This window comes from Rahnella woolbedingensis, from assembly GCF_003602095.1.
Taxonomy (GTDB): domain Bacteria; phylum Pseudomonadota; class Gammaproteobacteria; order Enterobacterales; family Enterobacteriaceae; genus Rahnella; species Rahnella woolbedingensis.
The window spans coordinates 113366-170852 of sequence record NZ_RAHH01000006.1 but is presented as its reverse complement, the minus strand read 5'-3'; the positions used below and the strand labels follow the sequence as shown (position 1 = coordinate 170852).

Here is a 57487-nt window from a genome sequence, read left to right as displayed (position 1 = left end):
GCATTACGATTTGCCGAATGTGTTTGAGATTGAATCTGTCGGCAATGGCTGGTTCCGCTATCGTGAAACGGCAGCGGAGGGCGTTCTGTGGGGCATCTATGATGTCGCCAGCCAGAAAACGGTACTGCAACCGGCTTATCAGGATGTGGGCGATTACTCAGAGGGTCTGGCCGCCTTCAAAACGCCTGAAGGACTGTGGGGGATCTTCGACAGCCAGGGTAAAGTCGTTGTTGCACCGAAATATGCCGATGCCCGTCGTATTAACTCCGCCCTTTGGTTACTCACACAACCTGCAACCGAAGGCCAGCCGGTATCCGCTGTTCTTGCAGAAATCATCGGCAATGACGCTCAGCCAAGAATTGAACCTACAGCCGGACTCACCGTAAATCAGTTTAATGACGGACGCATTCTGGCCACGTCTGCGGCTGGTCAGTCCTGGCTTCTGGATGCCAAAGGTAATATTCAGCTTCATGAGCAGCAGACACGTATCAGTGCGCTGGGAGACTGGGTGAAATTATCGCGCCAGCCGCAGCAAGGGTATTTGTCTGCGCAGGGCGAATGGCAAATTCAGCCTGTCGGTGATAGCCGGGGTTCTGCTTTCGTGCAGGGGCGCGCTTTGCGCTCCACGCCAGCGGGCTATGAACTGATTGATGACAAAGGCGTGCGTGTGGCAGCTATGCCGGAAGGTCAGTGGAATATGCCACCGGCGAGCGCCTGGTCGGTATCCTATGATCCGCAGGATAGCGAGCCTGCGACACGTTATGTCGATAATACCGGGAAACTGGTTCTCACCGTTCAGGGGCATGCCAGTCAGATGGTGGGTGACCACGCCGTGCTGACAAAGACCGATGGAACCAAAACCTGGATTAACGGGCAGGGGAAACCCACTGATGGCGTCTCTTACCCTGATTTAGGTTTGCCTGTCGACGGGCTGGCATTTGCCAAAGCTGACGGTAATTATGGTTATGTCGATGCGCTTGGCAACTTCGCTATAGCGCCGGTGTTTAGCGCCGCATCACCGTTTGACAGCGGAGTGGCAGTCGTTTCCACACCGGCCATGTCAATGATGATCGACAAAACCGGCAAACCGCTGGCGCGTGTAGATAAGGAATGTGGTATTAGCGTCTTATACGGTGCCGGAAGCGCACGTCAGTGGCCGGATAAAATGCCGGATAACTGCAAACCTTAAGACACTCTTCCGGCTTGCAAAACCCGCTGCGGCGGGTTTTTTTGTGCTAATGTTTAACTGTAATGGCAGTGAACTATCTCAATTGAAAGGATAAATTATGATTCCGCAGATCCCACTCAAATACAGGGACGCAGAGCGCTGGTCGTTTGGTGATACTGAATCGTCAGCTGACGAACTGGCTAAGCGTGTTATTGCTGGCACAAAAACCGCCACCTGTTCAAATCTTGACGATGATCCTGAACCTGAGCCGGGCGAAATCTTTGTGGTAGTTGATGGCCGCAGCAATCCGGTGTGTGCCGTGCAACTGACCGAAGTGAAACAAGTGCCTTTTGACCAGGTAACGGAACAGCATGCCTGGGAAGAAGGGGAAGGTGACCGGACGCTGGCTTACTGGCGCAAAGAGCATCAGCGTTTCTTCGAAGAGTATGAAATGTTTGAGCCGACTATGCCATTGTTGCTGATGAAGTTCCGGATGGTCGAAAAGTTCTAAATCTTCCAGGGGCCTGATACTGACATCAGGCCTTTTCATTCGTCAGTTGTATGATCAACCTGATGTTGTCATTTTGTCGTTCAGGAATATGTCATGCCCGTTAATCAGCGTTCATTTTCTCCTTCTTCCGCCGTCCCTTATTTTAGTCAGTGGGAAGATCCTGATTGCGCAGCCGGGATTATTGCCGGAGATATTCAGCTTAGCGATATCAGTTTGTGGACCAAGTCGGGTGCGGCTGAACAGCGGGAATTTATCGAGTGGGCGAATCATGTTTGCGGAATGTGCTGCCTGAAGATGGTGCTGGCAGCCGTTTCAGGCAACGTGGTACCGGTGTTGAAACTGACTTACCGAAGCCTGTCATACGGAGCGTATGTTCGCGAGGGTGACAACATTAAGGGGCTTATTTACGCGCCTTTTGTTGAATATGTCCGGCAGGAGCTGGGTATTTCGGCGCAGGTGAAAGTGGATATTTCGGCTCAAGACATTGCCGGTCAGCTGGCAGAACATCGATTTTTTATTGCTTCAGTGCATCCTTCTGTCCGTATTCCTGAGTCCACACCACCGCATAGAGGCGGTCATCTGGTTCTGGTAACCCGGGCTGATGATCAATCTGTGACCTTCCATAATCCGTCCGGTCACGATATTTCTACTCAGCAGGATGTCACGTTGCCTGTGGAAACCTTCGCGCGCTTTTTCGCAGGGCGGGGGATTTCACTGGTTTCAAGAGCTCAACAGTAATCAAAGTCGACCGACCGCAAGCGGCATGGCGAACACATTTTCGTTCGCCATGCAGTGTTACTCCAGTCGCATGATCCACTCATCTTTCTGTTCGTCGTACTTTTCCTTATACAACACAGAATGACGGCCATCGAGGACTGCCGGAACGCTGGTGTGGTCATCCCAGGCATCTAGTTGCATGCACAAATCAGGGTCTGACTTGCACGGAATATGCACCTTATCGCCGCCTTTTGCTTCAGGCGTAGAAAGATGTGCATCGTCAATTTCGTAACTGCCAATCCGGATAATCGATTTTCCCATCAGATACTCCTCGCCAGAGTGTTGTAAGCCATTTCAATGACATCAGGTATGACCAGTTGGCCTGCCTTATTTGAGAATAGTCGACAGCACAAAAAGCGCCACCTGAATTTTTACGTATGCACTTTTTTATGGATAACCAGAAGAGGTGAGATTTATAACAGGGCGTTGCGGCATCGAAATGCAGAGAGCCGCCTTTCGCAAAACACAGCGGCTCCCTGAACTGAGGTTTAAAGCTGGTTAAATCTTACCGAGACAGGCATGGCGTTGATTTGGTTACGACCATTGTTTTTCGACAGGTACAGCGCCTCATCAGCGGCGCTGACGATATCTGACTGGTCTTCAATACCAGGATCTCGTTCCGGCATGTACGTCGCAATCCCCTGACTGATGGTGACGCGGTTAAACTCGCTGAAACTGTGCTTGATACCCAGCGACTCAATTGATTCCATGATGTGCTGTGCGACAATCCAGGCACCTTTCAGATCGGTATCCGGCAGAATGGCTGCGAATTCTTCGCCGCCAAAACGTGTTACGACGTCGGTGCTGCGTTTAAGTGATTTGCGCAAAGTGCGCGCCACTAAACGCAGGCAGGCATCACCGGAAAGATGGCCGTAATGATCGTTGAAATGTTTGAAGTAATCGATGTCGATCATCACCACGGTCAGCGGTGTACGGTTACGCTTGGCACGCATATATTCATGGCTGAGCACTTTTTTGAACTCACGGCGGTTAGGCAGTTTAGTGAGTGAATCCGTGCGTGCCTGGATTTCCAGACGACGGTTGGCTTTAACCAGTTTCAGTTCCAGTAACTTGCGTTCATGAACGTCTTCGGCGGTACCGTACCAACGCTGAATCGAACCATCATTGGCGTAACTGGCCGCAGCGCGGATACGCATCCAGTTCCATCCACGGTCCACGTGACAAAAACGAACTTCAATATCCAGCGGTGCGCCTGTTTTCAGGCACTGTTCCCAGGTCTGAACGGCGGCGCGGCGGTCTTCCACGTGCATACTCTGGATCCACTTGTCGGCAAGAATATCCTGACGGGTCATGCCGGTGATCCGCTGAAAACGCGAGCTGACATCATTGAGCATCCCGCGAGGATCGGCTGTCCACGGAATTTGCGGGTTCAGCTCAACCATATTGCGGTAATGTTCCTGACTTTCGCGCAGGGCTATTTCCATACGTTTGAGGCTGGTGATATCCGTCATCGCGACAGACAGGCCGTTCAGTTGATTCTGGGCGTCATAGGCCGCTTTAATACGTACAAAGAAAACCTGATTCTTTCCGGGAACGGAAAACTCACGGTCGGGGGTCGTTTCGTTACGCTGGGCAAGTTCCAGCGCATTACTTAACAATGGTGAAAGTCCCGGCAGGAACACCCCTATTTTACGTCCGATCGCTTCATAGGGTTGCAGGCCGATAATATTCGCCATTGCATCATTAACCGTGACATATCGCATCTGTAAATCAATGAAACACAGGCCGACCGGTGCATTGGAATAGATCGTTTCAAGCTGGAAAAGACGCTGGCCCGGTGCCTGATCCAGACTGGTGAGATTGCGGTCGATCCCGCGATAGCCGCGAAAATTCCCGTCATTATCAAAAAGCGGGACACCGCTGGTTTCGAGAATAACTTCTGTGCCGTCCGGGCGGATATTACGGTTCAGCAAGCCACCGAAAGGGGCGCGGCGTTCAACGATAGCGGCAAACTGTTCGCCTACGCGACGGGCTTCATCAGGAGGCATGAAATCGAAAGGGGTTTTGCCTAAAACTTTTTCAGGCGGAACGCCAAGAAATTCGATGCATTTATTGGAGGAGAAAACATAACGCCCCTGCGCATCGACTTCCCAGATCCAGTCAGAATTGTTATCGATAATATCTCGCAGACTGGCCATTTGCTGCAAAAGCAGCCCATCCGCTGATTCGAGTTTCATTTCATCCGACATGATACTTCTCCGACTGGCAGGTCTTTACTCAACATCAGGCATTAAGATTTATATCTGAAAATGATATATCACTGACAATGTTATCTTGATGGCAATAATACATGGCGCGGTAGGATTATTCCTAATTATAATTCAGTGAACCTTTCTTGATAATATAAGTTACTATCCAATATATGTAGCATAAAATGCTTTGTGGGTATTTGTTATATACCCTTTGTCGCCGTGATTTCACCTAAAAGTTCAGTTGCACAGTATTCACAGAAACGCAGTTATCAGGTGTTTTAGTCGGTATTAATGACTGTTGAGTAGAATATTCTGCGCCGTCGGAATGCTCCTCTGGCACAGAAATTTGCGGGAAAGTTAAATCTAATTAATCGTTCGACAATGTTTGCGGACGTATTGCGCCATCTCTCACCAGTTCACGTGGCAGACTGTTTTTAATCCGGCTGCCGATCCGTTTTGCCAATCCTAATGGCTGGCCAAGCCAGGTCACCAGACATTCGTCTGCGGGCGGTGTGTCATCCGGATAAATATCAACGCCACGGAACCAGCTCTGCGCCAGTTCATCATTTATCTCAAAACGGTTTTTGGAATCTGCGACACTGAATGCCACCACGGCTTCATGCTGCCAGCGGAATCCTTTCGGAAAACGCTCTGCCAGTCGCACTCCGATACGGGAAAAACGGACCTTGCCAAAGACGGGCTCCAGCACGGCTGGGAAGATCCAGATTTCTTTATCGCGCTGCCATAACGTGTATTGATTCTCAGGCCAGACAAGGCCAGAAAGACCCGCTGCTTTGATAATTTCGGCGCTGTCCTGACGGGAAAGTGGCGAGAAAGGAAAGCGGCCTACCTTATATCCGGGGACCGGCAGGCGCGGCACCGGATCCGTTTTACGAAAGCGCGCGACAAAGAAACCTTCGCTGTCATAGACCTGAGGAAATACGTGTAAATAGCCTTGCGGAGTGACGGCCTTATCAGCGTCAGGGAATAACTCTGCCAGCGATTCCACTTCTACCGCATCCGCATAGGTATCGAGTAACCACTGGCAAACCTGCTGGTTTTCCTGCGCGTTAAGGGTGCAGGTTGAATAGACCAGTACGCCGCCGGGTTTCAGCGCATGAAACGCGCTGTCGATCAGTTCACGTTGTGTCGCGGCAATTTCAGTCACGCTGTTTTCAGACCAGTTGCTCATGGCATCAGGGTCTTTACGGATAACGCCTTCGCCGGAGCAGGGCGCGTCCAGCAGGATGGCGTCAAAAGTTTCAGGCAGAGCCGCCCCAAATACGCGTCCGTCAAAGTGCGTCAGCGCGGTGTTACTGACGCCGCAGCGGCTGATATTAGCGTGCAGGACTTTGACCCGGCTGGCGGAATATTCATTGGCAATAATGCCGCCCTGATTTTTCATCAGCGCCGCAATTTGCGTGGTTTTAGAACCGGGCGCCGCTGCAACGTCCATCACCAGAACCGGCTGCGTATCGTTGGCAAATAACGCAGTGACCGGCAGCATGGAACTGGCTTCCTGAATATAGAAGAGGCCGGCCAGATGCGATAAGGCATTGCCCAGACGCGTATCGTCCTGCACGTTGCGGTTTATCCAGAAACCTTCCGCACACCAGGGTACGGGCTCTAACTCCCACTGATAACCACCGGCAAGTTCAAGGAAATCGGTCACGCTGATTTTCAGGGTGTTCACCCGCAGACTCGGGCGGAGAGGGCGCTGACAGGCGGCAATAAAATCATCCATGCTGAGATCTGCAGGCATGATTGCGCGCGTGGCTTCCAGAAAAGCGGCGGGTAATTTATCAGTAAAAGTGCTGGCGGTGGTGAGCTTTGACAAAGGCGTGGTTCCAGAGCTGAAGAAGTTTTTCTGCCGCGCAGTTTACCATATTTACCTGTGATGAGAGGGCTGCGCGCGTTGCCTGATAAAGAAAAGGCCACCCGAGGGTGGCCCTGATCAACATAATACCGGTTAATTTCTCGGGATTGCCGTTCCCCATTTCTGCCAGTCTTTTGGTGCTTCAGGAGTGAGCAGGAAATGATTGCCGTTGGCCGCTTTCGGCGCCAGCGGCGTGGTTGGCGGTGTCGCAAAGGCGATACCTCCGCGGATAAATTGCTGGAATGTCCCGCTCTTGAACACGCCACCGGTCAGACCGAACTGCAGGTCATAGCCCGAGGCCAGCCAGAACACAGAGTTTTCACGCACCAGATATTGATATTTTTTACTGATCCGAAGCGTCACATTCACCCGATCCGCCATGGCGCCCAGATAGAAGCCCGATACCGTACCAACTTCGATCCCGCGGAACAGCACCGGCGTGCCGATTTGCAATGAGCCGACTTCGGCCGCATCAACCACGATACCCAGACCATCCGTGTAACGTGAATCGGTGATGGTAGAGTCCTGCAAATCAAAGTTGCGCGCTGGTGCGCCTTTCCCTGCCTCGACATTAATGTAGGGCTGGAGAAGGGTGTCGAGATTGCTGACGCCACCGGCGGAAATTTCCGGTGAAACAATCGAGAAACGGGTGCCGCGACGGGCAAAGTTTTCGACATATTCCGGATACAATACCGCTTTGGCGGAAACCTGATTCAGCTGCGAGTCGAGTTTCAGCGATTCCACCTGACCGATAGTGATACCTAGATAACGAATAGGCATACCGGCGGAAAGCTTGCTGGCATCATAAGTATTCAGCGTTATCTGGCTGCCCACCGCGCGGGCTGAGGTTTCTGAATCATACAGAACACGCTTTGCCCCTTTGCTGGCGACGACGCCGTCGAGATTGTCGAAGCTGATAGCGCCTTTAAGCGCGCGATCCAGCGGTGAAGCCTGCACGGTCAGCCCGCTGCCGTTGAGTTGCACCTTCGCGCCACCTTCGGCCCAGAAAATAGTTTTCTCAGTCAGCAGGTTGCGGTATTGCGGCTGAATATACACATCAACTTCGAATTCATTGGCTTTAGGGCGAACGTTGACTATCTGGCCTACCTGGAACTTACGGTAAAGCACAACGGAACCGGTCTGAACATCAGGCAGGCTTTTCGCGGTCAACGTCAGCGTAGCACCCGGTTGCTCGCCCTGAATACCTTCAGCCGCTTTTTCCGCATTGCTGTAAAGAGGGTATTTCTGTGCTGGTGCCCCTTTGGTGCCCGGAATAATGCGCACACCGCCGTCGACCCATTCCTGGGCGCTGGCGCCGAGCACTTCCATGCCATCGACGCCAAGTTTCACATCAACGCGGCTGTTGACCACAAACTTACTGTCTTTATGCAGCAAGTTTTTATATTCCGGTTTGATAGCGGCATTAAACAGGATGCCTTCATCAGTCAGCGTACGGTCAATAATCGAGCCGACGTCGATGCCGTAGAGCTTGATAGGCTGGCCCGCATCAATACCGTAACTCTGCGGCGCAATCAGCTGCACTTTGACAATGCCCGGGTTCTGTAACAGTCGCTGGTTGCTGTCGAGCACCACAAAATGTTTTTGCGGCTCGCCATCACCGGGGATCAGTTCCAGCGTGTTGCCGGTCAGCAACTGGCTGATATTGGCATTATTGAGGCTGATTTTTGGGCTGTTCATCTCAATGCGCGTACCGGTACGCATCATGTCGAGCACAGAAGGATCGACAGTCAGTTTACCGGTGACTTTATTGTCCGGCTGTAAACTAATTTTGGTCAGCGTACCGACCTGCAAGCCCTGATACATCAGCGGCGTCTGACCTTCGGATAACCCATTCCCGTCCGGTAAATCCAGATTGATTTCGACACCGCGCTGGCTTTGTGCCAGATCGGGGTACAGCGAGTAAGACTGATCAGCTTTTGCCTGTTTCCCGTCATTCGGGGAATCCATCGCGATCGCGCCATTCACCAGCGCCGCCAGGCTTTCCATCTGAACTTTTACCCCGCTCAGGTTTAAATCTGCCTTAAAGCCGGAAACATTCCAGAAACGCGTATTGTCTTTGACCAGATTGGCAAAACGTTTGTCGATGAGGACATCGATGGTCACGCCTTCATTGCCGCTTTCAATGTCGTAGTCGTAGACCTTACCGACCGGAATTTTGCGGTAATACACCAGCGAACCGGTATTCAGCGAACCCAGATCTTTGGCGTGCAGATGGACCATCAGTTCGCCGGTATTGAGACGGAATTTTGGCTGCGTATCGAGCGCTACAAAGTGAGCTTTCTCCTGACCGGGGCCAGGCATCATGCCGATGTAGTTACCGCCGACCAGCGCATCGAGCCCGGAAACACCGGCAAGGGAGGCTTTAGGTGTTACCAGCCAAAACTGAGTGCCTTCGCGCAACGCGTTGGACAAGTCACTCTTTATGCTGACTTTAACCTGAATGGTGCGCAGGTCTTTGCTCAGACTGATGGATTCCACCGACCCGACTTCCACGCCCTGATAACGTACCGGCGTGCGGCCAGCCACGATCCCTGCGGCAGACTGGAAATCGATAGTCACGGTCGTGCCGCGCTCCTGATAGTTGCTGTAAATCAACCATCCGGCGATCAGTAAAGCAATAAACGGCAGAAGCCAAAAGGGCGAAATCCGGCGCCTGTGTTTTATCCGTGCTTCAGTCGGTGTATTCGGCGTTTCCTGTTGCATGTGCATCCCAAATCAAGCGGCTATCAAGCCATTCAACGGCAAGAATGGTTAGAATTACGGCAGAGCCAAAATAAAAGGCGGCCGGTCCCATCGTAAAAGACAAAAGCTGGTCACGGTTAACCAGCGACATCATTAATGAAATAACAAACAAATCCAGCATCGACCAGCGTCCTATCCAGGTCACCAGTCGCAGCAGACGGATACGCGTTTTCAGTCCCTGAATCGCTTTGAAATGGATGCTGAGCAGCAGCGTCAGCATCACAATAACTTTGGTAAACGGCACCAGTACGCTGGCAATAAATACAATGGCGGCGATCGGCACGTTCCCCGATGTTGCGAGCGACACCACGCCAGAAAATATGGTGTCCTTAAGCTGTTGCCCGTTGGCATAGATGATGGAAATAGGCAGTAAATTGGCCGGGATTAATAAAACAATCGCGGCAATCAGCGCGGCCCAGGTTTTCTGCAAACTGTGTTTATAGCGCAGACGCATCGGAACATGGCAGCGCGGGCAGCGTCCGCGTTCATCCGGGATACCGGTGAACTTACAGGCCAGGCACAAACGCAGCGAAGAGGGCAACCCTTTCGGCTTACGTTGTGGGTAGAACTCTTCCCATAACTGCTCGATGTTGAGATTAATCATGGTCAGCGTGACCATCAGCGTCATCATCAGATAGGCGGCCAGCGCGATGCCGACGTTGATATCGGCATACTCTTTGACCTTGATGCTGGCGACTGCCATCCCGACCAGATAAATATCGAGCATCACCCAGTCTTTAAGGCGATCGAGCATCAGCAGCACGGGTTTCAGATTCATCCCTAATTTGCTGCCAAAATGCAGATAAAGAATGGAGACGGCGAGCGTCAGCGGGGCTCCGATGGTACAGAAAGCCACCATGCTGGCGGTGACGGGATCCCCCTGGCGTGACATCTGCCAGATACCCTCGAGCAAACTGGCGTCAATGCGCGTGCCCAGAAGCCGGATGCTGATCAACGGCTCTGTATATGCGAAGGGCATCAGCAGTAATATACTGATGGCCATCGTGATCAGTCGAGGCAGGGAGCAGACCCGGCCTTTTTCAACTTTCGCGTTACAACGCGGACAATGCGCCGTCTGCGTGCGTTGCAGCGAGGGCAGTGTGAAAAGCGTGTCACACTCACTGCATCGCTGGTAACGAATTTGTGGAATCTGGGCTGAAATTGTGTGTATTTTCATAGTGCCTGGAATAGTAAAGAATACCTGTTGTTACAATTACGCATCCCCCGTGGGGGGCAGGCGAGGCCATCAGGCCAAGATCAGCCAGGTTTTTTTGACAAAATAACGTATTATGCGGTCGGCAAACAGTTATTGTAGGTGAGTCTTTTTGATGTCACACAGGATTAACCTTGTTCATATGGGCATTTAATGCTTATTTTATAGAGGTTAAGCACAACAGAACGGCTCTCTGCCCTTAGGTTATTATTGGTTACTACATGAATAAAGAAGCATTCTACACGGAATTAAAACGTGATTTGAACGCGTTGATCGCCGGAGAAAACAATTTTATTGCCACTCTGTCGAACGCAAGTGCCTTACTTTTTGAACGTCTTGAAGGCGTGAACTGGGTAGGTTTTTATCTGATGGATGGCACAACGCTGGTGCTGGGTCCTTTCCAGGGTAAAATTGCCTGCGTGCGTATTCCGGTAGGAAAAGGCGTCTGCGGCACCGCAGTAGCGGAAAATACCGTGCAACGTGTGGGTGATGTTCATGCCTTCCCGGGCCATATCGCTTGTGACGCAGCAAGTAATGCCGAAATCGTTCTGCCTGTAACAATAAATGGCAAAGTGATCGGCGTATTAGACATTGATAGCACCGTTTATCAACGCTTCGACGAAGCCGATGAACAGGGGCTGACAGAGTTAGTCAGCGGGCTTTGCCAGCATCTCGAAAACTGCGATGCTGAAAAATATGTCAATCTGATCGTAAGTTGATCGTCGGATAACGTGGCATTTAATAACGGCGTCATTATAATGACGCCTGTTCATGCCTGCGCCGGTTGGCACACCCGTTGTAATCAGGAAATTTCATGGAAAATCAACCTAAGTTGAACAGTAGTAAAGAAGTCATCGCCTTTTTGGCTGAGCGGTTCCCGCTCTGTTTTACCGCCGAAGGCGAAGCACGCCCATTAAAGATCGGTATCTTTGCGGATTTGGTCGAGCGCGTGCAAGGTGAAGAGAATCTGAGCAAAACTCAGTTACGCTCTGCTCTGCGTCTGTATACCTCAAGCTGGCGCTATCTGTACGGCGTTAAAGTTGGCGCTGAACGCGTTGACCTTGATGGTAATTCATGTGGCGTTCTCGAAGAGCAGCACGTGGAACATGCCCGTAAACAGTTGGAAGAAGCAAAAGCCCGCGTTCAGGCACAACGTGCAGAACAACAGGCAAAACGTCGTGAAGCCGGTGAAACCACTGAGCCGCGACGTCCACGTCCGGCCGGTAAAAAACCAGCGCCGCGTCGTGAAAATGCGCCCGCTGCTGTGGCTGGTCAGGAAAATCGCAAACCACGTACACCTCGCCCACCGCGTGAGGAAAAACGTGAACCGCGTCAGGTGCCAGTAACAGACATTTCAAAACTGCAAATTGGCCAGGAAATCAAAGTCAGAGCAGGACAGAGTGCGATGGATGCAACCGTTTTGGAAATTGCCAAAGACGGTGTACGCGTTCAACTCTCTTCGGGTCTGGCGATGATCGTGCGCGCAGAACACTTGCAGTTCTGATACGGAGGCCAACTCAGGCATGAACAAATTTGTCAGATTAAGCGTTATTGCGGGTCTGTTAATGGCAGGAGTAGGGCTGGTAAACACCAGCTTTGCAGCGAACGAGAGTGCACCGGTGACTCTCGCTCAACTTCCTAATTTAACTCAGGATCCTCAGGATGCAACGGTGAGCGAGCGTGTTACTGCTCGCTTTACCCGTTCACATTATCGTCAGTTCGACCTTAATGCAGATTTCTCAGCGAAAATCTTCGACCGTTACCTCAACATGCTCGATTATGGCCATAACGTATTAATGGCTTCCGATGTCGCACAGTTTACTGATAAACGTGCAACCTTGGGTGAGGAACTGAAAACCGGTCAGTTAACCACGCCATATGCTCTTTTCAATCTGGCTCAAAAACGCCGCTTTGAACGCTATGATTATGCGTTGAAAGTGCTTGAGCGCCCGATGGATTTCACGGGCAACGACACGATTGAACTTGATCGCAGCAAAGCACCGTGGCCGAAAGACCGCGCTGAGCTGGACAAATTGTGGGATGCCAAAGTCAAATATGACGAGCTGAACCTCAAACTGACCGGCAAAAACGATCAGGAAATCCGTGACGTGCTCTCCAAGCGTTATCATTTTGCGATGAAACGCCTGACACAAAGCAACAGCGAAGATGTTTTCCAGCTGGTGATGAATGCCTTCGCGCATGAAATCGATCCGCACACCAACTATCTCTCTCCCCGCAGCACCGAGCAGTTTAATACCGAAATGAGCCTGTCTCTGGAAGGTATTGGCGCAGTATTGCAGGGCGACGACGATTACACAGTCATCAATTCGATGGTAGCTGGCGGCCCGGCGGCCAAAAGTAAAGCCATCGCAGTCGGTGACCGTATTGTCGGTGTAGGTCAGATTCAGGCAGGAAAACAAACGCCAATTGTTGATGTGATTGGCTGGCGTCTTGATGACGTTGTCGCGCTCATTAAAGGGCCGAAAGGCAGCAAAGTCCGTCTGCAAATCTTGCCAGCAGGTAAGAATGCTAAAAACCACGTAATCACGCTGACTCGCGAGAAGATCCGTCTGGAAGACCGCGCAGTTAAAATGACCATCAAGAATGTCGGCGCTCAAAAAGTTGCTGTGATGGACATTCCTGGCTTCTACGTGGGGCTGACCGATGATGTGAAAGTTCAGCTGCAGAAAATGGCTAAGCAGAACGTGAACAGTTTGGTTATCGATCTCCGTACTAACGGCGGTGGTGCTCTGACTGAAGCGGTTTCGCTGTCAGGTCTGTTTATTCCAAGTGGCCCGGTGGTTCAGGTGCGCGATAACAACGGTCGTATCCGTCAGGACAGCGATACCGATGGCGTCGTTTACTATAAAGGCCCGCTGGTGGTTCTGGTTGATCGCTTCAGTGCTTCAGCTTCCGAAATCTTTGCTGCCGCAATGCAGGATTACGGTCGTGCGCTGATTGTCGGTGAGCCAACCTTCGGTAAAGGTACTGTTCAGCAGTATCGTTCTCTGAACCGTATTTACGACCAGATGCTGCGTCCTGAATGGCCTGCGCTCGGTTCTGTGCAATACACTATCCAGAAGTTTTATCGTATCAACGGCGGCAGTACTCAGCGTAAAGGGGTGACCCCGGACATTCTGATGCCAACCGGTATTGAATCGATTGAAACCGGTGAGAAGTTCGAAGATAACGCACTTCCGTGGGATAGCATTAACGCGGCGACTTACACCAAATTAGGCGACATGAAACCGTTCCTGCCTGAATTGCTGAAAGACCATGAAGCCCGTATTGCGAAAGATCCTGAGTTCCAGTACATCCAGCAAGATATTGCCCATTACAAGGCGCTGAAAGACAAGCGTAACATTGCCTCTCTGAATTACGCCCAGCGTGATAAAGAAGATAAAGAGGATGATGCCCTGCGTCTTACACGTCTGAATGAACGCTTCAAGCGTGAAGGTAAGAAGCCACTGAAATCTCTCGACGATCTGCCGAAAGACTACGTTGCTCCGGATCCTTATCTCGATGAAGCTGACCATATTGCTGTTGATCTCGGCAGTATGGAAAAGGCTCAGGCCGACCAGGCCGCCGCTAAATAAGCATGCGGTCAGTCTATGAAGAAAGCGCACTCCGGTGCGCTTTTTTTATGTCTGTATTTTGATAAACCTTCTAAATTTCAGGCTTGTCTGTGAAATAAAACACTTCAAAATGTAAAGTATTGTGAATTAAGGCCTTCAGAGCGTATGGGCTCTTGAATCCTGAAAAGAAGCCCATAGGATCAATACAGCCGGGTATGCTATGTGCCGGTGGTTAAACTCTGCCAATAACAATGAAGCAACAATGAGGAAGTAAAATTTTATGATGCGTATAGCGTTGTTCCTGCTGACTAACCTGGCCGTTATGCTGGTATTCGGGCTAGTGCTTAGCCTGACTGGCATTCAGCACAGCAGCGTGCCGGGATTGATGATCATGGCCGGGCTGTTTGGCTTCGGTGGTGCAATTATCTCGTTGCTGATGTCTAAATGGATGGCGTTGCGCTCGGTGGGTGGTGAAGTTATTGAGCAACCTCGTAATGAAACTGAACGCTGGTTAATGGAAACCGTTCGCCGTCAGTCTCAGCAGGCGGGCATCGGCATGCCGCAGGTCGCGATTTATCACGCGCCAGATATTAATGCGTTCGCGACAGGTGCACGCCGCGATGCGTCGCTGGTAGCCGTCAGCACCGGATTGCTGCAAAGCATGAGTCAGGATGAGGCCGAAGCGGTAATCGCGCACGAAATCAGCCACATTGCGAATGGCGACATGGTGACCATGACTCTGATTCAGGGCGTGGTGAACACCTTCGTCATCTTCATTTCCCGCATTATCGCGCAGGTGGCTTCCGGTTTCCTTTCCGGTAACCGTGATGGCGAAGAGAGCAGTAACGGCAACCCGCTGATTTATTTTGCCGTGGCGACCGTGCTGGAACTGGTATTCGGTATTCTGGCCAGCATCATCACCATGTGGTTCTCACGTCACCGTGAATTCCACGCTGATGCGGGTTCTGCAAAACTGGTTGGCCGTGAAAAAATGATTGCTGCGTTGCAGCGTCTGAAAACCAGCCATGAACCGCAGGAAGCGGGAAGCATGATGGCGTTTTGTATCAACGGTAAATCGAAGTCATTCAGCGAGCTGTTTATGTCCCATCCGCCGCTGGATAAGCGTATTGAAGCGCTGCGCAGCGGTGCCTATATTAAATAAGCAGCAAATAATCAGCCTCTGGCGATTATTGATACAAAAAAGCCCGGCATTTTTGCCGGGCTTTTTCACGCCTGAATTTTACAGCTTGGCGTTTTCTGCTTCACGCTGGCTGCTGGTTTTCTGTGTCATTCGCAGCAGACTGACCAGCGCGCCGGTGCCTGCGAGAGTTCCCGCGAGGATAAGCGAGGCGTGCGTACCGTGTTGCGGGAACAGGTTGAACATCAGTGCGACCATCGCCGCGCCGGTGGTTTGCCCTAAAAGACGTGCCGTGCCCAACAGGCCACTGGCTCCGCCACTGCGATTACGCGGTGCGGAACTGATGATCGTATGGTTATTGGGGGACTGGAACAGGCCGAAACCAGCACCGCACAGCAACATACGCCAGATGATATTCAGATGCGAAGGCTCGGGCGGCAGCAATGAGAGTGAAAATAGTCCGAAGGAAAAGACCACCAGACCAATTCCGCCCAGCATCCCCGGATGGAAACGTTCTACCAGACGGCCTGCAATCGGCGCCATGACCATGGTCGCCAGCGGCCATGGTGTCAGCAGAAGGCCGGTTTCAACTGGATTCAGGCCTAACGTGTTTTGCAGGAAGAAGGGCAGGGAAACAAATGCCAGCATTTGTGCGCTGAAAGAGCACAAGGAAGTCCCCAGCGACATACTGAAAATCGGGATACGCAGCAAATCAACCGGCAGCAGCGGGAAGGGTCTGGTGAGCTGACGGCGAACAAAGAACCAGCCGATGACCAGAAGAGCGATGACTTCGCCGAGGATCAGCATGTGATTCAGGCCTTGCGCAAACCCGCTGATGGCGCTTATCAGCAAACCAAAGGTCAAGGCGTTCATCACGCTGCTGGTAATATCGAAACGTTGTCCCTGGCTGCGTGTTGAGTTAGCAGGTAAAAACTTCAGACCCAGGATCAGAGCAACAATACCGATCGGCACGTTGATGGCAAACAGCCATTGCCAGGACGCGACAGAAAGGATGCCTGCGGCGATCGTCGGTCCGGCGGCGGCGGAAACGGCCACAATCAGCGCGTTAATACCGACACCGCGTCCTAAGAATCGCTGAGGATAAATTATCCGGATAAGCGCAGTGTTCACACTCATGATCGCTGCGGCTCCAAAACCTTGTAAAACACGGGCAACCGTCAGTGTCAGCAGGGAATCAGAAAGGGCGCAAAAAAGTGAAGTGATGCTGAACACCAGCAGCCCGGTCTGATAGATACGCCGGTAACCGAAAATGTCGCCAAGCGATGCCAGAGAAAGCAGCGAAATAGTAATTGCCAGCTGGTAGGCATTTACCACCCAGATAGACGTCGCCGGACTGGCATGAAAATCATTGGCAATCGTCGGCAGCGCGACGTTTGCGATTGCTCCGTCCAGCACCGAGACGGTGATGCCCAGCGCAATTGCCAGTATCGCGCCGTATCGTTGTGGAAGAGGTAAGCCATCAGTGGGTGTCGGAGTCATGAGTTCTGTCAGTACGTAGTCATCAGTGAGGGGAATATTACTACGCTAACCAACGTAAAGTGACAATTGTCACATGATGAAATGAATTATTTATCTCTCTGTCGGGAATGAAACTGGCTTAACAGTTCTTACATTCTCAATCAATGGGTTGATTGCTTCTGCACAATGCTTACCACTATAATAAAAACCACGTTCTATTTTTTTTGAAACAAAACCAACGCGAGCAGGTAACTCACCCTATGGCTATCGCAGATCTTGATAAGCAACCCGATTCCGTCTCTTCCGTCCTGAAAGTTTTTGGCATTTTACAGGCGCTGGGCGAAGAACGTGAAATTGGTATTACTGAACTTTCTCAACGCGTTATGATGTCTAAAAGCACGGTTTACCGTTTCCTTCAGACGATGAAGTCACTCGGTTATGTCGCGCAGGAAGGCGAGTCTGAGAAATATTCACTGACTCTGAAATTGTTCGAACTGGGTGCGAAGGCACTGCAGAACGTCGATCTGATCCGCAGTGCGGATATTCAGATGCGCGAATTATCCCGCCTGACCCGTGAAACTATTCACCTTGGCGCGCTGGATGAAGACGGCATTGTCTACATCCATAAAATTGATTCTATGTACAACCTGCGTATGCATTCACGCATTGGTCGCCGCAATCCGCTGCACACGACGGCGATTGGTAAAGTGCTGCTGGCGTGGGGCGATAAAGTGGAAGTCAGTGCGCTGATGCAGGAAATTGAATTCACCCGCAGTACTGAAAACACCATCATGAACGCCGCCGATTTGCAGGCTGCGTTGTTGCAGGTGCGTGAGCAAGGTTACGGCGAAGATAACGAAGAACAGGAACAAGGCCTGCGTTGTATCGCGGTTCCTGTCTTTGACCGTTTTGGTGTTGTGATTGCCGGATTAAGTATTTCCTTCCCGACTATCCGTTTCTCGGAAGAAAATAAAAGTCACTACGTTGAAATGTTGCATACCGCCGCACGTAATATCTCTGAACAGATCGGATTCCACGACTACCCGTTCTGAATCAGTACGAAACTGAAGGTATAAAAAAACCGAAGCCGTGGCTTCGGTTTTTGTTTCCAGCAATCCGAACTTAGCGGTGTGCCAGTTCTGCTGTTTCTTCTGAATCCATCACTTCTTTGTCGGTCTGTTTCAGCAATTGGCTGGTAATCGTACCGGCAGTCATTGAACCGCTGACGTTCAGCGCAGTACGACCCATATCAATCAGTGGCTCAACGGAGATGAGCAGCGCCACCAGCGTGACCGGCAGGCCCATAGCAGGCAATACGATCAGCGCAGCGAAGGTGGCACCACCACCGACACCCGCCACACCGGCAGAGCTCAGTGTCACGATACCTACCAGCGTGGCAATCCACACCGGATCAAACGGGTTAATACCTACTGTTGGCGCAACCATGACGGCCAGCATCGTCGGGTATAAACCTGCACAACCGTTCTGGCCGATAGTGGCACCAAATGAAGCAGCAAAGCTTGCGATAGATTCCGGAATACCCAGACGACGTGTTTGCGCTTCAACGCTCAGCGGAATGGTCGCCGCACTGGAACGACTGGTGAAGGCGAAAGTCAGCACCGGCCAGACTTTACGGAAGAATTTCGCAGGATTTACGCCAGTGAAAGAAAGCAACACGGCGTGGACAACAAACATAATCCCGAGGCCCAGGTAAGACGCAACAACGAAGCTGCCCAGTTTAATGATGTCCTGAACATTAGAACCGGCAACGACTTTGGTCATCAGCGCCAGAACACCGTACGGGGTCAGTTTCATGACCAGACGTACCAGTTTCATCACCCAGGCCTGCAGGGTATCGATGAAGACCAGCACGCGTGGGCCTTTTTCGGCGTCATCTTTTACCAGTTGCAGGGCGGCAACACCCACGAAGGCCGCAAAGATAACGACGCTGATGATAGACGTAGGGCTTGCGCCTGTCAGGTCAGCAAACGGGTTCTTAGGAATAAAGGAAAGGATGAGCTGAGGCGCGCTCAGGTCAGCCACTTTACCCACATAGTTGGACTGGAGCGCCGTCAGACGCGCGGTTTCCTGCGTACCCTGAACCAGGCCTTCAGCAGTCAGACCAAACAGACCGGTAACAAAAATACCCACCAGCGAAGCAATCAGCGTGGTGAACAGCAAAGTACCGATGGTCAGGAAACTGATTTTGCCAAGTGAGGATGCGTTATGCAGTTTCGCTACCGCACTCAGAATCGAAACGAAGACCAGCGGCATGACAATCATTTGCAGCAACTGGACGTAGCCGTTGCCGACAATGTTGAACCAGGTAATAGACGTTTTCAGTACCGGATCATCGGAACCGTAGATCAGTTGTAAAGCCAGACCAAACACCACACCCATGGCCAGACCGAGTAATACTTTTTTTGCCAGACTCCATTGCTTGTGGCGGGTTTGCGCCAGCAGCAAAAGGAGGACAACGAAAACCACTACGTTAAGAACGAGCGGAAGATTCATACCGAACTCCAAACTTATAGTTTTGATATTTAAAACGGGTGTTCCCGACAGGGTCTGCACCATCCCAAAGCAATGGTGAGCAGAATACCAGTTTGGGTACCTGAACATTTATATCCAAAAAGAATGCGTTATAACTTTTGGGTTTGATTTGTACCAAATATCGCCAAATTGTCTGTCTTTTATACTTGTCAGATAAACAATTTAAGAATGTGGTTAAAAATGTCAGGATTGATTGCACCAATGATGGGCGTCCAGTCGGGCCAGAACAGCGTTAACCCGACCAGCAGCAGGCATAACGTCCGTTCCAGCTGATTGCCTTTTTGACTGTTGATCAGCGGCAAACGAAAACGCCAGCGGCACGGCCAGAGCAGGGGGACACCCGCAGGTGTTAGCATATCGGCAAGAATATGGCTCAGATAACCTATGATCATGGCGTGGAAAGCATCTACCGGAATGCCCCAGTCGTGCGGGAAATGCGTGCGTAGAAGAAAGATACCGCCCGCCACGGCCAGCAAACTGTGGGTAAATCCGCGGTGACCAAAAACTCTGGCGATAGGATGGGAAAGCCATTTCAGACGCTGGCCGAGCACGGATTTCGGATGATCGATATCGGGCAATAAACAGGTAAGCAGGGACCCTGAGATAATATGCCACCAGTCGCCGTGCGCCAGCTCCGGAGAGAGCTGCGCCTTTTTGGCAAATACCGCACAGGCGATTGAGAAAATGAGATGGCCTTCCGCCGTCATGACGCGTCCGAACTGAATAACTGTTATTTTATCCAGTATAAGTGAAACTGTCACAATCTTGGAAGAGACACCCTGTAACTAATTGTCAACGGACTGATTAAAAAGAAAAAGGCGTATAAAAATACGCCATTTTATTGTCACGTCTTAGTCGATTATCTCGCCAGCCAACCGCCATCAACCGCAATCGTATAGCCGTTGACATAATCGGAGGCTTTTGAAGCCAGAAAAACCACCGGCCCCATCACATCTTCCGGTAAACCCCAGCGGCCGGCAGGGATCCTGTCGAGGATCTCTTTACTGCGATCACCATCGGCACGAAGTTGTTCGGTATTGTTGGTGGACATGTAACCCGGCGCAATTGCGTTCACATTGACGCCATGCTTTGCCCATTCATTGGCCATCAGCCGGGTTATTCCCATCACTGCGCTTTTCGACGCTGTATAGGAAGGAACACGGATCCCGCCCTGATAAGACAGCATCGAGGCGATGTTAATGATTTTTCCCCCGTTGCCTTGTTTGATGAACTGTTTCGCCACTGCCTGAGACATAAAGAACAGCGTCTTGCTGTTTACATTCATCACGTCGTCCCAGTTTTTTTCGCTGAACTCGATTGCATCTTCCCGGCGGATAATACCGGCGTTGTTCACCAGGATGTCGATATGACCGAATTCAGCAACGGCTTTTTCGATAAGTTTCGGAATGTCTTTAATGCTGCTCAGGTCGGCGCGCAAATCGAGAAATCGGCGACCGGTGGCGGTGATTTTTTTCTCTGTCTCTTCGGGGGCTGACTGGTTGATACCCACAATATCGCAACCCGCCTGAGCAAGGCCCAGCGCCATGCCCTGGCCAAGTCCGGTGTTACAGCCGGTCACGATGGCGACTTTGCCGTTTAATTCAAATGAATCGAGGATCATATTCAGAGTCTCTTTTGCAACGGCACGTTCGCCATAAAGATTGAGTGGCTCTGCCTGCGGCAGCAGAGCCAGAAAGTTAGCGCAGTTCGCTGACCTTGACGTGATCCATGTCGTCGAATACCTGATTTTCCCCGACCATACCCCATATAAAGGTGTAGTTTTTGGTACCCACACCAGAGTGAATCGACCAGCTTGGTGAGATCACCGCCTGCTCGTTATGAACGAGTAAATGACGGGTTTCCTGCGGCTGTCCCATCATGTGGAACACCGCGGTTTCCGCTTCCATGTTGAAATAGAAATAGACTTCCATACGGCGCTCGTGAGTGTGGCAAGGCATGGTATTCCACAGGCTGCCTTCTTCGAGTTTGGTCAGCCCCATGGTCAGTTGGCAGGTTTCCAGTACGTCAGGCACGATAAATTTATTGATAGTGCGACGGTTGCTGGTTGCTGCATCGCCGATAGTTTGTGGTGAAGCTTCTGCCAGCGTGATTTTCTTGTTTGGGAAAGTGGTATGGGCAGGGGCGCTGTTGTAGTAAAACTTGGCAGGTTTAGCCGCATCAACGCTGCTGAATTCAACATGTTTTGCGCCTTTACCGACATACAGCGCTTCTTCATGACCGATTTCATAGGTTGTACCATCAACCACGATAAGTCCCGGACCGCCGATGTTGATTACACCAAGCTCGCGACGTTCGAGAAAATAGCTCACACCCAGTTGCTTACCCACTTCATCACCCACGGAAACCGTTTTTTCAGCAGGCATGACACCGCCGACAATGATACGGTCGATATGACTGTAGGTCATGGTGTAGGCATTTTTTTCAAAGATTTTCTCGATGAGAAATTCGCGGCGTAATTCAGCGGTATCAAGCGTTTTTGCGTGGTCGCTGTGAATGCTTTGACAAACTTGCATGTCGGTGCCTCTCTTAGGATAGGGATTAAGGAGGACTTACCGGGCGAGTCTGACCGTTGCGTGGCAGTGACAGCGTACAGAAGCAGGAGAGCTCCCGGCTCGTCCTTGTTGCAGAAAGAATAGGTTCATTGGCATGCGAATTCAATAAAAATGAAATATCGTTTTATTTATTTTATGAGTCAGCTCAAGGTTTGAGAAATTATACGTCGCTTAGAAAATTTTGGCAGAGGGAAGTGGGCGCGCAAGGTAAGGAAATAGGGAAGGTGCGCAGCAACGGCAGCCGCTGCGCATTTGTATCAACTGATATGTGCCGCGGTCAGCTGTTCCAGCGAAGAAAGTTTAAAATCTGCCAGTGCCCAGCGCGGATCCGCAAAGTATTCCTTATCCGGTACGACCACAGAGCGCATACGCGCGGCTTTCGTCGCAATCATGCCATTAAAGGAATCTTCCAGAGTGACGCAGTTTAGCGGGTCGACCGCTAACTCGCCGGCAGCCAGCAGGTAGACTTCCGGATGCGGTTTACTGTAGGGCAGTTTCTCGGCAGAAACACGAACCTGAAAAAAGGATTGCAGATTGAACATTTCCAGCACGGTATCGAGCATGAATAATGGCGACGCAGAGGCCAGGCCAATCTTCAGCCCCTGATCACGGCACAATTCAAGCGCGTGATTGACGCCGGGTAACAAGGGCCGGGATTGTTCCACCAGCTCAATGGTACGGGCGATGATCATCGAAGCCACCTCCGCCTGGGCCGGTCCTTGCCACGGCAGCACCTGATACCACATTCTGACGACCTGATCGATACGAAGTCCCAGGGTATCTGGCAGCAAATGTCGCTGAGAAATATCGACGCCAAGGCTGCTGAAAACGTCCAGTTCTGCCTGAACCCACAACCGTTCAGAATCAATTAACAGACCATCCATATCGAAAATTGCTGCATTAACAGGGCGGACATAAGCCATGAAAGCGGACTCCCTAACAGTGAATAGGCCATCACTTTACCATTGGCTTTCGTGCGGATGAAATCTGTTGTGCGGACAAATGACTGAGTTGCTGGCACTGAAGAGGGGCTAACTGATTAAAACATTGGGCGGGAAAACCTTTCTGTGGGTAAACTTAGCTGTTGCTTAAGGTATCCTAACAAGGGGAATTCATGACGTACCAACAGGCCGGACGTGTGGCAGTGATTAAACGGATTGCAGGATGGATTATTTTTATCCCTGCGCTGCTTTCAACGCTGATCTCATTGCTAACCTTTATCAATGAGCATACTAAAACTGAGCAGGGCATCAATGCCGTTATGCTGGATTTTGTCCACGTGATGGTTGATATGATTAAGTTTAACACTTCATTTTTGAACGTTTTTTGGTACAACTCGCCGGTACCGTCACTTGGGCAGGGCGTGACAACTGCGAATATCATGTTCTTCATCATCTACTGGCTGATTTTTGTGGGGCTGGCACTTCAGGCATCCGGCGCAAGAATGTCCCGTCAGGTTAAACATATTCGCGAAGGGATCCAGGATCAGCTGATCCTTGAGCAGGCGAAAGGTGCGGAGGGACGGACCCGTCCGCAGATTGAAGAGCGCATTGTGATACCCCGGCACACCATTTTGGTGCAGTATTTCCCATTGTATATTTTGCCCATCATTATAGCTGTTATCGGATATTTCATTTTGAAATTATTAGGTTTAATCGCCGGATAATCGTGACAACATATTCATAACATTTCGTTGCTGAGCGATATGTCGTTGAACGAAGGTAACGATATAAATAAGGCCTGAATATTCACGTATTCAGGCCTTATTTTTTGGGCGCTACAAAAAGAGTAAGGCGTTAATTGATGTCATCATGTAACAGCCTCTCAACTGCACGTTGAGCAACCACCAGATGCTGACCCCCGAATAAATTACTGCGGTTAAGCAGATAATATAACTGGTAGAGAGGTTGCCTGGAAATGAAGCCATCCGGCAGCGGCGTTTTACTCTGGTAGCCATCATATAACTGAGGCGGAACATTGGGATACAACGGCAACATGGCCAGATCGCATTCCCTGTCGCCCCAGTAACACGCCGGATCGAAAATAACAGGGCCGTTTTCTGATAATCCGCAGTTATGCGGCCATAAATCGCCGTGTAATAAAGACGGCTGCGGCTGATGATTTTGCAACCGCGCATGAACCATCGCAGTGATATCTTCGATATTGCCGAACGTCATGCCTTTTTCTGCCGCCAGCTGTAACTGCCAGCCAATCCGTTGCTCTGCGAAAAACGTGGCCCAGCGCCGTTGCCAGCTATTGGGCTGAGGAAGCGTTGCCAGCTCATTATCGAAATCGAGACCAAATTGCAGCTGTTCACTCCATTGGTGCAAGGCGGCGAGTTGTTGCCCTAAAACATATGCATTGTGCGCATCCAGCGGCTTTTGCGGGATGTATTCGAGCAGAAGAAAGCTGTAGTCACGGTCACTGCCCACTCCGTAAACTTCCGGTACCCGGACGGTCTGGCTGCGAGCAAGGAGGGCGAGCTGATCGGCTTCTGCGGCGAAAATGGGCAGCATTTCGCGCGCATTGCATTTCACAAACACATCTCTGTCACCATAGCTCAGCCGCCATGCCGGGTGAATTTCACCTCCCGGCAGTTCAACACGTTCGCGGATTTCAGCATTGCCAAGGTGTTCACTCAACAAACGATTGACGGCTTGCCACATGGTATTACCCCTTCTGACTGGCCCGATAATTCATTAAGTTAGCGTTTTCTCTGCTTCAAAAACCCGATCCGGCGCACGGCTGAATCAGATGATGATGTTAATTTCTGCAATTTACGACGTGTTGGGACTGAGAGCGAAATCAATGAATCTGTTATTTTCAGAATATGTGACATGAAAGCGGTTTTATATACAGAATTGTCTTATCGACATGTTCCTAACCCCCTTGTTTAACAAAACAATAATAATAATAGACTAAAAATATATTCAGGTGTGGAAAGAAGATGTATATGCTACATCTCGTCCTAGTCGCGAGAGAGATAACGTGAAACCAAACATTCTTTATTTGATGGCCGCGCTATTGTTGGCGGGTTGCGCTAAAGAAACACCGGTTCAAACAACGCATTTTCTGAATCCATCGCCGCCACCTCAGCGCGATGCCTCATTAATGCATCCGGGGCCTTATGGTGATGTTATTCACCAGGCGGCAAATACTTACGGCGTTGACGAAACACTTGTTAAAGCAATCATTCAGGTCGAATCTGGATATAACCCAACCGTTGTCAGCAAATCGAATGCGATTGGGTTAATGCAGCTAAAGGCCTCAACGGCAGGACGCGATGCCTACCGGATGAAAGGACGTTACGGTCAGCCTACGCCACGTGATCTGAAAGATCCGGCGGTGAACATTGATCTGGGAACGGCCTATCTGAGTATCCTGCAACAGCAACTGGCAGGTATCAACAATCCTGAAACCCGTCGTTATGCGACGACATTAGCCTATGTGAACGGGGCAGGAGCGTTACTGAGAACGTTTGCGAAAGATAAAAACTACGCGATTGCGAAGATTAATCTGATGACGCCAGCTGAGTTTTCACAGCACGTGCAGAAAAACCATCCTGCACCTCAGGCGCCGCGTTATTTGTGGAAAGTGAACAACGCTTATCTTGCCATGCGATAAGCGTTGGCGTTTCATGCCAGCAGCTCAGGCTGCTGGCGGCAATGTCTTGATGATTTCCAGGATCCCGTTAATCACAAACTGAACCCCCATACACACCAGCAAGAATCCCATCAGACGTGAAATCGCTTCAATCCCGCTCTTGCCAACCAGGCGCATAATTGCCCCTGAACTGCGCAGCGTTATCCATAGAATCAGCCCGACCAAAAAGAAAATGATTACCGGAGCGACGGTAATGATCCAGTGCGGAAAATCAGAATCTCTGACAGTTGCCGCGCTGCTGATGATCATCGCGATGGTACCCGGCCCTGCGGTGCTTGGCATCGCCAGCGGAACGAAGGCGATATTCGGCGATTCCTGCTTCCTCATTTCCTCGGTTTTATTCTCAATCAGCACTCTCTCTTCCACGTGTGGCTGTGGAAACAGCATCCTGAAGCCGATAAAGGTGACGATCAGCCCACCCGCAATTCGCAGGCCGGGAATGGAGATCCCAAACGTGTTCATGACAAGCTGACCGGCGTAATACGCCACCATCATGATGATGAAGACATACACAGAGGCCATCAGCGATTGCTGGTTCCTTTCCTGCGTGGTCATCTTCCCTGAGAGACCGAGCAACAGTGCTACGGTCGTCAGGGGGTTTGCCAGCGGGAGGAGTACCACCAGACCCAAACCTATTGCCTCAAATAACAGCCTGACTTCAGACATATGCTTCCCTTTTCCAATGTTTCTCTGAATACCTTATCCCCGATCAGGGGATTACACGAAAAATATCCACATTAAGCAACACAGGTTGCTGGAAATTCGCACTTTACGGGTGTTAAACTCGTTGCCTGTTTTCACGTCGCATCCCGATACAATTACGTGATGTATTCCAGGGTGCCTATATTCGGCAAAGTAAAGCTGAATAGCGTGTATAACTACATGAAATTAAACTCAAATATTTTTCTAGATGTGCTCTGTCGTGTGGGGCACCACTGTAGATTAAGGAATTAACATGCCTGTCATTACTCTTCCTGACGGAAGCCAGCGCGTTTTTGATCGCCCCGTTTCTCCTCTTGATGTTGCACTTGATATCGGTCCTGGTCTGGCGAAAGCCTGTATCGCCGGTCGCGTTAACGGCGAACTGGTTGATGCCACTGATCTAATTGAAACCGATGCGCAACTGGCGATCATCACTGCTAAAGACGAAGCCGGTCTTGAAATTCTGCGTCACTCCTGTGCGCACCTTTTGGGTCATGCCATCAAACAATTGTGGCCAGACACCAAAATGGCTATCGGCCCGGTTATCGATAATGGCTTCTACTACGATGTGGATTTAGATCGCACATTGACTCAGGAAGACATCGAACTGCTTGAAAAGCGCATGCACGAATTGGCTGAAAAGAATTACGACGTTATCAAAAAGAAAGTCAGCTGGCAGGAAGCGCGCGATACCTTTGCAAGCCGTGGCGAAGAATACAAAGTGGCCATTCTGGATGAAAACATCAGTCATGATGATCGTCCGGGCTTGTATCACCATGAAGAATACGTCGATATGTGCCGTGGTCCACACGTGCCGAATATGCGTTTCTGCCATCATTTCAAACTGCAGAAAACGTCCGGTGCTTACTGGCGTGGCAACAGCGATAACAAAATGCTGCAACGCATCTACGGCACCGCATGGGCAGATAAGAAGCAGCTGAATGCCTATATTCAGCGTCTGGAAGAAGCCGGGAAACGTGACCACCGTAAAATTGGCAAGCAACTCGACCTGTACCACATGCAGGAAGAAGCGCCAGGTATGGTGTTCTGGCATAACGACGGCTGGACTATTTTCCGTGAGCTGGAAGCCTTTGTACGCATGAAACTGAAGTCATATGACTATCAGGAAGTAAAAGGTCCGTTCATGATGGACCGCGTGCTGTGGGAAAAAACTGGCCACTGGGAAAACTACAAAGAGGCGATGTTCACGACTTCTTCCGAAAACCGTGAATACTGCATCAAACCGATGAACTGCCCGGGTCACGTTCAGATCTTCAACCAGGGTCTGAAATCCTACCGCGATCTGCCGCTGCGTATGGCCGAGTTCGGCAGTTGCCACCGTAATGAGCCGTCAGGTGCATTGCATGGCCTGATGCGCGTGCGTGGCTTCACTCAGGACGACGCCCATATCTTCTGTACTGAAGAACAGGTTCGTGATGAAGTGAACAGCTGTATCCGCATGGTTTACGACATGTACAGCACTTTTGGCTTTGAAAAGATTGTGGTGAAATTATCCACCCGTCCTGAGAAGCGCATCGGTACTGACGAAATGTGGACTCGTGCTGAGGATGATCTGGCCGCTGCACTGACTGAAAACGACATTCCGTTCGAATATCAGCCAGGTGAAGGCGCGTTCTACGGTCCGAAAATTGAATTTACCTTGCATGATTGTTTGGATCGTGCGTGGCAGTGTGGTACCGTGCAGCTCGACTTTTCATTACCTGGTCGCTTGAATGCCTCTTATATTGGCGAAAGCAACGACCGTCAGGTCCCGGTAATGATTCACCGTGCTATCCTGGGTTCAATGGAGCGTTTCATCGGTATTCTGACCGAAGAATACGCTGGCTTCTTCCCAACATGGATGGCTCCGGTTCAGGTAGTGATCATGAATATCACTGATGCACAAGCTACCTATGTCGAAGAATTAACTAAAAAACTGCAAGATGCAGGCATTCGCGTTAAAGCCGACTTGAGAAATGAGAAGATTGGCTTTAAAATTCGCGAACACACGCTACGCCGTGTTCCTTACATGTTAGTTTGTGGCGATAAAGAGGTCGAAGCAGGCAAAGTTGCTGTTCGTACCCGCCGCGGCAAAGACTTAGGAAGCATGGATGTTAGCGAAGTCGTTGACAAACTGCTGGCGGAAATCCGCAGCAGAAGTCTTCATCAACTGGAGGAATAAAGTATTAAAGGCGGAAAACGAGTTCAACCGGCGCGTCCTAATCGCATTAACAAAGAGATTCGCGCGCAAGAAGTTCGCCTCACCGGCGTCGATGGCGAGCAGATTGGTATTGTCAGTCTGAATGAAGCTCTTGAAAAAGCTGAGGAAGCGGGCGTCGATTTAGTAGAAATCAGTCCGAATGCCGAGCCGCCAGTTTGTCGAATCATGGATTACGGCAAATTCCTCTACGAGAAGAGCAAGTCGACTAAAGAGCAGAAAAAGAAACAAAAAGTTATTCAGGTTAAGGAAATCAAATTCCGACCTGGTACCGATGATGGCGACTATCAGGTCAAACTACGCAACCTGATTCGCTTTCTGGAAGATGGCGATAAAGCCAAAATCACCCTGCGTTTCCGTGGGCGTGAAATGGCGCACCAACAGATCGGTATGGAAGTGCTTAACCGCGTCCGTAAAGACCTGTGTGAAGATTCTGAACTGGCCGTTGTCGAATCCTTCCCTACGAAGATCGAAGGTCGTCAGATGATCATGGTGCTCGCACCTAAGAAGAAACAGTAAGGCTTCCAAGTAATCCTGCTGCGCGGTGCTTGCACCGCGTATGCTGGATTCGCCTTTCTGATTCATGTTAATAACAATGCGAAGTGGAATTTAAAATGCCAAAGATCAAAACAGTACGCGGCGCCGCTAAACGCTTCAAAAAAACCGCCAATGGTGGTTTTAAGCGTAAGCACGCAAACCTGCGTCATATTCTGACCAAAAAAGCTACTAAGCGTAAACGTCACTTGCGTCCAAAAGGCCTGGTATCCAAGAACGATTTGGGTCTGGTCTCTGCATGTCTGCCGTACGCATAAATACACTTTTTTCATTTAGAATATAAAACTCAGGAGAGCATATGGCTCGCGTAAAACGTGGTGTGATTGCACGTGCACGTCACAAAAAAATCTTAAAACAGGCGAAAGGCTACTACGGTGCCCGTTCTCGCGTATATCGTGTTGCATTCCAGGCTGTTATCAAAGCTGGTCAATACGCTTACCGTGACCGTCGTCAGAAAAAACGTCAGTTCCGTCAGCTGTGGATCGCGCGTATCAACGCAGCAGCTCGTCAGAACGACATGTCTTACAGCAAATTCATTAACGGCTTGAAAAAAGCTTCTATTGAAATTGACCGTAAGATCTTGGCTGATATCGCAGTATTCGACAAAGTGGTATTTGCCGCTCTGGTCGAAAAAGCGAAAGCAGCACTGGCGTAAGTCAGGTGAAAGAGGGAGCTTGCTCCCTCTTTTATATTTTGTGTTTAAAAACATTCTGTTTCGTTGTTTAATACCCCTGATTTGATACGACGCATTTCGTCAGAACATCAGCACAAAATTTACAACCGATAAGGTAACGCAAGCATGAATGCTGCTATTTTCCGTTTCTTTTTTTACTTTAGCGCCTGACTCAGGAAGGCTTTCGCGCGTAAGAGAAGAAACGAAAAGTAGCGCCTAAGCCTCCCTCGTGGAGGCTTTTTTGTATCTGTGCTTTATACACTAAGGTTCAGGGTCAAAATCGCGCCCCTGATTAATCACGGTTATTTTACATCGGGCCATATTGGCCAGAAGAAGAGGAAAGCAATGCCACATCTCGCAGAGCTGGTTGCCAATGCCAAGGCAGCCGTAGAGAGTGCCCAGGATATCACCGCACTGGATAACGTGCGTGTCGAATATCTGGGTAAGAAAGGCCACCTGACACTCCAGATGACAACCCTCCGTGAATTACCTGCGGAAGAACGTCCGGCAGCGGGCGCGGTCATCAACGAAGCGAAAGCGCAGGTTCAGGAAGCCCTGAACGCGCGTAAAAATATGCTGGAGTCTGCCGAACTGAATGCACGTCTGGCTGAAGAAACGATTGACGTTTCCCTGCCTGGTCGTCGTATCGAAAACGGTGGTCTGCACCCGGTGACCCGCACTATCGACCGTATAGAAACCTTCTTCGGTGAATTAGGCTTTACCGTGGAAACCGGCCCGGAAATCGAGGATGACTATCATAACTTCGATGCCCTGAATATTCCGGGTCACCACCCGGCACGTGCCGACCATGATACTTTCTGGTTTGATGCCAAGCGTTTGCTGCGCACCCAGACTTCCGGTGTTCAGATCCGTACGATGAAAGGTCAGCAACCGCCAATCCGCATTATCGCGCCGGGCCGTGTTTATCGTAACGATTACGACCAGACTCACACCCCAATGTTCCACCAGATGGAAGGCCTGATTGTTGATAAAGACATCAGCTTCTCCAACCTGAAAGGCACACTGCACGATTTCCTGAACAACTTCTTTGAAGCTGATTTGCAGATCCGTTTCCGTCCTTCCTATTTCCCGTTCACTGAGCCTTCCGCGGAAGTGGACGTGATGGGTAAAAATGGCAAATGGCTGGAAGTGCTGGGTTGCGGCATGGTGCATCCGAATGTACTGCGCAACGTCGGCATTGACCCTGAAGTGTATTCCGGTTTTGCCTTCGGGATGGGAATGGAACGTCTGACCATGTTGCGCTATGGCGTGACTGACTTGCGTGCATTCTTCGAAAATGATCTGCGTTTCCTCAAACAGTTTAAGTAAGGCGGGAATATCACATGAAATTCAGTGAACTCTGGTTGCGTGAGTGGGTAAACCCAGCCATCAGCAGCGAAGCATTATCAGACCAAATCACCATGGCCGGCCTTGAAGTCGATGGCGTGGATCCGGTTTGTGGCGCATTCAGTGGCGTGGTTGTCGGTGAGGTTGTCGAATGTGGTCAGCACCCTAATGCAGACAAACTGCGTGTGACTAAAGTGAATGTCGGCGGCGATCGCCTGCTGGACATCGTTTGTGGCGCGCCAAACTGCCGTCAGGGCCTTAAAATTGCCGTCGCAACTGTGGGCGCTGTATTGCCGGGTGATTTCAAAATCAAAGCCGCTAAACTGCGTGGCGAGCCTTCAGAAGGCATGCTGTGTTCGTTCTCCGAGCTGGGTATTTCCGAAGATCACGATGGCATCATTGAGCTGCCGCTGGATGCGCCGGTTGGCACCGACATCCGCGAATTCCTGAAACTCGATGACGCCATTATTGAAATCAGCGTGACGCCAAACCGTGCTGACTGTCTGGGTATTCTGGGCGTGGCGCGTGATGTTGCGGTGATTAACCAATTGCCGCTGGTTGAACCGGAAATCAATCCGGTCAAAGCCACCGTTGACGCTACGATTGCCATTGATGTGCAGGCACCTCAGGCATGTCCGCGTTATCTGGGCCGTGTCGTTAAAGGCATCAACGTTAAGGCTGCCACGCCATTGTGGATGCGTGAAAAACTGCGCCGCTGCGGGGTCCGCTCTATCGATGCCGTTGTTGATATTACCAACTTCGTGCTGCTCGAACTCGGCCAACCGATGCATGCGTTCGATCTGAATCGCATCAGCGGTGGCATCGTCGTGCGCATGGCGCAGAAGGATGAAGCCCTGACCTTGCTCGATGGCACAAAAGCAAAACTGGCGGAAGACACGCTGGTCATTGCTGACCACGAAAAAGCGCTGGCGATGGCCGGTATCTTTGGTGGCGAACATTCAGGTGTGAACGATGAAACGCAGGATGTCCTGCTGGAATCCGCGTTCTTTGCTCCGCTTTCGATCACGGGTCGTGCACGCCGTCAGGGCCTGCATACGGATGCTTCTCATCGCTATGAACGTGGTGTGGATCCGGAACTGCAATTTAAAGGCATCGAACGCGCAACCGCGTTGCTGTTGAGCATCTGTGGTGGTGAAGCCGGTCCGGTTATCAACGCGACTTCAGAAGAGCATCTGCCGAAAGCAGCGACCATCATTTTGCGTCGTGAAAAACTCGATCGCCTGATTGGTCATCATATTGAAGACGCACAGGTGACAGATATCCTGACCCGTCTGGGCTGTCAGGTTAAGCACAATGGCGACCATTGGGTGGCTGTCGCACCAAGCTGGCGTTTCGACATGCAGATTGAAGAAGATCTGGTGGAAGAAGTCGCGCGCGTTTACGGCTATAACAACATCCCTGATGTGCCGGTGAAAGCCAGCCTGGTGATGACGAAGCATCGTGAAGCGAATTTGTCGCTGAAACGCGTGAAAAATCTGCTGGTTGACCGCGGTTTCCAGGAAGCGATCACCTACAGCTTTGTGGATCCAAAAATTCAGGCGCTGCTGCATCCGGGTGAAGAAGCGCTGATTTTGCCAAGCCCGATCTCCGTAGAAATGTCCGCGATGCGCCTTTCTCTGTGGTCTGGCCTGCTGACCGTAGTAGTAAATAACCAAAATCGTCAGCAAAGTCGTGTGCGTTTATTCGAGAGCGGCCTGCGCTTTGTGCCTGATACACAAGCTGATTTGGATATCCGTCAGGACGTCATGCTGTCTGGTGTGATCTCCGGCACCAAAAATGAAGAGCATTGGGATCTGGCGCGCCAGTCAGTTGACTACTACGATTTGAAAGGTGATCTTGAGGCTATTCTTGAGCTTACCGGCAAAATGAACGACGTACAGTTCAAGGTTGAAGCAAATCCTGCGTTGCATCCTGGGCAGAGCGCAGCGATTTATTTACGCGGCGAACGTATTGGTTTCATTGGTGTAGTCCACCCTGAGCTGGAACGTAAACTCGATCTTAATGGTCGTACCGTGGTCTTCGAACTCTTATGGAACAAGGTCGCAGACCGCGTACTGCCTGATGCGAAAGAGATTTCTCGCTTCCCGGCGAACCGTCGTGACATCGCTGTTGTAGTAGCCGAAAACGTAGCCGCAGACGATATTTTGGCAGAGTGCAAGAAAGTTGGCGCAAATCAGGTAGTTGGCGTAAACTTGTTTGATGTGTACCGTGGCAAGGGCGTAGCTGAAGGTTACAAGAGCCTGGCTATCAGTCTGGTGTTGCAGGATACCGGCCGTACACTGGAAGAAGAGGAGATCGCCGCTACCGTTGCAAAATGTGTAGAGGCTCTAAAACAGCGATTCCAAGCATCCTTGAGGGATTGAACCTATGGCGCTTACTAAAGCTGAAATGTCAGAACACCTGTTTGAGAAGCTCGGGCTGAGCAAACGGGATGCCAAAGATCTTGTTGAAATATTTTTCGAAGAAGTCCGTCGTGCTTTGGAAAATGGCGAGCAAGTAAAACTGTCTGGCTTTGGCAATTTTGATCTGCGTGACAAAAACCAACGTCCGGGACGTAACCCGAAAACCGGCGAAGATATTCCGATCACGGCGCGTCGTGTGGTGACTTTCCGTCCGGGACAAAAATTGAAAAGTCGTGTAGAGAATGCTACTCCGAAAGAATAAGTGAAATCAGCAAAAAGGCCGCGAAAGCGGCCTTTTTTTTGCGCTAAATTTGCGATTTTTCTGAAATGAAATAATTGGCGTTAAATTGCGCAGGAAGTGAAAAGATTTCGTTAATGAGGTAGTCGTTTCAGGAATCGTCTGATAGATTAAATCTAAGGGTGAAGCGAGTCCGGATAATATATTTTTTAGGATTTCTTGTTAATTGAGAGATGTTTTTTTATAAGTGCTGTTTTGTTTAATTATTTATCTTAACAAAATTGCATAAAAAGAAAAGGAGCCGAAGCCCCTTGATGTAAAACGCATTGGCATCTGTTTATATTCAGATTCGCAGTCAGTAAATAAACATATGCAATGACGAAAAATCTTAATGATCGTTAACGCCAGTAATAATGCGGATGACCGCCGCCGTGATAACCGCCGCCGTGACCGTAAGGGCCTGGGAAGATACAGCCACTGAGGGTTGCGACAACCAGAGCAACACCAACGAGAGATAATATACGACGCATAGTAATGTCCTTTATTGGAGTAAACGTCTTAATTATAAATAAAAGGCAACGGCGCTGTTGTCAGGCTTGCGTTAAGATTTGTTAGTATCGTAATAAGAATTGAATAGTTAATGGCCTTCATCCTGCTGATGTATTTCAGTCAGGATATATTTGTATTTTTATTGTAAGGCCACAGCAAGTTATCCGAAAATACGCCGTACTCTTATATTCTCCGTCTTTACTGCCTGATATAAAAAGCACGTCATAAAAATAAAGAAGGCATGACTATTATGAAAAAATCTCTTTTATTGCTTTGTTGTGCACTGGCTTTGCCTGTGATCGCGCAGGCAAATGTTTCTGTTGACGTTAACGTACCCGGCGTATCGGTTCATCTCGGGGATCAGGATCATCGTGGTTACTACTGGGATGGTTATGACTGGCGTCCGCCGCAGTGGTGGCACGATCATCAGGGCCATCACTACGGTGAGCGCAATGAGCATGGTATGTACTGGCATGGTAATCGCTGGGATCCCAAACCGCCGCAACATGGTCACAGTAATCCGCCTCACAACCAGCCACAGTATCACGGACATCCGAACAACGGCGATCATCATGATAATGGTGATCACCACGATAATCGGGATCATCAGGGCGGTCATAATGACAATCACGGGAACGGTCAGCCGATCCCGCCAGACGGTCATCAGGGCCACTGATTCCACAGCTTACATTAAGACTTTTCAAGCCGGTGCTTTGTCACCGGCTTTTTTGTTTCCTGTTTTTGTCATTATCAGGTTCACTAGTCAGAGCTAACTGACTAATATCGGTAGGATAGTCATCTACAGTGAGTCTCAGGAAACTGTCTTTCATGCCCATTTTGCAGACCTATTCTGCTCTTGAACAACAACGGGAACGCAGTGACCGCCGCTGGCTGGTCGGGCTGAGTCTGTTGCTGATAATTATTTGCATATTCAGCCTGAGTGCGGGTGAAAACTGGTTATGGCCCGATCAATGGCTGAGCAGCGAGGCACGGGTCTTTGTCTGGCAACTACGATTACCCCGCGCTATTGCGGTAATTTTAGTCGGTGCGGGTCTTGCCGTTGCTGGCGCAGTGATGCAGTCATTATTCGAAAACCCGCTCGCTGAACCCGGATTGCTCGGTGTTGCCAACGGTGCCGGTGTGGCGCTGGTATTTTGCGTCATGCTTAGCCACGGTATTTTACCTGTCTGGATGATGAGTCTGGCGGCCATTGCAGGCGCACTGATTGTCACATTTTTCCTGTTAACGATTTCCCGTAAGCGCTTGTTAACTAACGCCCGCATGCTGCTGGTCGGCGTGGCAATTGGTATTGTTTGCAGCGCCCTGATGACCTGGGCTATTTACTTCAGCAGTAATCTCGATTTGCGCCAGCTGATGTACTGGATGATGGGCGGGTTCGGAGGGGTTGACTGGAATCAGGTCTGGCTGGGTTTGCTGATATTGCCGGTATTGCTTTGGCTGGTCTTGCAGGGCAACGCCCTCAACCTGCTGTCACTGGGGATCGCGCAGGCCCAGCAACTGGGGATATCACTGACGACGTGGCGCTACGTACTGGTTCTTGCGGTCGGGTGGATTGTCGGGCTGAGCGTGGCGTTGTCCGGCGTGATAGGTTTTATCGGACTGGTTATCCCGCATATTCTGCGACTGGCAGGTATCACCGATCAGCGTCGTTTACTGCCTGCCTGCGCACTTGGCGGCGCCTGCGTGTTACTTCTCGCGGACGTGGTGTCGAGAATTGGTCTGTATGCGGCGGAATTGCCCGTCGGCGTTGTTACCGCCACTTTGGGGGCCCCGGTCTTCATCTGGCTTCTGATCAGAGTCGGACAAATCCGCTGATTATTTAGGGCGGGTCGGCTATGCTCTCCCTTTACCTAACCTGCAACTATCAGGATAAAAACGATGAGTAATGACATTTTTGACATCTCCCTGAAAACCATTGATGGCGAAACCACAACGCTGAATGCTTATAAAGGTTCTGTTTTGCTGGTCGTTAACGTAGCGTCGCAATGTGGCCTGACGAAGCAGTATGAAAGCCTGGAAAATATTTATCAGGCCTGGCATGACCAGGGATTTGAGGTTCTTGGCTTCCCTTGTAATGAGTTTGGTGCGCAGGAACCGGGTACTGAAGATGAAATTAAAACCTTCTGTACCACGAACTTTGGCGTGAAATTCCCGATGTTCAGCAAAATCAACGTCAATGGCGAAAACCGCCATCCGCTGTATTCTGCGATGATTGCTGCCTGTCCTGCTGCGGTAAAACCGGAAGACAGTGCGTTCTACGAGCGTCTGGCGAGCAAAGGTCGTCAGCCTTTAAAACCCGATGACATTTTATGGAACTTCGAAAAATTCCTTATCGGCCGTGACGGCACTGTAGTGCAGCGGTTTGCACCGGACATGACGCCGGAAGATCCTATCCTGATGGAAACGATCAAAGCCGCACTGGCGAAATAATACAGTCATGGAAGCACCGATGCTGGAATGTCGCGAAATTGCGGTTGAAGGTCGCCTTCAGGCGTTTAGTTCGCATATCGCGCCCGGAAGCCGGATACATCTTATCGGGCCAAACGGGGCAGGGAAGAGCACATTACTGAACCGGCTGGCAGGAATGTCGGGCGGAAAAGGTGACGTCTTTATAGACGGACAAAGGCTGGCGGAGTTGCCGGGCCCGCGTCTGGCCCGACTGCGCGCCTGGCTTTGCCAGCAGCTGACACCGGCATCGCTGATGCCGGTCTTTCAATATCTGTCACTTCATCAGCCGCAAAACTCCGATCCTGTTGTGCTGGAACGCACGATTTCCCGTTTGTGTTCCGCTTTACATCTGAGCGATAAGCTTGCCCGTCCCGTCACGCATCTTTCTGGTGGTGAATGGCAGAGGGTCAGGCTGGCCGCTGTCTTATTGCAGGTATGGCCTGATGTGAATCCGGACAGCCGGCTGTTGTTTCTCGATGAACCGATGAACAGTCTGGACGTGGCGCAGCAGCAGGCGCTGGACCAGTTACTCACGGAGTACTGTGGAGCAGGGCGTTCAGTGGTGATGAGTGATCACGATCTCAATCATACTTTGCATTATGCGCATGAGGTCTGGCTGATGTCGGCGTGTGAAGTCGTTAAGACGGGGAAATGCTCTGATGTTATGCAGCCTGAAACACTTTCTGCGGTTTATAAGGTGGCATTTCAGGGATATGAGTTGGCAGGTCGTCAGTGGATAATGGCCGCGATGACGTAACGCGAAATTTAATGGATAGAGGTGTAATTATTTTATTATCAGCTGTTAGGTTTATGACCGGTCTCTGCCTGTTCATAAAAAGAACAATATTTCCCAAGACCCAATAAAGTTCATTTTTTAGCATGCTATGGCGATGAATTCAATGCATTGTTTTAAAAGGAATTTTACTAATCACTATTATTTATTTTCTTCTGGTTTAGTTTCTATTTAACTTCACATAACTGGAAAATCCTTAAGGTTAAATTAAGATTAAACCGACATCATAAGATTCATAAATTCATGACAGTGTTTACCTGTTGTTAAATAAATACGGTCTAAAGTTGGCATCAATTAATTACCTTTCGGGATAGCGTAATGGAAAACTTTTTGCCTTTCTCCCGTCCGTCTATGGGCGAAGAAGAGATAGCGGCTGTGGGACAGGTTTTGCGCTCCGGGTGGATAACCACCGGACCACAAACAAACCAGCTGGAACAGGATTTCTCCGCCGCTTTCGGTTGTAAACATGCTATCGCAGTCAGTTCCGCAACCGGTGGCATGCATGTCACGTTGATGGCGCTGGGCATCGGCCCCGGCGATGAAGTCATTACCCCTTCCCAGACCTGGGTTTCAACGATCAATATGATTGTTCTGCTGGGCGCAGAACCGGTCATGATTGACGTTGACCCGGATACCCTGATGGTCAGTGCACAAGCCATTGCTGCCGCCATCACGCCAAAAACGAAAGCGATTATCCCGGTGCATTACGCGGGCGCGCCTTTAGATCTTGACCCGATTTACGCTGTCGCTGATGAACACGGAATTCCGGTCGTGGAAGATGCTGCGCACGCGGCAGGCACCCGTTACCGCGATCGCTGGATTGGCGCGCAGGGAACGGCAATCTTCTCCTTCCACGCAATTAAAAATATGACCTGCGCCGAAGGTGGCCTGATTGCTACGGATGACGACGAACTGGCGAATCGAGTTCGCGCGTTGAAATTCCACGGTCTGGCCGTTGATGCATTTGATCGGCAGGTTCTCGGGCGCAAACCGCAGGCTGAAGTGGTCGAGCCCGGTTTTAAATACAATCTGTCTGACATTCACGCCTCTATCGCGGTCGTCCAGCTTAAGCGCCTGCATGAAATCAATGCGCGTCGTACCGAACTGGCACAGCGGTATCTCGATAAATTACAGGGTTCACCTTATCTGCCAATGAATGTACCGGCTTACCCGCACCTCCATGCCTGGCATTTATTCATGATCCGTGTGGATGAAGAGCGTTGCGGTATCAGCCGTGATGCTCTGATGGAACGCCTGAAAGAGCAGGGGATCGGAACCGGTTTGCATTTCCGCGCAGCTCATACTCAAAAATATTACCGCGAACGTTATCCACACCTGAGTCTGCCAAACAGTGAATGGAACTCGGCACGTTTGTGCAGCCTGCCGCTGTTTCCTGATATGCAGGACAGCGATGTGGACCGTGTTGTCGCGGCTCTTTTTTCCCTTCTGGAGGCGCAGTAGTGGCGCAATACGAACCCATTCGTAAAGTCTCGGTAGTTATCCCGGTCTACAACGAAGAAGAAAGCTTGCCGGCGTTGTTATCCCGTACGCAGGCAGCCTGTAAGCAATTAACCCAACAATACGAAATCATTCTGGTGGATGACGGCAGTTCTGATAGCTCCGGTGACATGCTCACTGCCGCTGCGGAACAACCGGACAGCCATGTTATTGCTGTTTTACTCAACCGCAACTACGGCCAGCATTCGGCCATTATGGCTGGTTTCAGCCATGTGTCCGGTGATCTGGTTATTACGCTTGATGCTGACCTGCAAAACCCGCCGGAAGAAATCCCACGTCTGGTCGCCACCGCCGATGAAGGCTATGACGTTGTCGGTACCGTGCGTGCTAACCGCCGCGATTCCTGGTTCCGTAAATCAGCATCGAAAATGATCAACATGATGATCCAGCGCGCCACCGGTAAATCGATGGGTGATTACGGTTGCATGTTGCGTGCTTACCGCCGCCACATTATCGAAGCCATGCTGCATTGTCATGAGCGCAGCACCTTTATTCCGATTCTGGCGAACACCTTCGCGCGCAAAACGATTGAGATCCCGGTTCAGCACTCTGAGCGCGAATTCGGTGATTCCAAATACAGCCTGATGAAACTCATCAACCTGATGTATGACCTGATCACCTGTCTGACGACGACGCCACTGAGAATGCTCAGCGTGGTGGGCAGTGCAATTGCCATCTTCGGTTTTGTGCTGGCGGTGTTTCTGATTTTGATGCGCCTCATCAACGGTCCTGCCTGGGCTGCGGATGGCGTATTTACGTTATTTGCATTGTTATTCATGTTTATCGGTGCGCAGTTTGTGGGCATGGGGTTACTCGGTGAATACATCGGGCGTATCTACAATGATGTCCGCGCGCGTCCCCGTTATTTCGTTCAAAAAGTCGTCGGCGTTCGTTCCGAAGATAACAGTCAGGAAGAAGAGTGATGAAAGCGATTGTATTTGCCTACCATGATATAGGTTGTGTTGGTTTACAGGCTCTGGTTGACGCAGGTTATGATGTTCAGGCGGTCTTTACGCATACTGATGCCCCGAATGAAAACCAGTTCTTTTCATCTGTTGCCCGTCAGGGCGCTGAACTGAGTCTGCCGGTTTATGCACCGGAAGATGTTAACCATCCATTGTGGGTCGACCGCATCCGTGCTTTGCAGCCTGATGTTATTTTCTCTTTCTACTATCGCAACATGCTGAGCGAAGAGATTTTATCTCTGGCGCCACGCGGCGGTTTCAACCTGCACGGTTCATTGCTGCCACGCTACCGTGGTCGCGCACCGGTTAACTGGGCGCTGATGAATGGCGAAACTGAAACCGGCGTTACGTTGCATAAAATGGTTAAACGCCCGGATGCGGGTGATATCGTGGGTCAGCGCAAAGTGGCTATTACCGCTGATGACACTGCGCTCAAACTGCACGCTAAAGTACGTGATGCCGCTAAAGCTCTTCTGACCGATGTTCTGCCAGAAATGAAAGCCGGTAAAATTACCCTGACTGCGCAAGACGAATCCCAGGCAACTTATTTTGGCCGTCGTACTGCTGCGGATGGTGAAATTCACTGGCACAAATCTGCCACTGAAATTAATAACCTGATCCGTGCTGTGACTGAACCTTATCCGGGTGCATTCTCATTCCTCGGTCAGCGTAAACTGACTATCTGGCGCGCACGTCCGCTGGATACCCGTCATGACAAACAACCGGGCACCGTGCTTTCTTCTGATCCCCTGACCATCGCCTGTGGCGAAGGCGCACTGGAAATCCTGGCGGGCCAGAGCGAAAACGGCCTGTATGTCCAGGGTTCCCGTCTGGCGCTTGAACTGGGCATTATGCCGGACATGCGCGTATCGACGCTGCCCACGGCCGTGATGAAGCGCCGTACCCGCGTGCTTATTCTGGGTGTGAACGGTTTCATCGGTAACCACCTGAGCGAACGTCTGCTGCGTGAAGACCGTTATGAAATTTATGGTCTGGATATCAGTTCTGATGCGGTCAGCCGCTTCATGGATAACCCGCATTTCCACTTCGTTGAAGGCGATATCAGCATCCATTCTGAGTGGATCGAATATCACATCAAAAAATGTGATGTCGTTCTGCCGCTGGTAGCCATCGCCACGCCAATCGAATACACCCGTAACCCGCTGCGCGTATTTGAACTGGATTTCGAAGAAAACCTGAAAATCGTTCGCGACTGTGTGAAATACAAAAAACGCATCATCTTCCCGTCAACGTCTGAAGTTTACGGTATGTGTGATGACAAAGAATTCGATGAAGATCATTCCCGTCTGATCGTCGGCCCGATCAACAAACAGCGCTGGATTTATTCTGTTTCTAAACAGCTGCTGGACCGTGTTATCTGGGCATATGGCGAGAAAGAAGGCCTGAAATTCACGCTGTTCCGTCCGTTCAACTGGATGGGTCCACGTCTGGATAACCTGGATGCTGCACGTATCGGCAGTTCCCGTGCGATCACTCAGCTGATCCTGAATCTGGTCGAAGGTTCACCGATCAAACTGGTCGATGGCGGCGAGCAGAAACGTTGCTTCACTGACATTAACGACGGTATTGAAGCATTGTTCCGCATCATCGAAAACCGCGACAACCTGTGTAACGGTCAGATCATCAACATTGGTAACCCGACGAACGAAGCGAGCATCCGTCAGCTGGCGGAAATGTTGCTGAGCAGCTTTGAAGCTCACCCGCTTCGCGCCCAGTTCCCGCCGTTTGCCGGTTTCAATCTGGTCGAAAGCAGCACTTACTACGGTAAAGGCTATCAGGACGTTGAGCACCGCACGCCGAGCATCAAAAATGCCCGTCGCCTGCTGGACTGGAAACCTGAAATTGGCATGGATAAAACCGTCGCCGACACGCTGGATTTCTTCCTGCGTTCTGTAAATCCTGACGCTGACAAAGCCTGATACGGTGCCACACATGAAGAAAGTGGGTCTGCGCATTGATGTAGATACCTGGAGCGGCACCCGGGAGGGTGTCCCTCAGCTTCTGCAAACCCTTGCAAAACATAAAATTACCGCCAGTTTCTTCTTCAGCGTTGGCCCGGATAACATGGGGCGCCACTTGTGGCGCCTGCTTAAACCGCGCTTTCTGTGGAAAATGCTGCGCTCTAACGCTGCCTCTCTTTACGGCTGGGATATCTTGCTGGCGGGTACCGCCTGGCCGGGTAAACCTATCGCACGTGATCTCGGTTATCTGATGAAAGAAACCGCGAAACGGGGTCATGAAGTGGGATTGCACGCCTGGGATCATCAGGGCTGGCAGGCAAAAGTGAGTAAATGGTCAGAGAAGCAGCTGGAAGAGCAAATCCGGCTGGGGCTGGAGGCGCTGGAAAAAAGCCTGGGTCATGACGTCGAATGTTCGGCGGTGGCGGGCTGGCGTGCAGATGAGCGCGTCATAGAAGTGAAAGAGCGTTTTCATTTTTATTACAACAGCGATTGCCGCGGAACCCGTCCTTTCCTGCCGGTGCTGGAAAATGGAACCCTGGGAACCGTGCAAATTCCGGTGACATTACCGACTTACGATGAAGTGGCGGGCGGCGAAATTACGGCGGATAACTTTAACGATTTTATTCTTGATGCTATCGCCAAAGATACCGGCGTACCGGTTTATACCATCCACGCGGAAGTGGAAGGGATGTCGCTGGCAACGCAATTTGACGAGTTACTGACCCGTGCTGCTGCGCTGGGGATCCAGTTTTGTGCGCTGGGCGATTTGCTGCCGCAAGATCTCAGTACGTTGCCGAAAGGCAAAGTGGTTCGCGCCAGTTTCCCTGGCCGTGAAGGTTGGTTAGGTTGTCAGCAAGAAGGTTTTTCCTGATGTCGAAAACAATTAAAGGCGTATGGAGCACCCTGATCCTGGTGTTCTTCGCGCTTGTTTATCTTGTTCCTCTTAATACCCGCCTGTTGTGGCAACCTGATGAAACCCGTTATGCCGAAATCAGCCGCGAAATGCTTCAGCGCGGCGACTGGGTTGTGCCTCATCTTCTCGGATTGCGTTACTTTGAAAAACCGGTAGCCGGTTACTGGTTTAACAATATCAGCCAGATGATTTTTGGTGAAAGTAACTTTGCGGTGCGTTTTGGTTCTGTATTTAGCACGATGCTGAGCGCCATTCTGGTGTTCTGGCTGGCCAATCTGATGTGGCGTAATCGTCAGACTGCTTACATCGCCGCGCTTATCTACCTTTCCAGCACGCTGGTGTTCAGTATCGGCACTTACAGCGTTCTGGATCCGATGATCACCCTGTGGATGACGGCGGCCATGGTGGCGAGCTGGTTCTGCCTGCGGATTTCACGGACACCGCAAAAAGCCCTGAGCTGGATAGCACTGGGACTGGCCTGCGGTATGGGCTTTATGACCAAAGGTTTCCTGGCGCTGGCGCTGCCGGTGATTGCGGTTCTGCCGATTGTCTGGCGCGAAAAACGTTTCAACACTCTCTTTGGCTGGGGGCCGCTGGCGGTTCTGAGCGCCGTGGTGCTGAGTTTGCCGTGGGTACTGGCAATTGCGCGACATGAACCTGATTTCTGGAATTACTTCTTCTGGGTCGAACATATTCAGCGATTTGCCGAAGCGGATGCACAGCATAAAGCGCCGTTCTGGTTCTATCTGCCGGTGCTCTTATTGGGCGCTCTGCCGTGGCTCGGTCTGCTGCCGGGCGCATTGCGCGAAGGCTGGACGAAACGGGTTATGCGTCCGGAGCTGTTCTTCCTGCTGAGCTGGGCGATTATGCCGCTGATCTTCTTCAGCATCGCCAAAGGCAAACTGCCGACCTACATTCTGCCGTGCTTTGCGCCGATGGCCTTGCTGATGGCTGATCATCTCGAACAGATCCGCCTGTCAGGTAAATTACGCTCGCTGAAAGCGAATGGTGTCATCAACATCATCTTTGGTGTTCTGATGGCGGTCGCAGTGCTGGTGATATCCGGCATTCTGCCGTTCCACGTTAAAGCCGTCTTTACCCGCACGGAATTACCGCGTGCTCTGATCGGTATTCTGTGTTTTGCCGTATGGGCGCTGGCAGGGGCGATGTCTCTGACCGATGTGAAAAAACGCTGGTACTGGGGCGCTGTCTGCCCGCTGGTATTTGCGCTTTTGGTCGGACAAGCCATTCCGCAGAAAATTATCGATTCCAAACAACCGCAGGTCTTTTTAGAGCAGCACTTCGACCTGTTGCAGGACAGTCGTTTTATCCTGGCGGATAATGTCGGGGTGGCCACTGCGGTTGCCTGGTCGCTAAAGCGCAGTGATATTCTGATGTTTGATGAAAAAGGCGAGCTGCAATACGGATTAAGTTATCCTGATGCCAAAGATAACTTTATTGATGCGGCGGGGTTCCCTGCATGGTTGCAGAAAGCCCGTCAGGAAGGAAATGTATCCGTGATCCTCAGGCTTGACCGCAACGCACAAATAAAATCAACCCTGCCAGTGGCTGACCAAACAGTGAAGTTTGATCGTCAGGCGATACTGTTCTACAAAAAACTTCCATGACCGGACTCCTACTGGTTCTGGCGGTCAGTGTGATTACCTGTGCCGGTCAGCTTTGTCAGAAGCAGGCCGCGCAGGTGTCCGCTGACGGAATGGCGCGCGTGCTGCGCTGGCTGGGGCTGGCGGTGCTGCTGTTGGGCATCGGCATGCTGCTGTGGCTGCGGGTGTTACAGCTGCTGCCGCTGAGTCTGGCGTATCCCATGCTCAGTCTGAATTTCGTGCTGATCACCTTGTGTGCCCGCTGGTTTTTCCATGAATATGTCGACGGGCGCCACTGGTGTGGCGTCGCGTTAATCATGTCCGGAATTGCACTGATGAGTATCAGCTTATGAAAGGCTATCTGTGGAGCGGAGCCAGTGTGGTGCTGGTGACCACAGCGCAGTTGCTGATGAAATGGGGGGTGGTGCAGATCCCGTGGATTGCTCTGTCCGCCATTGACACCTCGTTTATTCTTAGCCATTTAAGCGCGCTGATTGCGGTATTTTTTGGGTTATGCGGGTACGTATTATCCATGGGCTGCTGGTTTTTTGCCTTGCGGCATCTGCCGCTTAACCGCGCATATACCTTGCTCAGTCTGAGCTATGCGCTGGTGTATATCGCGGCCGTCACATTGCCCTGGTTCAATGAAAGCATCAGCTTAACCAAAACGGTGGGCGGCTTACTTATCTTGTCCGGTGTGTGGCTGATTCACAGCAAACCGGCCAAAAAGCCCGATTAAATTTATTCTGAAACGATAAAAATCATCATAAAAGATTGGATGACGGATAAAATAGCGCTAAATTCTATTAGTTCTTAGATAACGGCGACTTATCCGGCCCGCGCAAACCTACGTGGTCCGGTGATGCCGTGACGCTATTGAGGAAGGAATGCACTATGCGCTGGTCGTCCGTATCCATGTATTCCCTGCTGGCTGTTGCCGCGTTAATTCTTAACGGTTGCAGCAGCCACGCTCCACCGCCAAGTGGCCGGTTTGCTGATTCCATTACCGTTGTTGCCGAGCTCAATGACCAGCTCAGTCAGTGGCACGGCGCACCTTATCGTTATGGCGGTTTACAGCCCAGCGGTGTCGACTGTTCCGGTTTTGTCTTTCGTACTTATCGCGATCGTTTTGGGGTGGTATTACCAAGAACCACGGTCGATCAGACTAAAATCGGCACGAAAGTTTCCCGTGATGAACTGCTTCCCGGCGATCTGGTTTTCTTTAAAACCGGCGGCGGTGAGAACGGCTTGCACGTCGGAATTTACGATACCGCAGACCAGTTTATCCACGCCTCGACCAGTCAGGGCGTTACGCGCTCTTCGCTCGATAATGTCTACTGGCGCAAAGTCTACTGGCAGGCCCGCCGTATCTGATACGGCATAAACCCCATTCCCCCTGATTTCACTGCGTATTTCATCCTGTTTTTTGCTGTTATTATCAGAGCAGACTCATTCAGGATGAATATGCGATGAAACCTCTCAGACTATTACTTTCCGATTCTTATGATCCCTGGTTTAACCTGGCTGTAGAAGATTGCATCTTCCGCGAAATGACGACTCAGCGGGTTTTATTCCTGTGGCGTAATGCCGAAACCGTGGTGATCGGGCAGGCGCAAAATCCCTGGAAAGAATGTAATACCCGAAGAATGGAAGAAGACGGCATTCGCCTGGCACGTCGCAGCAGCGGCGGTGGCGCGGTGTTTCATGATTTGGGAAATACCTGCTTTACGTTCATGGCCGGCAAACCGGAATATGACAAAAGTGTCTCGACCAACATCATTCTCAATGCATTGAAACGATTAGGCATCGAAGCCAGCGCCTCCGGCCGTAACGATCTGGTGGTTCAGACCGCAGAAGGGGAGCGGAAAATCTCCGGTTCAGCCTATCGTGAAACGACAGACCGTGGTTTTCATCACGGCACATTGCTGCTCAACGCTGACCTCAGCCGTCTGGCAAACTATCTCAATCCTGATATCAAGAAGCTGCAGGCAAAGGGAATTACGTCAGTGCGCTCAAGGGTGGCAAATCTCAGTGAATTTGTGCCGGAGATTAACCATGAGCAAATCTGCGAAGCCGTCACTGCCGCGTTCTTTGACTGGTACGGTGCGGGTGTGGAACCGGAAATTATCTCGCCGGATGTTTTCCCTGATATTCCGGGCTTCCCGGAGCGATTTACCAAGCAAAGCAGCTGGGAATGGAATTTTGGCAAGGCACCCGCGTTCAGCCATCTGCTGAATGAACGTTTTGTCTGGGGCGGTGTGGATATCCACTTTGACGTTGAAAAAGGCAGCATCAGCCGCGCGCAGATTTTCACTGACAGCCTGAACCCTGCACCGTTACTGGCTTTAGCCGATGCACTCGTCGGTACGCGCTATCACGCGCAGGATGTCGGACAGACGTGCCAGAAAATCATTGAACAAAATCCTGCAATGCAGGCAGAACTGACCGAACTGCAATCCTGGCTGGTGCGTTGCATTCAGTAAGTTTGAATTCCGGAGAGGGCACTGACCACGCTTTCTCCGGAATCTATTTTATCCCCGGCTCAGCTTATGTTGCAGACTTCTCTTCACCATCAGCGCATTTAATTTACTTAGGTCCTTGGGTATTAATATCTTCTAAAATAAGATTTATAAAAAGACTTACTCATAATGGTTAAACTAGGGGGGTAATTAGAGATTAATCGTATTTTAATGATTTAAATAAAGGAAGCTCATTACTTATAGGTGACCCGCATCATAAACTAAAATGTATTCGGATATTTTGCAGGGTTGTTTTAATAGTTAATTATTATAACTGCTTGTATACTCTTTAGGCGTCACGTAAAAGGGGGGAGGTATGGATACGGTTGAAGAACTAAATGGAACTTACTTTTATGCGGGTAAGTCAAATTTAACTGCTGGTGAGATGCTTTTTATGATCTTCTGCGAACATACAGTAGATCAATTCGGATTAGGTATCGTAGATTTCGGAGCTATAGTTGCAATTCTTTCTGGCAGAAATGATCAATCAACCAGAGCGAAACCAATGGGGGCAACTAAAGGTACTTCATACGCATCTAAAGCAGCACGAACTGTCTTTAAGAAGTCGAAATTTCCTTTTGGAATCTCTCTACCAACTTGGTTAGGGGGATATACGCCTTGGACAACAAGACGAGTCATGGTACGTAATATAGCCCCATTTGTAGGCCGGAGTATTCCCTTACTTGGTATTATTGTACTTGCTGCTGATGTTTCTGAAATCACTTACAAGTCAATTCGTGATTACAACATGATAGCAAGGGAAAATGATAAATTATGGTAGACAATGTTGAACAACAAATCTATGACTTCATCCGACCTTATGCCGGTACATATCTGTTCAATATTAAAAAGGTAGAACTAACACCTGATACGGATCTCGATACTGACCTGAGCATTGATGAGTATGAAATTGATGATTTAATGAATGAGTACTTTGCAAAGTTCAATGTTGAAAAAAGTAATTATAGTACTCAAACATATTACCCAGATGTACGTGTTTCTTGGAATCCATTCAAAAAAGTAGTACCAGTTCAAGTACCAGATTTTACAATTGGTATGTTGATAGAGTCGGCTAAAGCCGGTAAATGGTTATACGATTAGCAAGGAGCTAAATCAATGGCTGTACCAGTTCACTTATGGCTTAAAGACGATGGCGGTGCAAATATCCGTGGTTCATCTGATGTAAAGGATCGTGAAGGAAGCATAGAACTAAGATCGATTCACCATAACCTGAGTATTCCAACTGATAGCAATACAGGGAAGCTAACAGGTACTCGACAACATGCTCCTTTCCAGTTTGATAAGGAAATTGACTCATCAAGTCCTTACTTGTACAAGGCAGTGGGTACAGGCCAAACGTTGCACTCTGCAGAAATCAAATGGTATTGCATCAACGATGCAGGGCAGGAAGTCGAGTACTTCAACATTTTGCTTGAAACCGTAAAGGTCATTTCAGTCACTCCAATGATGCATGATACCCGTGGCTGCCCTGGCACAGGCCATATGGAAAATGTCGCACTTCGTTATGAGAAGATAACCTGGAAGTATGTTGACGGGAATATTCAATATACCGACGCCTGGAACGAGCGAAGTACAGCATAAGACCACAGGGGCTGTATCAGCCCCTTTGAGATCATAAGGCATAGTGACTCATTTCACATACGATTCAGTTTATGTTGCAGACTTCTTTTCACCATCAGCCATTCATGGTCAATGATGGAAAACACCACTGTGTCGCGATAACTTCCGTCAGCATTTTTGCTGTGATTACGTAATACGCCATCCTGTTTAGCCCCCAGACGGGTTATCGCTGCGCGTGATTTATGATTATGCCAGTGAGTTCTGAATTCAACGGCAATCGCCTGAAGTGTTTCAAACGCATATTCCAGCATCAGTGCCTTACATTCGGTATTCACCGACGTTCGCTGAAAACGTTGCGCATACCAGGTAAAGCCAATTTCCAGCCGGTGGTTTTTCACATCAGCATTGGAAAATCGCGATGTGCCGATGACTTTTTGCGTTTCGTTATGGACGACAACGAACGGCAGTGCGCGGCCCGCCGCCTGCTCACTCAGTGCATCATCGATATACTTCCCAACCGTTTCCGGGCGCGGAACGGAGGTAAACCAAAGCTCCCATAATTCGCCGTCGGCAGCGGCTTCAGCCAGTGCATCCGCATGGCCATGACGTAAAGGGTGCAAACTGATAGTGCGGCTTTCCAGAACCGCTTCTTTTAACCATAGCGCCACTGACATTGTTAATAACCTCAGATTTATTATTCTTTTAGAAGAATGAAAGAGTTCAGGGTTAACTCTTCATCTGCCGCAGCACACCTTGTGCGATTTCTCATAAGACACTATAACCATTAACTAAAATACCTGGAGAGGCTGCCGTTGAGATGCCAGCTCAAATAATGACCATTAATTTGTCTAAATATGTCTGATAGCGCTCGCACTGCACGTTGCGTGTTTTCATTGCTGAAGATAAGATTAGTCTGAAACCCCTGTATTGACTGACATATCCCTCAATGAGAAGGTGAGAAGGGGGAATCACATCTTGCAACATTTTATTTTGCAGTCATCAGCACCATTGTCGCTGCAAACTGGCAACCGGACTGGCTCTTTCTTGATATCAATTTCTCTAACGTTTAGGTTACGCCTCGGGGCTCCGGCATCTTTATGATTTGATTGATGGTCAAAAAGGTTATTAATCAATTCGCAATGCCGTTGATGTTTTGGATAAAAATGAAAATACAATTCGATACGGCCTTTAACAGTAGCTATCTGTGTCAGCCGGTCTACACGACTGAAGGGAAATTGCTTGCCGTAGAATTAATTTGCCGTTTTTCAAGCGCAGACAGCAAGCTGGTTATGCCCACGGAACTGGTGTTAAACCTGTTATCTCCACAGCAGTTATTGAGTTTTCTCGACGAACAGCAAGTCTGGGCGAATGAACACGCCCAATGGTTTCACGACAATCAGGTAATCTTGAATATCAGTGTTGAAGAAAAACAGGTGGCTTTATTGCTCGGCGATGAAAAGATTCGTGAGGCTTTTAAAGCGCATTCTTTTATTCATCTCAATCTGAGCGAATCATTTCCACAGCTTTCTCAGGGAAGGAGTAACGCGCAACTGGTCGCACTCAAGCAGCATTTTACCTTGTGGCTGGAAAACTTTGGCTCCGGGAGTATTACGATGGCGCCGATTTTTGACCATCTGTTCCAGTGGGTGAAACTGGATAAAAACCTCTTCTGGCAACTTTATGACGGGGAGCATTTTACTATCGTGATGCCGTCATTGATCCGCAATGTTAACCGTTTTTGCCGCAATATCGTGGTCGACGGACTGGACAGTCAGGAGTATTTCGATGCATTGCGTAAGAAGGATGTGCAGGGCGTAAAAGGCCTGTTATGGCCTGGCGTTGACCCCGCTGAGCTGGACAGCCTGCTCAACCGGCCAGCTCAATTTCAATAATCGTCACTGTCGTCCTGATATTCGCGATCCCGGTCAGCACCCGCTGTACCGGGATTTTTTATGGCGACTGCCCATAATCTCCCTGCATTTACTCCGTGTTAATCGGGACGGTGCAGACCTACACTAAAGAAAAGGGGGATTTATGCCGCAATTCGAACACCATTACGCAGACCAACTGCCCGGTTTTTACACCGCGCTGCAACCGACGCCACTCAAAGGTGCGCGCCTGCTTTATCATAGCGAGTCGCTGGCGCAGGAGCTGGGGCTGGATGAATCTCTTTTCGGCGCCGATCACCGTGAATACTGGTGCGGCGAGAAATTTTTCCCGGGCATGCTGCCCGTGGCGCAGGTCTACAGCGGGCATCAGTTTGGTGTATGGGCCGGTCAGCTGGGTGACGGACGTGGAATTCTTCTCGGCGAACAGGTTTTGCCCGGCGGAAAACGTGCTGACTGGCACCTGAAAGGGGCTGGCCTGACACCCTATTCACGCATGGGCGATGGTCGTGCAGTATTGCGGTCCGTCGTGCGTGAGTTTCTGGCCTCAGAAGCGCTGCATCATTTATCGATCCCGACCACCCGCGCTTTGACAATCGCCACCAGCGATGAGCCTGTTTTTCGTGAACAGCCCGAGCGCGGCGCGATGCTTATCCGCGTAGCCGAAAGCCATATTCGTTTCGGACATTTCGAACACTTTTATTATCGTAAGCAGCCCGAACAGGTGAAGCAACTGGCCGATTATGTCATTGCTCACCATTGGCCCGAATTGCTGGAAAGTGAACCGGTTGAATCGTCGCGTTATCAGCGCTGGTTTACTGAGGTTGTCGGTCGTACCGCCAGTCTGATGGCGCAATGGCAAAGTGTCGGGTTCGCCCACGGCGTGATGAATACCGACAATATGTCTATTCTCGGGCTGACCATTGATTATGGCCCGTTCGGTTTTCTCGATGACTATCAGCCGGGTTACATCTGCAATCATTCCGACCATCAGGGACGTTACAGCTACGATAATCAGCCCGCCGTGGCGTACTGGAATTTGCATCGTCTGGCGCAGACGCTGTCCGGCCTGATGACCACGGAACAATTACAGACTGCGCTGGGCGAGTACGAACCGGCGCTGATGAAGGCTTACGGTACGCTGATGCGCGGCAAGCTGGGCTTTTTCACCGAGAACAAACTGGACAACGACCTGCTGACCGGCCTGCTGAGTCTGATGGCGAAAGAGGGCAGGGATTTCACCCAAACCTTCCGGTTATTAAGTCAGACCGAACAGCAACAGGCCACTTCGCCGCTGCGGGATGAGTTTATCGATCGTGCGGCTTTCGACAGCTGGTATCAGGCTTATCGCCAGCGCCTGCTGACCGAAGAAGTTGCTGACGCGACTCGTCAGGAGGCGATGAAGCAGCGTAATCCGAGAATTATCCTGAGGAATTATCTGGCGCAGCAGGCCATTGAACGCGCCGAAAAAGATGACATTAGTGCGCTGACCCAGTTGCATCAGGCGTTGCGTGATCCGTACAGCGACGCGCCGCAGTATGATGCGATGGCGGCGCTGCCGCCGGACTGGGGAAAACATCTGGAAATATCCTGCTCCAGTTGACAAAAAAGCCACAAAGCGAACTGCCTTGTGGCTTTTCTTTTATTAACCGCGTTTTACTGGCGCAGAAAAACCTGAGGTAACGCAGTCTCCGGATGCGGGCAGACGTTTAAATCGGCCTGATACCAGCGACTCAGCGTTTCTTCGCTCAGCACCTGAGCCGGAGTCCCGCTGGCAACGACTTTCCCGCCGTGCAGCAAAATAATCCGGTCGGCATACAGTGCGGCAAGATTCAGGTCATGCAAAACACAACACACAGCCAGCGGTGTCTGTTGCGTTAACTGACGTAACAGGCGCAGCGCATGTTGCTGATGATACAAATCGAGCGCAGAAGTCGGTTCATCGAGAAACAGCCAGCGCGGGGCAGGCTCAGGTTGCCAGAGCTGGATTAATACCCGCGCAAGCTGAACGCGCTGTTGTTCGCCGCCGGATAGCTGGCGATAGTCTCGCTCAGCCAGATTCAGGCAGCCTGTCTGCGCCATCACCTCCGCCAGCGCGAGCTGCATATTCTGCTGTCCGTGTGGCGAACGCCCGAGCGTCAGTACTTCACGCACACTAAATCCGAAAGCCAGCGTACTGTTCTGGCGCATTACCGCACGTGTGCGTGCCAGTTCCTGCGCCTGCCAGTCGTTCAGAGGCTTGCCCATCATCGAACATTGCCCGGAATCCGGGGCAAGATAACCGGTTAACATCCGCAACAGTGTCGATTTACCTGCGCCGTTTGGCCCGATCAGTGCCACCATTTCGCCGCTTTCCAGACTGAGCGACACATCATCAATCAGCCGGCGACCATTGACAGAATACGTCAGGTTTTTTGCCATCATAGATAAGGAAACATCAGACATTGCGTGGTACTCCCGGGCGCAGGATCAGCCAGAGAAAATACGGGCCGCCAAGCAAACTGGTCAGTAAACCCACCGGCATTTCTGCCGGGGCGACCAGCGTGCGGGCCAGCGTATCCGCCAGCAATAACAGACAGGCTCCGGCCATGGCTGAACCTGGCAACAGCCAGCGATGGTCGGCACCTATTCGCATACGTAAAAGATGCGGGATGACCAGCCCGATAAAGCCGATAACGCCAGAAACCGCCACCGCAGCACCCACCAGCAACGCGCTCAGCAGCAATAACTGCAACTGAGTACGCCGGACATTCACGCCCAGATAATGGGCATCTTCTTCACCCAGTTGCAGAATATTCAGACGTCGCGCCATGAACAGCGCCGCAACACAGGCCGGCAGGATCAGCGAAGAAGCGACGGCCAGTGTCGGCCATTGCGCCTGACCCAGACTGCCCATGCTCCACAGCGAAAACTGGCGCAATTGCTGGTCATCACTGACATACGTCAGAACGCCCACAGCAGCGCCACACAGCGCGTTAATGGCGATCCCCGCCAGTAGCAGACGTGATAATCCGCCATGCCCGAAACGGCTCAGGGTAAACACAATGGCTGAAATCGCCAGACTGCCGAAAAAGGCGCTGATCATATGGCTGTAAAGTGCCAGAAGCGGAGGCAGGGCGAGGGGCATAACAATGGTCAGTGCGACGGCCAGCGCCGCACCGCTGCTGATCCCAAGCAAACCGGGATCCGCAAGAGGGTTACGAAATAATCCCTGCATCACGGCACCGGAAGTTGCCAGCGCACAGCCGACCACGACAGCCAGTAAAACGCGTGGCAGACGGATGGTCAGCCAGACCTGCCAGAGATCATCATCAAAAGGACGCGAAAGCAGCGTTCTGAGGGACAACGCCATCGCGCCGGTGTTGGCTGCCAGAATCGCCAGAACCAGCAGAGCACCGCCGAGTCCGATCAGCGCCCAAACCGGCGAGCGGCGTCGTGATGGCATTGGAGGGCTCATGCTGCTCATTTCGCTTGTTCCGCCGCCTGACGAAGCTGCGCCATTACCGCCGGAGTTTGCAGGCCAAAGCCCAGCAGCGACATATCATCCAGTACCAAAACGCGTTTGTTTTTACCGGCAGGCGTCATGGCCACACCCGGTAGTTTCCATACCTGATCCAGCCCGCCGAGCGTTTTGACACCGTCTGCGGTCAGCAGAAGAATATCCGGCGCACTGGCAATCACTCCTTCCTGAGAAAGGGGACGGTAACGACTGAATCCCTGCATAGCGTTTTTGGCGCCAACGGACGTGATCATCGCATCTGCCGCCGTATTTTGCCCCGCAGCCATAGAAGACATGCCGCCGTGGCTCATCACAAACAGCATTTTTACCGGCAACTCATCGTGGCGAATGGTTGAAAGCTGTGAACGATAAATAGCAATCAGTTTTTCGCCTTCAGCCTGACGGTTCAGGGCACCGGCGATAACTTCGATTTTTTTTGGAACCGTTTCAATAGAAGGCGTGCCCGGCACACGAACGACCTTTACGCCATTTTGCGATAACTGCTGTAACACCAGTGACGGTTCTGCCAGTTCGCTGCTCAGTACCATTGAGGGATGCATAGATAAAATGCCTTCGGTATTCAGCTGGCGCATATAACCGACATCCGGCAGCGCCAGTACAGCTTTCGGGCTCAGACTTGTGCTGTCGCGTGCTACCAGTTCATTGCCTGCCCCAAGGGCATAAACAATTTCGGTCACATCGCCGCCGATGCTGACCAGCTTTTCAGCGGCATGTACCAGCGGCGCTACCAGCAATGTGCCGGTAGCGAACAGGGCTTTCAGGGTGAGTTTCATGCTGCAATGCCTTCGCTGCTGAGCTGAGCCAGCTGCTCACGCCACTGTGTCTGCTCTGGTGTGCCTTCGGTACGCTGTCCATAAAGCTGAGCAATCTGAGTTCCGTCGGCAGCAAACAATTCCAGGCTGGTGACGAAACCATCTTTGGTCGGCTTACGGGTGATCCAGCTTTGTGCGATGGCGCTTTCCACCAGATGCAGCGTGAAACGTTCATTGAATACGTTGATCCACTCACCGTGCGGCATGACTTTTTCGATCTTACCGGTAAAGATTTGCACACAGCCGCGGTTACCAACAAAAATCATAATTTCGTTTTGGTCATCTTTAGCGATGTTGAGCAAACGGGTCAGGGAACCATTTTCCACACGCCATGCAAGATCATCACCCACCGCTTCAAAGGCCTGCTGACGGGTAATGTCATGACGTTTCAGTAACTGGAAAAACTGATGAACGTCGGTCATTGCGCGCCAGTCTGCATCGATTGTGCTGGTGTCAGCCGCTTTCACTGCCGGAGCCGGTGGCGCAGCTTCAATTTGCAATGGCGGATTGATATCGCTTTTATACTGTGCAATCAGCGCGTTCCAGGCCGCCATATCGGTTTCATCGGTGTTGTAGACTTTATGCACCGCACCGCCGTGAGCATCAAAAAACTGAATGCTGTGGCGAACGCCGCGGGACGTGGTCTCGGACATACTGAAAATATGCTGCCAGTGTTGCAGGAACAGGCGTAAATCCAGGGCGCGCGGGTTGAGAATCAGACCAGCATGACCATTCAGATGCTGATTCTCATAGCGACCTTGCTGTTCGTGTACCGCGAAGTCGTTACGGGTAATCGATTTTGTGCCGCCAACATTTTCCAGAGCCGCCAGCAAGGTGCGGGCATCCACATCCAGTCGTGCGGCATCATGGGAAACGCGTAATGCGGTTAATTCCGCCTCGCTGATACCCAAAAGCGCCGCCAGATCGCGGGCATATTTACCTGGGTTAGCTTCTTTAGCCTGTAAATAATCCTGATAGTGAACTGAATGCATTGCTGTCTCCTCGTTAGCCTAAGTCACCCGCTATCTGGCGGGTTAAAACTCGCGATGTTATATGAATGATTTGTAATAATATTTTAGATGCAATTCCGCAAACCCACACTTGGTAATGGGAATTAATATCAATTTGATAATCATTATCAAATCATTGCATGAACACATCAAGAAAATTTTGTTGATGGAATGTAATTTCTGCAAGGTAACCCTTTAATTTAAGAGGGATAGCACGGGGATTTTAGAAGGCAAACACAGGAGGTCAGGGGAAGCAGGGAACAGCAGGGATAAAAAAGGGCAACGACATTGCCCTTTAAAAAGTGATCAGAAAGGGATCAGAACCGGCTGTCAGTGGCCTGAGCCAGCATCGACAACAGGGTTTCAGTATCTTCCCAGTTCAGACAAGGGTCAGTGACTGACTTGCCGTAAACTAACGGTTTACCCGGATGAATCGCCTGTGTGCCTTCTATCAGGAAACTCTCCGCCATAATACCGGCAATGGCCGTCGAACCGCTGCGGATCTGCTGGCAAATGTCTTCTGCCACCTCCAGCTGACGGCGGTGCTGTTTCTGACAGTTGCCGTGGCTGAAATCGACCACCAGACGCTGAGGCAAATCAAACTCGGCCAGATTCTGGCAAGCCTGCTCCAAATCTTCGGCATGATAGTTAGGTTTTTTACCGCCCCGCATGATCACATGACCATAAGGGTTGCCTGATGTGCGGTAAATGGTCATCTGACCGGTTTTATCCGGTGACAGGAACATATGGCTGGTGCGTGAGGAACGTATGGCATCAATGGCGATACGTGTATTGCCGTCGGTACCATTTTTAAAGCCAACCGGGCAGGACAGGGCTGACGCCATTTCACGATGGATCTGGCTTTCCGTGGTACGTGCGCCAATCGCGCCCCAGCTGATGAGGTCAGCAATATACTGGCCGATCACCATATCCAGGAATTCGGTAGCAGTAGGAATACCGAGCTCATTAACGGCCAGCAGGACTTTGCGCGCCACCTCAATACCGTCATTCACACGGCATGAACCGTTCAGCTCAGGATCGGAGATCAAGCCCTTCCAGCCAACAACCGTACGGGGTTTCTCAAAATACGTGCGCATCACGATTTCAAGACGGTCCTGATACTTGTCACGTAATACGCGCAGTTTTCCCGCGTAATCAATCGCCGCTTCAATATCGTGAATAGAGCAGGGGCCGACGACAACCAGCAGGCGCTGATCTTCGCCGCTGACAATTTTTTCAATCCGTTTACGTGATTCCATCACGTGTTGTGCGACCGACGGGGAAATTGGCAATTTGTCTGCCAATGCCTGAGGCGTAATCAGGCTGTCGATGCGCGTCGTACGCAGTTCATCTGTTTGTGACATGGTGCTCTCGAAAATTTGTTTCTTCTCTGCGGCAGGAATACCGGGAAGTGATGGCGATCACAATAACCCAAAAACAGATGAATTCAACCACTCTCGCCAGGATATGCCACCCAAATCAGGAAATGGATTCAGAACATACGGCGACTCATGCCGAAGCTGTCCATAATCTTCGCTGATATCTCTTCAACGGAATAATTCGTACTGTTGAGATAGCGGATTTTATTCTTGCGAAATAATGCTTCCACTTCCGAAACTTCCATCCGGCACTGGCGCAAAGAAGCGTATCGGCTGTTTTCAACGCGCTCCTGACGGATGGCTGTCAGACGTTCCGGATCAATCGTCAG

At 50.7% G+C, this 57487-nt stretch carries 57 protein-coding genes and 1 other annotated feature (2 of these 58 cut by a window edge); of the genes, 36 read left to right on the top strand and 21 right to left on the bottom strand.

Annotated features, from left to right (window positions below):
- From D6C13_RS06700 to D6C13_RS06690, 3 genes are all read left to right on the top strand, one after another.
- Positions 1-1189, top strand: the final stretch of a protein-coding gene (locus D6C13_RS06700) for a WG repeat-containing protein (protein ID WP_120132024.1). Its footprint begins 1670 nt before the window's first position; the window shows 1189 of its 2859 coding nt (coding positions 1671-2859); the start codon falls outside the window, past its left edge; its stop codon occupies positions 1187-1189.
- A gap of 97 nt (positions 1190-1286) precedes the next feature.
- Positions 1287-1679, top strand: coding sequence for an ASCH domain-containing protein (locus tag D6C13_RS06695; RefSeq protein WP_120132023.1), 393 nt, complete (start codon positions 1287-1289; stop codon positions 1677-1679).
- 93 nt (positions 1680-1772) lie between these two features.
- Entirely contained in the window at positions 1773-2417 is a 645-nt protein-coding gene (locus tag D6C13_RS06690; protein WP_120132022.1) for a C39 family peptidase, read from the top strand.
- A gap of 57 nt (positions 2418-2474) precedes the next feature.
- On the opposite strand, the gene D6C13_RS06685 is transcribed toward D6C13_RS06690, so the two are convergent.
- The 5 genes from D6C13_RS06685 to yebS form a co-directional block, all read right to left on the bottom strand.
- A complete protein-coding gene (locus D6C13_RS06685; protein ID WP_112287995.1) occupies positions 2475-2717 on the bottom strand; it encodes a YebV family protein in 243 nt (80 codons plus the stop codon).
- Positions 2718-2944: 227 nt separating this feature from the next.
- Positions 2945-4666, bottom strand: coding sequence for a sensor domain-containing diguanylate cyclase (locus D6C13_RS06680; protein WP_120132021.1), 1722 nt, complete (start codon positions 4664-4666; stop codon positions 2945-2947).
- Between the two features lie 370 nt (positions 4667-5036).
- Positions 5037-6431: a 16S rRNA (cytosine(1407)-C(5))-methyltransferase RsmF gene (gene rsmF, locus D6C13_RS06675; RefSeq protein WP_244212647.1), complete on the bottom strand. Its 1395-nt coding sequence runs from the start codon at positions 6429-6431 to the stop codon at positions 5037-5039.
- A gap of 207 nt (positions 6432-6638) precedes the next feature.
- Positions 6639-9269, bottom strand: coding sequence for a PqiB family protein (locus tag D6C13_RS06670; protein ID WP_120132019.1), 2631 nt, complete (start codon positions 9267-9269; stop codon positions 6639-6641).
- Positions 9238-10485 carry a membrane integrity lipid transport subunit YebS gene (gene yebS / locus D6C13_RS06665; RefSeq protein ID WP_120132018.1) on the bottom strand — a complete coding sequence of 416 codons (1248 nt, stop codon included), beginning with the start codon at positions 10483-10485 and terminating at the stop codon, positions 9238-9240. Before yebS ends, D6C13_RS06670 begins: the two co-directional genes overlap by 32 nt.
- Before the next feature lie 257 nt (positions 10486-10742).
- Here yebS and D6C13_RS06660 point away from each other — a divergent pair, with 257 nt between their 5' ends.
- From D6C13_RS06660 to htpX, 4 genes are all read left to right on the top strand, one after another.
- Positions 10743-11240, top strand: a complete 498-nt coding sequence (locus tag D6C13_RS06660) for a GAF domain-containing protein (protein ID WP_120132017.1) — start codon at positions 10743-10745, stop codon at positions 11238-11240.
- 95 nt (positions 11241-11335) lie between these two features.
- Positions 11336-12025, top strand: coding sequence for an RNA chaperone ProQ (gene proQ / locus D6C13_RS06655; protein WP_112287990.1), 690 nt, complete (start codon positions 11336-11338; stop codon positions 12023-12025).
- A 19-nt stretch (positions 12026-12044) separates the two neighbouring features.
- Positions 12045-14117, top strand: coding sequence for a carboxy terminal-processing peptidase (prc, locus tag D6C13_RS06650; protein ID WP_120132016.1), 2073 nt, complete (start codon positions 12045-12047; stop codon positions 14115-14117).
- Between the two features lie 259 nt (positions 14118-14376).
- On the top strand, positions 14377-15258 hold the full coding sequence (htpX, locus tag D6C13_RS06645; RefSeq protein ID WP_120132015.1) for a protease HtpX: 882 nt from the start codon (positions 14377-14379) through the stop codon (positions 15256-15258).
- Between the two features lie 78 nt (positions 15259-15336).
- Here the strand turns inward: htpX and D6C13_RS06640 are convergent, their stop codons facing one another.
- Positions 15337-16734 carry an MFS transporter gene (locus D6C13_RS06640; protein WP_120132014.1) on the bottom strand — a complete coding sequence of 466 codons (1398 nt, stop codon included), beginning with the start codon at positions 16732-16734 and terminating at the stop codon, positions 15337-15339.
- A 239-nt stretch (positions 16735-16973) separates the two neighbouring features.
- On the opposite strand from D6C13_RS06640, the gene kdgR reads away from it, so the two are divergent.
- Entirely contained in the window at positions 16974-17765 is a 792-nt protein-coding gene (kdgR, locus tag D6C13_RS06635; protein WP_120132013.1) for a DNA-binding transcriptional regulator KdgR, read from the top strand.
- A 70-nt stretch (positions 17766-17835) separates the two neighbouring features.
- On the opposite strand, the gene D6C13_RS06630 is transcribed toward kdgR, so the two are convergent.
- The 5 genes from D6C13_RS06630 to hxpB all read right to left on the bottom strand — a co-directional run bounded on the left by D6C13_RS06630 (position 17836) and on the right by hxpB (position 22762).
- Positions 17836-19227, bottom strand: a complete 1392-nt coding sequence (locus D6C13_RS06630) for an L-cystine transporter (protein WP_120132076.1) — start codon at positions 19225-19227, stop codon at positions 17836-17838.
- A 188-nt stretch (positions 19228-19415) separates the two neighbouring features.
- Positions 19416-19973 (bottom strand): metal-dependent hydrolase, encoded by a 558-nt coding sequence (locus D6C13_RS06625; RefSeq protein WP_120132012.1) that lies wholly within the window; start codon positions 19971-19973, stop codon positions 19416-19418.
- 152 nt (positions 19974-20125) lie between these two features.
- The gene (gene kduD, locus D6C13_RS06620; RefSeq protein ID WP_120132011.1) at positions 20126-20887 is read right to left on the bottom strand and encodes a 2-dehydro-3-deoxy-D-gluconate 5-dehydrogenase KduD; all 762 of its coding nucleotides are present in this window, start codon (positions 20885-20887) and stop codon (positions 20126-20128) included.
- Between the two features lie 76 nt (positions 20888-20963).
- Positions 20964-21800 (bottom strand): 5-dehydro-4-deoxy-D-glucuronate isomerase, encoded by an 837-nt coding sequence (gene kduI / locus D6C13_RS06615; RefSeq protein WP_120132010.1) that lies wholly within the window; start codon positions 21798-21800, stop codon positions 20964-20966.
- Between the two features lie 296 nt (positions 21801-22096).
- Positions 22097-22762 (bottom strand): hexitol phosphatase HxpB, encoded by a 666-nt coding sequence (gene hxpB / locus D6C13_RS06610; protein ID WP_120132009.1) that lies wholly within the window; start codon positions 22760-22762, stop codon positions 22097-22099.
- A 191-nt stretch (positions 22763-22953) separates the two neighbouring features.
- Between hxpB and D6C13_RS06605 the strand changes: the two genes are divergently transcribed.
- Positions 22954-23505 (top strand): YniB family protein, encoded by a 552-nt coding sequence (locus D6C13_RS06605; protein ID WP_120132008.1) that lies wholly within the window; start codon positions 22954-22956, stop codon positions 23503-23505.
- Positions 23506-23635: 130 nt separating this feature from the next.
- Here the strand turns inward: D6C13_RS06605 and D6C13_RS06600 are convergent, their stop codons facing one another.
- The gene (locus D6C13_RS06600; protein ID WP_120132007.1) at positions 23636-24505 is read right to left on the bottom strand and encodes a fructosamine kinase family protein; all 870 of its coding nucleotides are present in this window, start codon (positions 24503-24505) and stop codon (positions 23636-23638) included.
- Between the two features lie 322 nt (positions 24506-24827).
- Here D6C13_RS06600 and D6C13_RS06595 point away from each other — a divergent pair, with 322 nt between their 5' ends.
- Complete coding sequence (locus D6C13_RS06595; RefSeq protein ID WP_120132006.1) at positions 24828-25463, top strand: transglycosylase SLT domain-containing protein; 636 nt, start codon at positions 24828-24830, stop codon at positions 25461-25463.
- A 24-nt stretch (positions 25464-25487) separates the two neighbouring features.
- Here the strand turns inward: D6C13_RS06595 and D6C13_RS06590 are convergent, their stop codons facing one another.
- Entirely contained in the window at positions 25488-26168 is a 681-nt protein-coding gene (locus D6C13_RS06590; RefSeq protein ID WP_120132005.1) for a MarC family NAAT transporter, read from the bottom strand.
- 289 nt (positions 26169-26457) lie between these two features.
- Between D6C13_RS06590 and thrS the strand changes: the two genes are divergently transcribed.
- The 8 genes from thrS (at position 26458) to ihfA (ending at position 33682) form a co-directional block, all read left to right on the top strand.
- On the top strand, positions 26458-28386 hold the full coding sequence (gene thrS / locus D6C13_RS06585; RefSeq protein ID WP_120132004.1) for a threonine--tRNA ligase: 1929 nt from the start codon (positions 26458-26460) through the stop codon (positions 28384-28386).
- Positions 28387-28389: 3 nt separating this feature from the next.
- Positions 28390-28941, top strand: a complete 552-nt coding sequence (gene infC / locus D6C13_RS06580) for a translation initiation factor IF-3 (RefSeq protein WP_013576136.1) — start codon at positions 28390-28392, stop codon at positions 28939-28941.
- Between the two features lie 95 nt (positions 28942-29036).
- A complete protein-coding gene (gene rpmI, locus D6C13_RS06575) occupies positions 29037-29234 on the top strand; it encodes a 50S ribosomal protein L35 (protein ID WP_013576135.1) in 198 nt (65 codons plus the stop codon).
- A gap of 41 nt (positions 29235-29275) precedes the next feature.
- A complete protein-coding gene (gene rplT, locus D6C13_RS06570; RefSeq protein WP_056773451.1) occupies positions 29276-29632 on the top strand; it encodes a 50S ribosomal protein L20 in 357 nt (118 codons plus the stop codon).
- A 139-nt stretch (positions 29633-29771) separates the two neighbouring features.
- Positions 29772-29896: a sequence feature (Phe leader region), on the top strand.
- Complete coding sequence (gene pheM / locus D6C13_RS25605) at positions 29777-29821, top strand: pheST operon leader peptide PheM (protein ID WP_106120997.1); 45 nt, start codon at positions 29777-29779, stop codon at positions 29819-29821. Its footprint overlaps the feature before it by 45 nt.
- Before the next feature lie 99 nt (positions 29897-29995).
- The gene (gene pheS / locus D6C13_RS06560) at positions 29996-30979 is read left to right on the top strand and encodes a phenylalanine--tRNA ligase subunit alpha (protein WP_120132003.1); all 984 of its coding nucleotides are present in this window, start codon (positions 29996-29998) and stop codon (positions 30977-30979) included.
- 14 nt (positions 30980-30993) lie between these two features.
- Positions 30994-33381 carry a phenylalanine--tRNA ligase subunit beta gene (pheT, locus tag D6C13_RS06555; protein WP_120132002.1) on the top strand — a complete coding sequence of 796 codons (2388 nt, stop codon included), beginning with the start codon at positions 30994-30996 and terminating at the stop codon, positions 33379-33381.
- A gap of 4 nt (positions 33382-33385) precedes the next feature.
- The gene (gene ihfA, locus D6C13_RS06550) at positions 33386-33682 is read left to right on the top strand and encodes an integration host factor subunit alpha (protein WP_004089944.1); all 297 of its coding nucleotides are present in this window, start codon (positions 33386-33388) and stop codon (positions 33680-33682) included.
- Positions 33683-34056: 374 nt separating this feature from the next.
- On the opposite strand, the gene D6C13_RS26075 is transcribed toward ihfA, so the two are convergent.
- A complete protein-coding gene (locus D6C13_RS26075; protein WP_279630052.1) occupies positions 34057-34188 on the bottom strand; it encodes a lipoprotein in 132 nt (43 codons plus the stop codon).
- Positions 34189-34457: 269 nt separating this feature from the next.
- On the opposite strand from D6C13_RS26075, the gene D6C13_RS06545 reads away from it, so the two are divergent.
- From D6C13_RS06545 to D6C13_RS06470, 16 genes are all read left to right on the top strand, one after another.
- The gene (locus D6C13_RS06545; protein ID WP_120132001.1) at positions 34458-34883 is read left to right on the top strand and encodes a DUF2502 domain-containing protein; all 426 of its coding nucleotides are present in this window, start codon (positions 34458-34460) and stop codon (positions 34881-34883) included.
- A gap of 152 nt (positions 34884-35035) precedes the next feature.
- On the top strand, positions 35036-36043 hold the full coding sequence (gene btuC, locus D6C13_RS06540) for a vitamin B12 ABC transporter permease BtuC (protein WP_120132000.1): 1008 nt from the start codon (positions 35036-35038) through the stop codon (positions 36041-36043).
- Between the two features lie 63 nt (positions 36044-36106).
- Positions 36107-36658 (top strand): glutathione peroxidase, encoded by a 552-nt coding sequence (locus D6C13_RS06535; protein ID WP_120131999.1) that lies wholly within the window; start codon positions 36107-36109, stop codon positions 36656-36658.
- A 19-nt stretch (positions 36659-36677) separates the two neighbouring features.
- Entirely contained in the window at positions 36678-37433 is a 756-nt protein-coding gene (gene btuD, locus D6C13_RS06530) for a vitamin B12 ABC transporter ATP-binding protein BtuD (protein ID WP_120132075.1), read from the top strand.
- 354 nt (positions 37434-37787) lie between these two features.
- Complete coding sequence (gene arnB, locus D6C13_RS06525) at positions 37788-38930, top strand: UDP-4-amino-4-deoxy-L-arabinose aminotransferase (RefSeq protein WP_120131998.1); 1143 nt, start codon at positions 37788-37790, stop codon at positions 38928-38930.
- A complete protein-coding gene (arnC, locus tag D6C13_RS06520; RefSeq protein ID WP_120131997.1) occupies positions 38930-39910 on the top strand; it encodes an undecaprenyl-phosphate 4-deoxy-4-formamido-L-arabinose transferase in 981 nt (326 codons plus the stop codon). Before arnB ends, arnC begins: the two co-directional genes overlap by 1 nt.
- On the top strand, positions 39910-41892 hold the full coding sequence (arnA, locus tag D6C13_RS06515) for a bifunctional UDP-4-amino-4-deoxy-L-arabinose formyltransferase/UDP-glucuronic acid oxidase ArnA (protein ID WP_120131996.1): 1983 nt from the start codon (positions 39910-39912) through the stop codon (positions 41890-41892). Before arnC ends, arnA begins: the two co-directional genes overlap by 1 nt.
- A 13-nt stretch (positions 41893-41905) precedes the next feature.
- The gene (gene arnD, locus D6C13_RS06510; RefSeq protein WP_120131995.1) at positions 41906-42805 is read left to right on the top strand and encodes a 4-deoxy-4-formamido-L-arabinose-phosphoundecaprenol deformylase; all 900 of its coding nucleotides are present in this window, start codon (positions 41906-41908) and stop codon (positions 42803-42805) included.
- Complete coding sequence (gene arnT / locus D6C13_RS06505) at positions 42805-44475, top strand: lipid IV(A) 4-amino-4-deoxy-L-arabinosyltransferase (protein WP_120131994.1); 1671 nt, start codon at positions 42805-42807, stop codon at positions 44473-44475. The genes arnD and arnT overlap by 1 nt, the downstream gene beginning before the upstream one ends.
- Complete coding sequence (gene arnE, locus D6C13_RS06500; RefSeq protein ID WP_120131993.1) at positions 44472-44804, top strand: 4-amino-4-deoxy-L-arabinose-phosphoundecaprenol flippase subunit ArnE; 333 nt, start codon at positions 44472-44474, stop codon at positions 44802-44804. Before arnT ends, arnE begins: the two co-directional genes overlap by 4 nt.
- A complete protein-coding gene (gene arnF, locus D6C13_RS06495; RefSeq protein ID WP_120131992.1) occupies positions 44801-45190 on the top strand; it encodes a 4-amino-4-deoxy-L-arabinose-phosphoundecaprenol flippase subunit ArnF in 390 nt (129 codons plus the stop codon). Before arnE ends, arnF begins: the two co-directional genes overlap by 4 nt.
- Before the next feature lie 155 nt (positions 45191-45345).
- The gene (locus D6C13_RS06490; protein ID WP_120131991.1) at positions 45346-45825 is read left to right on the top strand and encodes an NlpC/P60 family protein; all 480 of its coding nucleotides are present in this window, start codon (positions 45346-45348) and stop codon (positions 45823-45825) included.
- Positions 45826-45920: 95 nt separating this feature from the next.
- On the top strand, positions 45921-46934 hold the full coding sequence (lplA, locus tag D6C13_RS06485) for a lipoate--protein ligase (protein WP_120131990.1): 1014 nt from the start codon (positions 45921-45923) through the stop codon (positions 46932-46934).
- 352 nt (positions 46935-47286) lie between these two features.
- Positions 47287-47751, top strand: coding sequence for an STM2901 family protein (locus D6C13_RS06480; protein ID WP_120131989.1), 465 nt, complete (start codon positions 47287-47289; stop codon positions 47749-47751).
- Positions 47745-48071 carry a DUF1493 family protein gene (locus tag D6C13_RS06475; RefSeq protein ID WP_120131988.1) on the top strand — a complete coding sequence of 109 codons (327 nt, stop codon included), beginning with the start codon at positions 47745-47747 and terminating at the stop codon, positions 48069-48071. Before D6C13_RS06480 ends, D6C13_RS06475 begins: the two co-directional genes overlap by 7 nt.
- Positions 48072-48086: 15 nt before the next feature.
- Positions 48087-48572, top strand: coding sequence for an Hcp family type VI secretion system effector (locus D6C13_RS06470; RefSeq protein WP_120131987.1), 486 nt, complete (start codon positions 48087-48089; stop codon positions 48570-48572).
- A gap of 53 nt (positions 48573-48625) precedes the next feature.
- Here the strand turns inward: D6C13_RS06470 and D6C13_RS06465 are convergent, their stop codons facing one another.
- On the bottom strand, positions 48626-49225 hold the full coding sequence (locus D6C13_RS06465; protein WP_120131986.1) for a GNAT family N-acetyltransferase: 600 nt from the start codon (positions 49223-49225) through the stop codon (positions 48626-48628).
- Between the two features lie 489 nt (positions 49226-49714).
- Between D6C13_RS06465 and D6C13_RS06460 the strand changes: the two genes are divergently transcribed.
- Together D6C13_RS06460 and D6C13_RS06455 are read left to right on the top strand one after the other, a co-directional pair.
- Positions 49715-50443, top strand: coding sequence for an EAL domain-containing protein (locus D6C13_RS06460; protein WP_120132074.1), 729 nt, complete (start codon positions 49715-49717; stop codon positions 50441-50443).
- A 142-nt stretch (positions 50444-50585) separates the two neighbouring features.
- Positions 50586-52040: a protein adenylyltransferase SelO gene (locus D6C13_RS06455; protein WP_120131985.1), complete on the top strand. Its 1455-nt coding sequence runs from the start codon at positions 50586-50588 to the stop codon at positions 52038-52040.
- Positions 52041-52093: 53 nt separating this feature from the next.
- Here D6C13_RS06455 and D6C13_RS06450 read toward each other — a convergent pair whose 3' ends face one another.
- The 6 genes from D6C13_RS06450 to ppsR form a co-directional block, all read right to left on the bottom strand.
- Positions 52094-52882, bottom strand: a complete 789-nt coding sequence (locus D6C13_RS06450) for a heme ABC transporter ATP-binding protein (protein ID WP_120131984.1) — start codon at positions 52880-52882, stop codon at positions 52094-52096.
- Positions 52875-53903 (bottom strand): FecCD family ABC transporter permease, encoded by a 1029-nt coding sequence (locus tag D6C13_RS06445; RefSeq protein ID WP_167457991.1) that lies wholly within the window; start codon positions 53901-53903, stop codon positions 52875-52877. The genes D6C13_RS06450 and D6C13_RS06445 overlap by 8 nt, the downstream gene beginning before the upstream one ends.
- Complete coding sequence (locus D6C13_RS06440; protein WP_120131983.1) at positions 53900-54730, bottom strand: heme/hemin ABC transporter substrate-binding protein; 831 nt, start codon at positions 54728-54730, stop codon at positions 53900-53902. The genes D6C13_RS06445 and D6C13_RS06440 overlap by 4 nt, the downstream gene beginning before the upstream one ends.
- Positions 54727-55761 carry a hemin-degrading factor gene (locus D6C13_RS06435; RefSeq protein WP_120131982.1) on the bottom strand — a complete coding sequence of 345 codons (1035 nt, stop codon included), beginning with the start codon at positions 55759-55761 and terminating at the stop codon, positions 54727-54729. Before D6C13_RS06435 ends, D6C13_RS06440 begins: the two co-directional genes overlap by 4 nt.
- A 335-nt stretch (positions 55762-56096) precedes the next feature.
- Entirely contained in the window at positions 56097-57143 is a 1047-nt protein-coding gene (locus D6C13_RS06430) for a 3-deoxy-7-phosphoheptulonate synthase (protein WP_120131981.1), read from the bottom strand.
- Between the two features lie 128 nt (positions 57144-57271).
- A protein-coding gene (gene ppsR, locus D6C13_RS06425; RefSeq protein WP_120131980.1) for a posphoenolpyruvate synthetase regulatory kinase/phosphorylase PpsR crosses the window boundary here: on the bottom strand, positions 57272-57487 show its end. The gene runs 606 nt beyond the window's last position; 216 of the gene's 822 nt are visible here — the last part of the coding sequence; the start codon falls outside the window, past its right edge — the gene reads right to left on this strand; the stop codon is at positions 57272-57274.

Coding starts and splice junctions, on each gene's coding strand:
- D6C13_RS06695 (WP_120132023.1), top strand. CDS start 1,287: ATGATTCCGCAGATCCCACTCAAATACAGGGACGCAGAGCGCTGGTCG.
- D6C13_RS06690 (WP_120132022.1), top strand. CDS start 1,773: ATGCCCGTTAATCAGCGTTCATTTTCTCCTTCTTCCGCCGTCCCTTAT.
- D6C13_RS06685 (WP_112287995.1), bottom strand. CDS start 2,717: ATGGGAAAATCGATTATCCGGATTGGCAGTTACGAAATTGACGATGCA.
- D6C13_RS06680 (WP_120132021.1), bottom strand. CDS start 4,666: ATGTCGGATGAAATGAAACTCGAATCAGCGGATGGGCTGCTTTTGCAG.
- rsmF (WP_244212647.1), bottom strand. CDS start 6,431: ATGCCTGCAGATCTCAGCATGGATGATTTTATTGCCGCCTGTCAGCGC.
- D6C13_RS06670 (WP_120132019.1), bottom strand. CDS start 9,269: ATGCAACAGGAAACGCCGAATACACCGACTGAAGCACGGATAAAACAC.
- yebS (WP_120132018.1), bottom strand. CDS start 10,485: ATGAAAATACACACAATTTCAGCCCAGATTCCACAAATTCGTTACCAG.
- D6C13_RS06660 (WP_120132017.1), top strand. CDS start 10,743: ATGAATAAAGAAGCATTCTACACGGAATTAAAACGTGATTTGAACGCG.
- proQ (WP_112287990.1), top strand. CDS start 11,336: ATGGAAAATCAACCTAAGTTGAACAGTAGTAAAGAAGTCATCGCCTTT.
- prc (WP_120132016.1), top strand. CDS start 12,045: ATGAACAAATTTGTCAGATTAAGCGTTATTGCGGGTCTGTTAATGGCA.
- htpX (WP_120132015.1), top strand. CDS start 14,377: ATGATGCGTATAGCGTTGTTCCTGCTGACTAACCTGGCCGTTATGCTG.
- D6C13_RS06640 (WP_120132014.1), bottom strand. CDS start 16,734: ATGACTCCGACACCCACTGATGGCTTACCTCTTCCACAACGATACGGC.
- kdgR (WP_120132013.1), top strand. CDS start 16,974: ATGGCTATCGCAGATCTTGATAAGCAACCCGATTCCGTCTCTTCCGTC.
- D6C13_RS06630 (WP_120132076.1), bottom strand. CDS start 19,227: ATGAATCTTCCGCTCGTTCTTAACGTAGTGGTTTTCGTTGTCCTCCTT.
- D6C13_RS06625 (WP_120132012.1), bottom strand. CDS start 19,973: ATGACGGCGGAAGGCCATCTCATTTTCTCAATCGCCTGTGCGGTATTT.
- kduD (WP_120132011.1), bottom strand. CDS start 20,887: ATGATCCTCGATTCATTTGAATTAAACGGCAAAGTCGCCATCGTGACC.
- kduI (WP_120132010.1), bottom strand. CDS start 21,800: ATGCAAGTTTGTCAAAGCATTCACAGCGACCACGCAAAAACGCTTGAT.
- hxpB (WP_120132009.1), bottom strand. CDS start 22,762: ATGGCTTATGTCCGCCCTGTTAATGCAGCAATTTTCGATATGGATGGT.
- D6C13_RS06605 (WP_120132008.1), top strand. CDS start 22,954: ATGACGTACCAACAGGCCGGACGTGTGGCAGTGATTAAACGGATTGCA.
- D6C13_RS06600 (WP_120132007.1), bottom strand. CDS start 24,505: ATGTGGCAAGCCGTCAATCGTTTGTTGAGTGAACACCTTGGCAATGCT.
- D6C13_RS06590 (WP_120132005.1), bottom strand. CDS start 26,168: ATGTCTGAAGTCAGGCTGTTATTTGAGGCAATAGGTTTGGGTCTGGTG.
- thrS (WP_120132004.1), top strand. CDS start 26,458: ATGCCTGTCATTACTCTTCCTGACGGAAGCCAGCGCGTTTTTGATCGC.
- rpmI (WP_013576135.1), top strand. CDS start 29,037: ATGCCAAAGATCAAAACAGTACGCGGCGCCGCTAAACGCTTCAAAAAA.
- rplT (WP_056773451.1), top strand. CDS start 29,276: ATGGCTCGCGTAAAACGTGGTGTGATTGCACGTGCACGTCACAAAAAA.
- pheS (WP_120132003.1), top strand. CDS start 29,996: ATGCCACATCTCGCAGAGCTGGTTGCCAATGCCAAGGCAGCCGTAGAG.
- pheT (WP_120132002.1), top strand. CDS start 30,994: ATGAAATTCAGTGAACTCTGGTTGCGTGAGTGGGTAAACCCAGCCATC.
- ihfA (WP_004089944.1), top strand. CDS start 33,386: ATGGCGCTTACTAAAGCTGAAATGTCAGAACACCTGTTTGAGAAGCTC.
- D6C13_RS26075 (WP_279630052.1), bottom strand. CDS start 34,188: ATGCGTCGTATATTATCTCTCGTTGGTGTTGCTCTGGTTGTCGCAACC.
- D6C13_RS06545 (WP_120132001.1), top strand. CDS start 34,458: ATGAAAAAATCTCTTTTATTGCTTTGTTGTGCACTGGCTTTGCCTGTG.
- btuC (WP_120132000.1), top strand. CDS start 35,036: ATGCCCATTTTGCAGACCTATTCTGCTCTTGAACAACAACGGGAACGC.
- D6C13_RS06535 (WP_120131999.1), top strand. CDS start 36,107: ATGAGTAATGACATTTTTGACATCTCCCTGAAAACCATTGATGGCGAA.
- btuD (WP_120132075.1), top strand. CDS start 36,678: ATGCTGGAATGTCGCGAAATTGCGGTTGAAGGTCGCCTTCAGGCGTTT.
- arnB (WP_120131998.1), top strand. CDS start 37,788: ATGGAAAACTTTTTGCCTTTCTCCCGTCCGTCTATGGGCGAAGAAGAG.
- arnA (WP_120131996.1), top strand. CDS start 39,910: ATGAAAGCGATTGTATTTGCCTACCATGATATAGGTTGTGTTGGTTTA.
- arnD (WP_120131995.1), top strand. CDS start 41,906: ATGAAGAAAGTGGGTCTGCGCATTGATGTAGATACCTGGAGCGGCACC.
- arnT (WP_120131994.1), top strand. CDS start 42,805: ATGTCGAAAACAATTAAAGGCGTATGGAGCACCCTGATCCTGGTGTTC.
- arnE (WP_120131993.1), top strand. CDS start 44,472: ATGACCGGACTCCTACTGGTTCTGGCGGTCAGTGTGATTACCTGTGCC.
- arnF (WP_120131992.1), top strand. CDS start 44,801: ATGAAAGGCTATCTGTGGAGCGGAGCCAGTGTGGTGCTGGTGACCACA.
- D6C13_RS06490 (WP_120131991.1), top strand. CDS start 45,346: ATGCGCTGGTCGTCCGTATCCATGTATTCCCTGCTGGCTGTTGCCGCG.
- lplA (WP_120131990.1), top strand. CDS start 45,921: ATGAAACCTCTCAGACTATTACTTTCCGATTCTTATGATCCCTGGTTT.
- D6C13_RS06480 (WP_120131989.1), top strand. CDS start 47,287: ATGGATACGGTTGAAGAACTAAATGGAACTTACTTTTATGCGGGTAAG.
- D6C13_RS06475 (WP_120131988.1), top strand. CDS start 47,745: ATGGTAGACAATGTTGAACAACAAATCTATGACTTCATCCGACCTTAT.
- D6C13_RS06470 (WP_120131987.1), top strand. CDS start 48,087: ATGGCTGTACCAGTTCACTTATGGCTTAAAGACGATGGCGGTGCAAAT.
- D6C13_RS06465 (WP_120131986.1), bottom strand. CDS start 49,225: ATGTCAGTGGCGCTATGGTTAAAAGAAGCGGTTCTGGAAAGCCGCACT.
- D6C13_RS06460 (WP_120132074.1), top strand. CDS start 49,715: ATGAAAATACAATTCGATACGGCCTTTAACAGTAGCTATCTGTGTCAG.
- D6C13_RS06455 (WP_120131985.1), top strand. CDS start 50,586: ATGCCGCAATTCGAACACCATTACGCAGACCAACTGCCCGGTTTTTAC.
- D6C13_RS06450 (WP_120131984.1), bottom strand. CDS start 52,882: ATGTCTGATGTTTCCTTATCTATGATGGCAAAAAACCTGACGTATTCT.
- D6C13_RS06445 (WP_167457991.1), bottom strand. CDS start 53,903: ATGAGCAGCATGAGCCCTCCAATGCCATCACGACGCCGCTCGCCGGTT.
- D6C13_RS06440 (WP_120131983.1), bottom strand. CDS start 54,730: ATGAAACTCACCCTGAAAGCCCTGTTCGCTACCGGCACATTGCTGGTA.
- D6C13_RS06435 (WP_120131982.1), bottom strand. CDS start 55,761: ATGCATTCAGTTCACTATCAGGATTATTTACAGGCTAAAGAAGCTAAC.
- D6C13_RS06430 (WP_120131981.1), bottom strand. CDS start 57,143: ATGTCACAAACAGATGAACTGCGTACGACGCGCATCGACAGCCTGATT.